This window comes from Nostoc sp. DedQUE02, from assembly GCF_034531035.1.
Lineage (GTDB): Bacteria > Cyanobacteriota > Cyanobacteriia > Cyanobacteriales > Nostocaceae > Nostoc.
Map to the genome: position 1 here is coordinate 1 of NZ_JAVRBY020000040.1, position 57,671 is coordinate 57,671.

The 57,671-nt window shown below is 41.3% G+C and carries 50 protein-coding genes, 1 tRNA gene and 3 pseudogenes (1 of these 54 running past the window's edge); 38 read left to right on the top strand and 16 right to left on the bottom strand.

All coding sequences use genetic code 11. The annotated features are described in order from the left end of the window. From RMX98_RS24655 to RMX98_RS24665, 3 genes and pseudogenes are all read left to right on the top strand, one after another. Positions 1–148, top strand: a pseudogene (locus RMX98_RS24655) (IS4 family transposase); the annotation flags it as partial. A 134-nt stretch (positions 149–282) separates the two neighbouring features. Beyond that, positions 283–1,005, top strand: a complete 723-nt coding sequence (locus RMX98_RS24660; RefSeq protein ID WP_322675900.1) for a carbonic anhydrase — start codon at positions 283–285, stop codon at positions 1,003–1,005. 668 nt (positions 1,006–1,673) lie between these two features. Beyond that, on the top strand, positions 1,674–3,182 hold the full coding sequence (locus RMX98_RS24665) for a UbiD family decarboxylase (RefSeq protein WP_322675901.1): 1,509 nt from the start codon (positions 1,674–1,676) through the stop codon (positions 3,180–3,182). A 475-nt stretch (positions 3,183–3,657) separates the two neighbouring features. Here RMX98_RS24665 and lepA read toward each other — a convergent pair whose 3' ends face one another. Next, positions 3,658–5,469: a translation elongation factor 4 gene (gene lepA, locus RMX98_RS24670; protein WP_322675902.1), complete on the bottom strand. Its 1,812-nt coding sequence runs from the start codon at positions 5,467–5,469 to the stop codon at positions 3,658–3,660. A 562-nt stretch (positions 5,470–6,031) separates the two neighbouring features. Between lepA and RMX98_RS24675 the strand changes: the two genes are divergently transcribed. The 4 genes from RMX98_RS24675 to RMX98_RS24690 all read left to right on the top strand — a co-directional run bounded on the left by RMX98_RS24675 (position 6,032) and on the right by RMX98_RS24690 (position 11,249). Next, a complete protein-coding gene (locus RMX98_RS24675; protein WP_322675903.1) occupies positions 6,032–6,268 on the top strand; it encodes a hypothetical protein in 237 nt (78 codons plus the stop codon). A 171-nt stretch (positions 6,269–6,439) separates the two neighbouring features. Continuing rightward, on the top strand, positions 6,440–8,203 hold the full coding sequence (locus tag RMX98_RS24680) for a sensor histidine kinase (protein WP_322675904.1): 1,764 nt from the start codon (positions 6,440–6,442) through the stop codon (positions 8,201–8,203). Between the two features lie 496 nt (positions 8,204–8,699). After that, positions 8,700–8,936, top strand: a complete 237-nt coding sequence (locus RMX98_RS24685; protein ID WP_322675905.1) for a NifU family protein — start codon at positions 8,700–8,702, stop codon at positions 8,934–8,936. A gap of 78 nt (positions 8,937–9,014) precedes the next feature. Next, entirely contained in the window at positions 9,015–11,249 is a 2,235-nt protein-coding gene (locus RMX98_RS24690) for a glycoside hydrolase (protein WP_322675906.1), read from the top strand. 296 nt (positions 11,250–11,545) lie between these two features. Here RMX98_RS24690 and RMX98_RS24695 read toward each other — a convergent pair whose 3' ends face one another. Next, positions 11,546–11,728 carry a hypothetical protein gene (locus RMX98_RS24695; protein ID WP_322675907.1) on the bottom strand — a complete coding sequence of 61 codons (183 nt, stop codon included), beginning with the start codon at positions 11,726–11,728 and terminating at the stop codon, positions 11,546–11,548. Between the two features lie 48 nt (positions 11,729–11,776). On the opposite strand from RMX98_RS24695, the gene RMX98_RS24700 reads away from it, so the two are divergent. Both RMX98_RS24700 and RMX98_RS24705 read left to right on the top strand, forming a co-directional pair. Further along, complete coding sequence (locus RMX98_RS24700; protein ID WP_322675908.1) at positions 11,777–12,319, top strand: DUF1003 domain-containing protein; 543 nt, start codon at positions 11,777–11,779, stop codon at positions 12,317–12,319. Between the two features lie 118 nt (positions 12,320–12,437). Continuing rightward, positions 12,438–13,916 (top strand): alpha-amylase, encoded by a 1,479-nt coding sequence (locus tag RMX98_RS24705; protein WP_322675909.1) that lies wholly within the window; start codon positions 12,438–12,440, stop codon positions 13,914–13,916. A 342-nt stretch (positions 13,917–14,258) separates the two neighbouring features. Here the strand turns inward: RMX98_RS24705 and RMX98_RS24710 are convergent. Then, a tRNA-Ser gene (locus RMX98_RS24710) sits at positions 14,259–14,343 on the bottom strand. Positions 14,344–14,449: 106 nt separating this feature from the next. Between RMX98_RS24710 and RMX98_RS24715 the strand changes: the two genes are divergently transcribed. From RMX98_RS24715 to RMX98_RS24745, 7 genes are all read left to right on the top strand, one after another. Continuing rightward, a complete protein-coding gene (locus RMX98_RS24715; RefSeq protein ID WP_194041586.1) occupies positions 14,450–14,818 on the top strand; it encodes a 2Fe-2S iron-sulfur cluster-binding protein in 369 nt (122 codons plus the stop codon). Between the two features lie 53 nt (positions 14,819–14,871). After that, on the top strand, positions 14,872–15,417 hold the full coding sequence (locus RMX98_RS24720) for a thermonuclease family protein (RefSeq protein WP_322675958.1): 546 nt from the start codon (positions 14,872–14,874) through the stop codon (positions 15,415–15,417). A gap of 118 nt (positions 15,418–15,535) precedes the next feature. Continuing rightward, positions 15,536–16,348: an inositol monophosphatase family protein gene (locus RMX98_RS24725; protein ID WP_322675910.1), complete on the top strand. Its 813-nt coding sequence runs from the start codon at positions 15,536–15,538 to the stop codon at positions 16,346–16,348. 74 nt (positions 16,349–16,422) lie between these two features. After that, positions 16,423–17,391 (top strand): J domain-containing protein, encoded by a 969-nt coding sequence (locus RMX98_RS24730; RefSeq protein ID WP_322675911.1) that lies wholly within the window; start codon positions 16,423–16,425, stop codon positions 17,389–17,391. After that, a complete protein-coding gene (locus tag RMX98_RS24735) occupies positions 17,391–18,605 on the top strand; it encodes an ATP phosphoribosyltransferase regulatory subunit (protein WP_322675912.1) in 1,215 nt (404 codons plus the stop codon). Before RMX98_RS24730 ends, RMX98_RS24735 begins: the two co-directional genes overlap by 1 nt. A gap of 213 nt (positions 18,606–18,818) precedes the next feature. After that, positions 18,819–19,043, top strand: coding sequence for an indolepyruvate ferredoxin oxidoreductase subunit alpha (locus RMX98_RS24740; protein ID WP_094353237.1), 225 nt, complete (start codon positions 18,819–18,821; stop codon positions 19,041–19,043). An 84-nt stretch (positions 19,044–19,127) separates the two neighbouring features. Next, positions 19,128–19,856, top strand: coding sequence for an ABC transporter ATP-binding protein (locus RMX98_RS24745; protein WP_322675913.1), 729 nt, complete (start codon positions 19,128–19,130; stop codon positions 19,854–19,856). Positions 19,857–20,383: 527 nt separating this feature from the next. Here the strand turns inward: RMX98_RS24745 and RMX98_RS24750 are convergent. After that, positions 20,384–21,166: an ABC transporter permease gene (locus RMX98_RS24750; protein WP_322675914.1), complete on the bottom strand. Its 783-nt coding sequence runs from the start codon at positions 21,164–21,166 to the stop codon at positions 20,384–20,386. 149 nt (positions 21,167–21,315) lie between these two features. Between RMX98_RS24750 and RMX98_RS24755 the strand changes: the two genes are divergently transcribed. Continuing rightward, positions 21,316–21,924: a VTT domain-containing protein gene (locus RMX98_RS24755; protein WP_322675915.1), complete on the top strand. Its 609-nt coding sequence runs from the start codon at positions 21,316–21,318 to the stop codon at positions 21,922–21,924. 376 nt (positions 21,925–22,300) lie between these two features. On the opposite strand, the gene RMX98_RS24760 is transcribed toward RMX98_RS24755, so the two are convergent. Both RMX98_RS24760 and RMX98_RS24765 read right to left on the bottom strand, forming a co-directional pair. Then, positions 22,301–22,858, bottom strand: a complete 558-nt coding sequence (locus tag RMX98_RS24760) for a hypothetical protein (RefSeq protein ID WP_322675916.1) — start codon at positions 22,856–22,858, stop codon at positions 22,301–22,303. A gap of 210 nt (positions 22,859–23,068) precedes the next feature. Continuing rightward, positions 23,069–24,586 (bottom strand): tetratricopeptide repeat protein, encoded by a 1,518-nt coding sequence (locus tag RMX98_RS24765; protein ID WP_322675917.1) that lies wholly within the window; start codon positions 24,584–24,586, stop codon positions 23,069–23,071. Positions 24,587–24,908: 322 nt separating this feature from the next. Here RMX98_RS24765 and RMX98_RS24770 point away from each other — a divergent pair. Further along, positions 24,909–25,306 (top strand): annotated as a pseudogene (locus RMX98_RS24770) (endonuclease domain-containing protein); the annotation flags it as partial. On the opposite strand, the gene RMX98_RS24775 reads toward RMX98_RS24770, so the two are convergent. Beyond that, positions 25,205–25,744, bottom strand: a complete 540-nt coding sequence (locus tag RMX98_RS24775) for an SH3 domain-containing protein (protein WP_322675918.1) — start codon at positions 25,742–25,744, stop codon at positions 25,205–25,207. The pseudogene RMX98_RS24770 and the gene RMX98_RS24775 overlap by 102 nt on opposite strands. Positions 25,745–26,319: 575 nt before the next feature. On the opposite strand from RMX98_RS24775, the gene RMX98_RS24780 reads away from it, so the two are divergent. The 3 genes and pseudogenes from RMX98_RS24780 to RMX98_RS24790 all read left to right on the top strand — a co-directional run bounded on the left by RMX98_RS24780 (position 26,320) and on the right by RMX98_RS24790 (position 30,142). Continuing rightward, positions 26,320–27,201: a TauD/TfdA family dioxygenase gene (locus tag RMX98_RS24780; RefSeq protein WP_322675919.1), complete on the top strand. Its 882-nt coding sequence runs from the start codon at positions 26,320–26,322 to the stop codon at positions 27,199–27,201. A 149-nt stretch (positions 27,202–27,350) separates the two neighbouring features. Next, positions 27,351–27,752, top strand: a pseudogene (locus RMX98_RS24785) (transposase); the annotation flags it as partial. Positions 27,753–28,342: 590 nt separating this feature from the next. Continuing rightward, entirely contained in the window at positions 28,343–30,142 is a 1,800-nt protein-coding gene (locus tag RMX98_RS24790) for an iron uptake porin (RefSeq protein ID WP_322675920.1), read from the top strand. A gap of 394 nt (positions 30,143–30,536) precedes the next feature. Here RMX98_RS24790 and RMX98_RS24795 read toward each other — a convergent pair whose 3' ends face one another. The 6 genes from RMX98_RS24795 to pqqA all read right to left on the bottom strand — a co-directional run bounded on the left by RMX98_RS24795 (position 30,537) and on the right by pqqA (position 34,401). Next, positions 30,537–30,749 (bottom strand): hypothetical protein, encoded by a 213-nt coding sequence (locus RMX98_RS24795; RefSeq protein WP_409881802.1) that lies wholly within the window; start codon positions 30,747–30,749, stop codon positions 30,537–30,539. A gap of 139 nt (positions 30,750–30,888) precedes the next feature. Beyond that, positions 30,889–31,986, bottom strand: coding sequence for a pyrroloquinoline quinone biosynthesis protein PqqE (gene pqqE / locus RMX98_RS24800; RefSeq protein ID WP_322675921.1), 1,098 nt, complete (start codon positions 31,984–31,986; stop codon positions 30,889–30,891). A 15-nt stretch (positions 31,987–32,001) separates the two neighbouring features. Beyond that, positions 32,002–32,343 carry a pyrroloquinoline quinone biosynthesis peptide chaperone PqqD gene (pqqD, locus tag RMX98_RS24805; RefSeq protein ID WP_322675922.1) on the bottom strand — a complete coding sequence of 114 codons (342 nt, stop codon included), beginning with the start codon at positions 32,341–32,343 and terminating at the stop codon, positions 32,002–32,004. Positions 32,344–32,507: 164 nt separating this feature from the next. Continuing rightward, the gene (pqqC, locus tag RMX98_RS24810; protein WP_322675923.1) at positions 32,508–33,227 is read right to left on the bottom strand and encodes a pyrroloquinoline-quinone synthase PqqC; all 720 of its coding nucleotides are present in this window, start codon (positions 33,225–33,227) and stop codon (positions 32,508–32,510) included. Between the two features lie 21 nt (positions 33,228–33,248). Next, positions 33,249–34,154, bottom strand: a complete 906-nt coding sequence (gene pqqB, locus RMX98_RS24815; protein ID WP_322675924.1) for a pyrroloquinoline quinone biosynthesis protein PqqB — start codon at positions 34,152–34,154, stop codon at positions 33,249–33,251. Positions 34,155–34,209: 55 nt separating this feature from the next. Beyond that, entirely contained in the window at positions 34,210–34,401 is a 192-nt protein-coding gene (gene pqqA, locus RMX98_RS24820; protein ID WP_322675925.1) for a pyrroloquinoline quinone precursor peptide PqqA, read from the bottom strand. A 459-nt stretch (positions 34,402–34,860) separates the two neighbouring features. Here pqqA and RMX98_RS24825 point away from each other — a divergent pair, with 459 nt between their 5' ends. Next, on the top strand, positions 34,861–35,943 hold the full coding sequence (locus RMX98_RS24825) for a peptidoglycan-binding protein (protein ID WP_322675926.1): 1,083 nt from the start codon (positions 34,861–34,863) through the stop codon (positions 35,941–35,943). Positions 35,944–36,183: 240 nt separating this feature from the next. On the opposite strand, the gene RMX98_RS24830 is transcribed toward RMX98_RS24825, so the two are convergent. After that, positions 36,184–38,466: a glycoside hydrolase family 10 protein gene (locus tag RMX98_RS24830; protein WP_409881170.1), complete on the bottom strand. Its 2,283-nt coding sequence runs from the start codon at positions 38,464–38,466 to the stop codon at positions 36,184–36,186. 113 nt (positions 38,467–38,579) lie between these two features. Here RMX98_RS24830 and RMX98_RS24835 point away from each other — a divergent pair, with 113 nt between their 5' ends. From RMX98_RS24835 to RMX98_RS24880, 10 genes are all read left to right on the top strand, one after another. Beyond that, on the top strand, positions 38,580–39,077 hold the full coding sequence (locus RMX98_RS24835; protein ID WP_322675928.1) for a DUF3592 domain-containing protein: 498 nt from the start codon (positions 38,580–38,582) through the stop codon (positions 39,075–39,077). Continuing rightward, complete coding sequence (locus tag RMX98_RS24840; RefSeq protein ID WP_322675929.1) at positions 39,074–39,322, top strand: hypothetical protein; 249 nt, start codon at positions 39,074–39,076, stop codon at positions 39,320–39,322. Before RMX98_RS24835 ends, RMX98_RS24840 begins: the two co-directional genes overlap by 4 nt. A gap of 519 nt (positions 39,323–39,841) precedes the next feature. Beyond that, positions 39,842–40,021: an SDR family oxidoreductase gene (locus RMX98_RS24845; RefSeq protein ID WP_322675959.1), complete on the top strand. Its 180-nt coding sequence runs from the start codon at positions 39,842–39,844 to the stop codon at positions 40,019–40,021. A gap of 55 nt (positions 40,022–40,076) precedes the next feature. Further along, positions 40,077–40,265 (top strand): hypothetical protein, encoded by a 189-nt coding sequence (locus RMX98_RS24850; RefSeq protein WP_322675930.1) that lies wholly within the window; start codon positions 40,077–40,079, stop codon positions 40,263–40,265. A gap of 408 nt (positions 40,266–40,673) precedes the next feature. After that, positions 40,674–41,153, top strand: a complete 480-nt coding sequence (locus RMX98_RS24855) for a nuclear transport factor 2 family protein (RefSeq protein WP_322675931.1) — start codon at positions 40,674–40,676, stop codon at positions 41,151–41,153. A 294-nt stretch (positions 41,154–41,447) separates the two neighbouring features. Next, a complete protein-coding gene (locus RMX98_RS24860) occupies positions 41,448–41,825 on the top strand; it encodes a hypothetical protein (RefSeq protein ID WP_322675932.1) in 378 nt (125 codons plus the stop codon). 75 nt (positions 41,826–41,900) lie between these two features. Next, the gene (locus RMX98_RS24865) at positions 41,901–42,065 is read left to right on the top strand and encodes an FAD-dependent oxidoreductase (protein WP_322675960.1); all 165 of its coding nucleotides are present in this window, start codon (positions 41,901–41,903) and stop codon (positions 42,063–42,065) included. Positions 42,066–42,342: 277 nt separating this feature from the next. Continuing rightward, on the top strand, positions 42,343–42,816 hold the full coding sequence (locus RMX98_RS24870; RefSeq protein ID WP_322675933.1) for a hypothetical protein: 474 nt from the start codon (positions 42,343–42,345) through the stop codon (positions 42,814–42,816). A 308-nt stretch (positions 42,817–43,124) separates the two neighbouring features. Next, entirely contained in the window at positions 43,125–43,259 is a 135-nt protein-coding gene (locus RMX98_RS24875; protein WP_322675934.1) for a CopG family transcriptional regulator, read from the top strand. Between the two features lie 510 nt (positions 43,260–43,769). Then, complete coding sequence (locus RMX98_RS24880) at positions 43,770–44,666, top strand: undecaprenyl-diphosphate phosphatase (RefSeq protein WP_322675935.1); 897 nt, start codon at positions 43,770–43,772, stop codon at positions 44,664–44,666. 255 nt (positions 44,667–44,921) lie between these two features. Here RMX98_RS24880 and RMX98_RS24885 read toward each other — a convergent pair whose 3' ends face one another. Then, positions 44,922–45,830, bottom strand: a complete 909-nt coding sequence (locus tag RMX98_RS24885) for a polysaccharide deacetylase family protein (RefSeq protein ID WP_322675936.1) — start codon at positions 45,828–45,830, stop codon at positions 44,922–44,924. Positions 45,831–46,238: 408 nt separating this feature from the next. Between RMX98_RS24885 and RMX98_RS24890 the strand changes: the two genes are divergently transcribed. The 5 genes from RMX98_RS24890 (at position 46,239) to RMX98_RS24910 (ending at position 54,922) form a co-directional block, all read left to right on the top strand. Then, positions 46,239–47,294 carry a serine hydrolase gene (locus RMX98_RS24890; RefSeq protein ID WP_322675937.1) on the top strand — a complete coding sequence of 352 codons (1,056 nt, stop codon included), beginning with the start codon at positions 46,239–46,241 and terminating at the stop codon, positions 47,292–47,294. Positions 47,295–49,971: 2,677 nt separating this feature from the next. Next, positions 49,972–51,201 (top strand): sedoheptulose 7-phosphate cyclase, encoded by a 1,230-nt coding sequence (locus RMX98_RS24895; protein WP_322675938.1) that lies wholly within the window; start codon positions 49,972–49,974, stop codon positions 51,199–51,201. 108 nt (positions 51,202–51,309) lie between these two features. Beyond that, positions 51,310–52,143: an O-methyltransferase gene (locus RMX98_RS24900; RefSeq protein WP_322675939.1), complete on the top strand. Its 834-nt coding sequence runs from the start codon at positions 51,310–51,312 to the stop codon at positions 52,141–52,143. A 59-nt stretch (positions 52,144–52,202) separates the two neighbouring features. Beyond that, entirely contained in the window at positions 52,203–53,600 is a 1,398-nt protein-coding gene (locus RMX98_RS24905) for an ATP-grasp domain-containing protein (RefSeq protein WP_322675940.1), read from the top strand. A 269-nt stretch (positions 53,601–53,869) separates the two neighbouring features. Further along, positions 53,870–54,922: a D-alanine--D-alanine ligase gene (locus tag RMX98_RS24910; RefSeq protein ID WP_322675941.1), complete on the top strand. Its 1,053-nt coding sequence runs from the start codon at positions 53,870–53,872 to the stop codon at positions 54,920–54,922. A gap of 308 nt (positions 54,923–55,230) precedes the next feature. Here RMX98_RS24910 and RMX98_RS24915 read toward each other — a convergent pair whose 3' ends face one another. Continuing rightward, on the bottom strand, positions 55,231–56,436 hold the full coding sequence (locus RMX98_RS24915; RefSeq protein ID WP_322675942.1) for a glutathione S-transferase family protein: 1,206 nt from the start codon (positions 56,434–56,436) through the stop codon (positions 55,231–55,233). Between the two features lie 429 nt (positions 56,437–56,865). Between RMX98_RS24915 and RMX98_RS24920 the strand changes: the two genes are divergently transcribed. Next, positions 56,866–57,671: the 5' portion of a Rieske 2Fe-2S domain-containing protein gene (locus tag RMX98_RS24920; protein WP_322675943.1), read on the top strand. Its footprint extends 553 nt past the window's final position; 806 of the gene's 1,359 nt are visible here — the first part of the coding sequence; its start codon is at positions 56,866–56,868; its stop codon lies off the right edge, out of view.

The window sequence follows — 57,671 nt, forward strand, 5'->3', positions numbered from 1 at the left end:
TAAAGTTACAAAAAATCAAGGGGTGCGAGGTTTTAACTTAGCTTGTAAATGGAAACGTAAAATTTTGGGAGTAGCTCCAGAAGAAGGATGGTTTATTTTAACAAAATTGAAAAATATATCAAGTTTAATTGAGATATATAATAGTCAATCTGTACAGTATAAAGTGATAAATTCCGCTTGAAAGTGAAGATTAAATGACTCTTAAATCGTGTATTAAGGTACTCTTGCATCTTGCTTAAGTCTGATATCTTCTTGGCAACAGCTTTGTTGTCAGGTAGATTGATGAGTCGAATTAACGGATTTGTTGGGCGACGCGATTTCTTAAAATTCGCCAGTGTGTTAGGTATTGCGGCTACTGCTTTTAGTGATAGTTTTTGGAATCCAGAGCAAAATGCTGTTGCTGATATTCACCCAGTTAACCCTAATCCAATCAGTCCACCTGAAGCCGTCAAGCGCTTGTTGGATGGTAATCAAAGATTTATCGATCAAAAACGTCAATATCCCGATCAATCACTAGAACATCTACGATTAGTTGCTAAAGCTCAGTATCCTTTTGCCGCCATTTTAGGCTGTGCAGATTCTAGAGTACCTGCGGAAATCGTCTTCGATCAAGGACTTGGAGATTTATTTGTCGTGCGAGTTGCTGGTAATGTCGTCAGTGATACGGTTATAGGTAGTCTGGAATACTCAACAACAGTATTGGGTTCGCAGTTGATTGTAGTTTTAGGTCATAGAAGATGCGGTGCAGTAGCAGAAGCAATCAAAAACGAACCACTTCCTGGCAGAATTGGTTTAATTATTGAGGGCATCAAACCATCTGTAGAAAAGGTAAAGTTCAGAACGGGTGATAATATGCAGAATGCAGTTATAGCTAATATTCAGTATCAGACTGAAAAATTGCCGGAAAGCTCAACTATTTTAGCGAAATTAGTTCATGAAAGTAAACTAAAAATTGTTGGTGCTTGTTACGATATTGACACTGGTAAAGTTAACATTATTACTTGAATATCTTACCTTTTGTAGGCGTAGAATTCTTAGTTTAATGTTGCTCAAAAAATTATTAGTTAGAAAACATTTTATTGATAATCTTGAAAATTAATTAAATTTATAGATAGGGGTGTATAACTTGTACATCCCTACTAATGAATTTGTTGCAAAAATTGTTGAAAATAGTATTATAGGGTTTCTCGGTTGAGTAGGTACTAAACCCCACCCCCAATCCCCTAAGAGCAAGCGAGGAGAGGGCTATGATCTACCTCATATAATTAGGAAACGCTGTATGTCGCGATGCTTGGATTTGGCTATGTCAACCTCAACTCACATTCAGAAAAACCTAAAAGTAAGACACAGTCAAAACTTTTAACAAATAAACCCAGCAGGGATCATATAACAAGACCACCTGCCAGGAAGGTATAGTATATTCTGGCCATGTTTGATCAGGTTAGCGCTTATTTGTAGCAAATAATTGCGTATCCCTAGATAGAATAACTAAATACTTTGGAAAACACAGTTAAGAAAAGTTACTAATTAGGTTAATTTCCAATTAAAACCAACAATCCCCTAAATAGAGTAGATAGAGATACGGGGACACAAAAAAATATTTCCCAATGCCCCATGCCCCATAATATAAGAAAGCGCTTCACACTTCTTAAATAATCAGCTTTATTAGAAAAATGGCGAGAGACTTGCGGGGATTCATTAAAATTTTGGAAGAAAGAGGACAATTACGGCGAATTTCAGCTTTAGTTGACCCAGATTTAGAAATTGCTGAGATTTCCAACCGGATGCTGCAAAAAGGTGGGCCAGGGTTGTTGTTTGAAAACGTCAAAGGCGCTTCCTTTCCGGTGGCGGTGAATTTGATGGGAACTGTGGAAAGGATTTGCTGGGCGATGAATATGCAGCATCCAGAGGAGTTGGAAACTCTGGGGAAAAAACTAAGTATGTTGCAACAGCCAAAACCGCCAAAGAAGATTTCCCAGGCGATAGATTTCGGGAAAGTACTGTTTGATGTGGTGAAGGCGAAACCAGGACGAGATTTTTTCCCTGCTTGTCAGCAAGTTGTGATTCAAGGTAATGATTTAGATTTAAATAAGTTGCCGTTGATACGTCCTTATATTGGTGATGCTGGCAAGATTATCACGCTGGGATTAGTAATTACCAAGGATTGTGAGACGGGTACTCCAAACGTAGGTGTGTATCGCTTGCAACTGCAATCTCAAAATACGATGACAGTTCACTGGTTATCGGTGCGGGGTGGGGCGAGGCATTTGCGAAAAGCGGCCGAACGTGGGAAAAAATTAGAAGTTGCGATCGCACTTGGTGTAGATCCTCTAATTATCATGGCAGCAGCTACACCCATCCCTGTAGATTTATCAGAATGGCTGTTTGCAGGGCTTTACGGCGGTTCTGGTGTGCAGTTGGCAAAATGTAAAACCGTCGATTTGGAAGTTCCCGCAGATTCGGAATTTGTCTTGGAAGGGACGATTACACCAGGGGAAGTTTTACCAGATGGGCCTTTTGGCGACCACATGGGTTATTACGGCGGCGTGGAAGATTCGCCGTTGATACGCTTTGAGTGTATGACGCACCGGAAAAATCCGATTTACTTAACAACATTTAGCGGTCGTCCACCGAAAGAAGAAGCGATGATGGCGATCGCACTAAATCGCATTTATACGCCCATACTGCGGCAACAAGTATCAGAAATTGTCGATTTCTTCTTACCAATGGAAGCTTTGAGTTACAAAGCAGCGATTATTTCCATTGATAAAGCATATCCAGGACAAGCGCGACGGGCAGCTTTAGCGTTTTGGAGTGCTTTACCACAATTTACATACACCAAATTTGTAATTGTTGTGGATAAAGACATAAATATTCGCGATCCGCGTCAAGTTGTCTGGGCGATTAGTTCCAAAGTTGACCCAGTGCGGGATGTCTTTATTTTGCCAAATACACCTTTTGATACTTTGGATTTTGCTAGTGAAAAGATTGGCTTAGGTGGACGGATGGGAATTGATGCAACTACAAAGATTCCGCCGGAAACAAATCATGAATGGGGTTCGCCTTTAGAATCCGACCCAGATGTGGCGGCGATGGTAGAGAGACGATGGGCGGAGTATGGTTTAGGAGAGTTGCAATTAGGAGAAGTAGACCCAAATTTGTTTGGCTACGATATGAAGTAACCTATTATAGCTTAATACAGTTTAGCCCTCTTTGATCACTCTTGGAGAAAGCAATCGCTGCAAGGCTTACGAGACTTCACTTTCCAGGCTTTGGCTATATTTTTTAATTTCTATTAGAAAATAAAGCCTCAAACCTTGATTTAGTAATAGTTTCAGTTTTCTGCTTCGATTATTGTTTTCACCAGAGTGATGGAAGAGCGATAAGTCTAAGCTAACCTAACTTCGACAAGCCTTATTTGGCCTTCCTCCCAGCCTCCCTTTCCATTTCAAAGAGGGAGGCTGGGAGGGAGAAGTTCATCAAACTCACATGCTTAAGGCTGCTGTTGACAGCCTTTGTAACTAAAATTAACGGATGTTCAAAAAGAATACAGAATTCAGTAGAAGAAAATTTTGCTGAGAGACTGAAAATAGCACATTCATCCGCTTCATTCTGAATTCTGAATTCTGATTTCTGACTTCTGACTTCTGAATTCTATTAGCTTTGATCCAAGCGCAGTACTGCCATAAAGGCTTCTTGGGGTACGTCCACTGTACCTACAGATTTCATCCGCTTTTTACCTTTTGCTTGCTTTTGTAAAAGTTTCTTTTTCCGGCTGATGTCACCACCGTAGCATTTGGCTAGCACATCTTTCCGTAAGGCGGGGATGTGTTCACTAGCGATAACTTTACTACCAATAGATGCCTGAATTGGTACTTTAAATTGATGGCGGGGAATTAGTTCTTTGAGTTTTTCTGCCATTGCCCGCCCGACATTGTAAGCTTTATCCCGATGGACAATCATCGCCAAGGAATCCACGGGATCGCCGTTAATCATGATATCTAGCTTCACCAGAGGATTTTCACGGTAGCCGATGATGTGATATTCCATACTGGCGTAACCGCGCGATCGCGATTTCATTTGGTCAAAAAAGTCAGTTACAACTTCCGCTAAGGGTAGCTCATAAGTAAGCGTGGTTCGTCCTTGAGCGAGATATTTCATATCTTTGAAGATGCCCCGGCGATTTTGTGACAACTCCATCAAGGTGCCGACATAAGTTTCCGGCGTAATCATCTCTACTTGGACGTAGGGTTCTTCAATTCTTTCGCGATCGTTAGGAGAAGGTAAACGGCTAGGATTATCGATGTACAGTTCCTCACCCTTGACGGTAATCACCTTATAAACCACCGAGGGGGCTGTAATGATTAAATCTAAGTTATACTCCCGCTCTAGACGTTCCTGAACAATTTCCATGTGCAGCAAGCCCAAGAACCCGCAACGGAAGCCAAACCCCATCGCGCTGGAAGTTTCTGGTTCGTAATGCAGCGCTGCGTCGTTGAGTTCGAGTTTTTCCAAAGCTTCCCGCAAATCTTCAAATTGGTCAGCATCAATGGGGAACATCCCGCAAAAAACCATCGGGTTCGCTTCTGCGTAACCTGGTAAGGGTGCCTCTGCTTTCGCCTTACTGAGGGTAATTGTGTCTCCTACCCGTGCATCAGCTACAGCTTTAATTGCCGCTCCCAAATAGCCTACTTCCCCAGCGTGGAGTTCATCAACTTGCTTTTGAGTCGGAGAAAGAACGCCTAATTCATCAATTTCAAATTCTTTACCCGATGCCATTAAATGGATGCGATCGCCTTTTTTCAAGGTGCCATCCATCACCCGGAAATACACAATCACTCCCCGATAGCTGTCGTAATAGCTATCAAAAATTAACGCCCGTAAGCGTTCATTGATCGTATTGGGCGGTGGCGGTATCCGCTCGACAACTGCTTCTAAAATCTCATCAATACCAATTCCTTCTTTAGCAGAAGCCAGAATCGCCCCACTGCAATCTAGACCGATAATTTCTTCAATTTCACCAATTACCCGTTCTGGTTCAGCCCCTGGCAAATCAATTTTATTCAAAACCGGGATAATTTCCAGGTTATTCTCTAAGGCTAAATATACATTTGCCAAAGTTTGCGCCTCCACACCTTGAGACGCATCTACTACCAATAGCGCTCCTTCGCAAGCCACGAGAGAGCGGGAGACTTCATACGAGAAATCCACATGTCCCGGAGTATCAATTAAGTTCAGCACATACTGCTGACCATCTTTGGCTGTGTAGTTCATTCGGGCAGCTTGGAGCTTAATCGTAATGCCACGCTCCCGTTCCAGATCCATGTTATCGAGAAACTGTTCCTTCATCTGTCGGTCTTCAACAGTGCCAGTAGCTTGTAGCAAGCGATCGGCGAGGGTTGATTTCCCGTGGTCGATGTGAGCAATAATACAAAAATTGCGAATGCGAACTGCGGGAACGTCAGTCATATACTATCTTTGCCTTAGCAGCAACCAAAGTTAAAAGAGCAATTTACTTCATGTATTTTAATGCTTTCTTAGCCAAGACGCTCCGTTTTTAGTGCTGAGTGCTGAGTTCCGAGTGCTGAGTGGGGCAGAGGGAAGAATAACTCTTAACTCTTAACGTCCTAAATCCTAACTCAGCACTCAGCACTCCCTTCACCCCATCTTTAACTTTCGATCTAAATAGGTGGACTTTTAAGAATATTATGAAAGTCTATTTGTCGCTGCTAGTATTCAACAGCTAGGAGCGTACAATAAATGTAAATAAGTACATGTAGGGATCATGAGCAATTGCGACCCCTAATTGCCCAGAATCACTGATGTATCAGCAAAACTTCTAAAGCCATTGTCTAGTCAGTTATATGCAAAATGCGATTTGAAACTTAAAGCTGTTACTTTGGTGCTATTTCAGGGAACTATTTAACTGTGCCCTTGAAGATTATTCAGTGAATTAGCCCAAATGATGAATATAACTACTTTACAAAACTTTAGGCAAAACCAATTCCGAGAATTCAGAGTATATAAACCTATGAATATGAGAGAGAAAACTACCGAAGCGGAAAACACCCAAGCCGATAAGGTAGAAATTGCTGTCCGCCTAGACTCCGAGTTACTAGAGCAAATTCAGCATCTCACCAATGACCCAAGTAAAGTAATTGAGGTGGCAATTCGCCAGTGGTTACGGGGTGAACTCCTTAGAGATGACGAACTGACGCGCACGCCTGTGCGTACCCCTATACCTCCTCGTGGTGAATGGAACGATTGACGCCATCGGTCAGTGGTCAATGCAAGTCAAAAAAGTAAAGTTTGCCAATCTGGTTTCCAGAAAACCAAAAAATACCCAATTAATATAAAAAAGCTGTAAAAGTTTATGCGTAAATTTGAGCGGCTTTAGTAAAATTACGGTCGGATACCCTTTGTCTATCCAACTCAATTAATGACTATTACTGCCAATTCTCAATTGTCGAATGTATTTTCCCAAAATCTGGAATCTATTACCAGTAAGACTGATGGTTCATTACCAGCTCTAGGAGCCGAGTTGGTTTATACGCAAGATGGAGCAGGGCGCTATCTGACCTTTTGTTGGCAGTACAGCGAACTGCTGGGGTTAAATACTGAAAAAATAGTTGACGAGCTAAATCAGACTCAAACCTTTGCCCCAGTGGATAAGGTTGCTTATTTGGAACGATTGCACCGAATTTTGACAAGTCTGGTGCCAGAAAGGTTTCAATGTTGGTTTAGCTACCACCAGGAATTATTTGAGTTGGACTTAGTGATTAGTCCGATTATGCCGAGTTTGGGAACCACTGCCACTACAGTTTTAGTGATGGGAAGGTTAGTACAAGCGACACTCAACAAAAAACAAGCACGTGTGGCATCAAAAACGCCCACACAAATAGAGTTGGCTTTGCGATCGCAGCAGCACCAAAAACTGGTAAATCGCATTACCAGAAATATTCGCCGGACATTGGATTTAGATATTATTTGGCAGCAAACAGTTGATAGTTTGGGGAAAGCACTGCGACTAGAACGCTGCATTATTTGTCCTTATCAACCCTCAAGCTCAAAAGTGCAGGTGAAAGCTGAGTATCGTCAGCCAGAACTCAAGTCAATGCTTGGTTTAGAAATACATATAGCTTCTGAGCCTGCCTTTGCTCAAGCTTTGGCAACTCTAGAACCAGTTACGATGGAAGTGCCTGGATATAAAGAGTCTGGGCGGCAGAAAACTTTAGTAGTTGCGACTTGCTATCAAGACCAAGCTAATGGATTGGTTGCCTTGAATTGGCAGGATGAATGCTATACATTAACAGAATCGGAATTAGAACTAGCGAAAGAAGCAGCAGATCAATTGGGAACTGCGATCGCTCATGCTACTTTATATGAAGAATTAGAAATAGCGCGTCAAAAAGCGGAAGAAGCTTCCCGCCTCAAAAGTGAGTTTCTAGCTAATGTATCCCATGAAATTCGTACCCCCCTCAACGGTATGATTGGCTTTTTGAAGCTGATTTTAGAAGGGATGGCAGACGATCCAGAAGAACAAAATCAGTTTTTAGCAGAAGCTCATCACTTATCGATACATCTGCTGAATATCATCAACGACATTTTGGACATTGCCAAAATCGAAGCTGGGAAAATGGAGCTAGCTTACGCTCCAGTCAAGCTAGATGAGCTATTCAGTCATGTAGAAGGTTTCATGCGTCCCCAAGCCGAAATGAGAAACCTCAGCTTTCAGATGCAAATGCCTGCGACTTCCGATGAAATCATTGTTCAAAGCAATTACCAACGGTTGTTACAAGTCATGCTCAATTTGGTAGGTAATGCCATCAAATTTACCCATGAGGGTGGCGTTACCGTCAGCGCCGATTTAGTACTCAAAAAGGCGAACTTTCAAGAGCAGCAATTTCCTGGCATGGTGAGAGTACGTGTAGCAGACACTGGTATTGGTGTTTCTTTAGATAAACAAGATAAACTGTTTCAATTATTTTCTCAGGTGGATGGCTCCCGCACTCGCCAGTACGGCGGCACAGGTTTGGGACTGGCAATATCCCAAAAGCTAGTGGAGGCAATGGGCGGCGAGGTACATTTTTATAGTCTGGGCGAAGGACTGGGTTCAACAGTCACATTTACAGTGCCACTATATCAACAACCAGTCATGGTTTCATCTAATGATAGCGACTCAACAAACAGTGCTGAGTGTTGAGTTAGTCATTAGTCATCTGGAACATTACCAATACTGGATTTGGAGTTTTAAATTTTAAAGTTTTTTAGTAATTATTATTTAATAAATAACAAGATTGGGTATGGGAGATTGGAAAGAATTCCGTCGCTAGTCCACAAAATTGTATAATTATAGGCTGGGTTGAAGAACAAAATACAACAAACGCCTAAATGTTGGGTTTTGCTCCCTTCTGCTCCAATTTACAAAAAATAGATTTTTGACCCCTTTTTACGGTGACGTGTACTTAGGAGCATTAAATCCTGTCTTCCGTCAGACTGCAAAGCAGAATCTAAAAGCTAAAGTAAAGTAGGAGGCTCACACGAAAACTCTGTTCAGGCAACACGGAAAATAAAATTTTGGATAATGGTTAACGAGTAATGGCATATAAGGCACAAGAATCATTATTATTCAATGCCTCATGCCCCATACCCCATTCCCCATTCCCCACGCCCATCATTAACTTAGCAGGTCTAAAACTATGACACTTACACTCACACCTGAAAACGTTGAAACAGTCTTAGATGAAATGCGCCCTTATCTCATGTCTGATGGCGGCAATGTGGAACTTGTAGAACTCGATGGGCCTGTTGTAAAACTGCGCCTGCAAGGTGCTTGCGGTTCTTGTCCTAGTTCTGCAATGACCCTGAGAATGGGTATTGAACGCCGCCTAAAAGAAATAATTCCTGAAATTGCGGAAATTGAACAAGTGGTGTAAAAGTTAGGAGTTAGGAGTTAGGAGTTATGAGTTTTGAATTAACTCCTAACTCCTCATTCTTAACTCCTAACTATTTCTATGTCCCATCCTCTCTACATTGCTTTTATCTGGCATCAACATCAGCCGCTGTACAAATCTCCTGGCAGCGGCGTTTCGCTATCTCCCAGTCAGCAGTACCGTCTCCCTTGGGTACGTTTGCATGGGACTAAAGATTATTTGGATTTGGTATTGCTCTTAGAGCGATATCCTAAGTTACACCAAACGGTGAATTTAGTACCTTCGTTGATATTGCAACTCGAAGATTATATTGCTGGTACTGCTTTTGATCCTTACCTCACAGCCAGCTTGACACCGGATGAGCAACTCACTCAGCAACAGCGTGAATTTATTATCCAACACTTTTTTGATGCTAACCACCATACCCTGATTGATCCTCATCCCCGCTATGCCGAGTTGTATCAACAAAGGCAGGATAAGGGGCAAGCTTGGTGTTTAGCAAATTGGGAATTGCCAGACTATAGCGATTTGCTAGCTTGGCACAATTTGGCTTGGATCGATCCTCTGTTTTGGGATGACCCGGAAATTGCTGCTTGGTTAAAACAGGGTCGGAATTTTACTTTAAGCGATCGCCAGCGCATTTATTCCAAACAGCGAGAAATCTTGAGCCGGATTATCCCCCAACACCGGAAAATGCAGGAGGCAGGGCAGCTAGAAGTTACCACCACACCTTACACCCACCCGATTTTACCCTTGCTAGCCGATACTAATTCTGGTCGGGTAGCTGTGCCTAATATGACGCTACCTAAGCAACGCTTTCAGTGGGAAGAAGATATTCCCCGCCATTTGCGGAAAGCTTGGGACTTTTATCAAGACCGCTTTGGACAGATACCTCGTGGTTTATGGCCTTCGGAACAATCGGTTAGCCCGGCGGTACTTCCGCACATTATTAACCAAGGATATAAGTGGATATGCTCAGATGAAGCCGTCTTGGGGTGGACGCTGAAACACCTTTTTCATCGGGATGGGGCGGGGAATGTGGAACAACCAGAACTACTGTATCGACCCTATCGCCTGCAAACCGCCGAGGGTGACTTGTCAATTGTGTTTCGCGACCATAGATTATCAGACTTGATTGGTTTTACTTATGGTGCAATGCCTGCAAAAAAGGCAGCAGCAGATTTAGTGGGACATTTGCAAGCGATCGCTAAAATGCAAAGAGATAGTCATAGTGAACAACCTTGGCTAGTTACCATCGCCTTAGATGGAGAGAATTGCTGGGAATTTTATCCCGAAGATGGCAAACCTTTCTTAGAAGCTTTATATCAAAGCTTAAGCGATGAACCCCGCCTCAAACTCGTCACTGTCTCCGAATTTCTAGAAGAATTTCCAGCCACAGCCACTATCCCCGGAGGACAACTACATAGTGGTTCTTGGGTAGATGGCAGCTTCACCACTTGGATCGGCGATCCCGCCAAAAATCGTGCTTGGGATTACTTGACAGAAGCTAGAGTTATGCTTGCAAGTCATCCCGAAGCGACGGAAGAAAATAACCCCGAAGCATGGGAAGCATTGTATGCCGCAGAGGGTTCCGACTGGTTTTGGTGGTTTGGCGCCGGACACTCCTCAAATCAGGATGCCATTTTTGATCGGTTGTTTCGAGAACATCTGTTTGGCATTTACAAAGCATTAAATGAACCTGTACCACCCTATCTCAAGCAACCAGTGGAAAACCACGAAGCACAGGGAAACCACACCCCACAAGGGTTTATTCATCCCGTGATTGATGGTAGGGGTGATGAACAAGATTGGGACAAAGCTGGACGTATAGAAATCGGCGGGGCGCGAGGGACGATGCATAACAGCAGTGTTATCCAGCGACTTTGGTATGGAGTCGATCACTTAAATTTCTATTTGCGACTGGACTTTAAAAGTGGCGCTGCACCAGGACAAGATTTGCCAGCAGAGTTGAATTTACTGTGGTTCTATCCAGAAAAAACAATGGTTAATAGCCCAATTCCCTTGGCAGATGTACCAGATGCAGCCCCACTTAATTACCATTTCCACCATCTTTTAGAAGTTAACTTGCTGACGCAATCGATTCAGTTTCGGGAAGCGGGAGACAATCATCAATGGCATCCCCGTTTCAGTCGCGCTCAAGTAGCTTTAAATAATTGTTTAGAGTTGGCGGTGCCGTGGGCAGACTTGCAAGTTCCGCCAGATTATCCTCTGCGCCTGATTTTGGTGCTTGCAGATGAAGGGCGTTTTTCCAACTACTTGCCAGAAAATACTTTGATTCACATTGAGGTGCCTTAGAACTCAATACCCTTGGTTTTACGAAATATCTATTAGGGGCATACAGAGGAAGCAACGCGAAAAAGTGAGATCCTCGTGATAATAGGTAGGGGAGACAGGGGGAGCAGGGGAGCAGGGAGAGTGAAAAGACAAATAAGAGTACTTTTTACTACTGAAACAAATTACTTTTACACTAGGCCTCTTGCAAAAATATATTTTTGTACTCTTAGGGGAAAGGTTTTGGTTAAAGGGAAATGATTTTGAGTTTCTTTACCCTTTTCCCCCGCCCCTTACAGATGTATGCCCCTAAAGTCGATTTATTTGGAAATCATATTTAATTTTTCTAGTTCTAAATCTAAATAATCAAGCAGTATTGGGATGCGATCGCCTACGGTGGGGTAAAACACCATCGTCGGTAGAAGATAAGCAATAATCGAGTAACATCCAGATTTAGGAGTTGGTGCATGACCGATAACGTAGATAGTACAGCGAACAGACACTTCAGTTCAGGTACTAAAAAAATCAAAGAGAAAGCTTCTCGAAATCAAGTGATCACGGCTCCATTACCAGACCCGATTGCAAAAAATATTGAAGCGATTATTTCACTTCATACCCAGGAAGTTCGAGATATTCCCATCCACCAGCGAATACTAGAAGCGATCGCAAGATTTTTTGGGCGATCGATATTTATGTATAGTTTGCTAATAATACTGGCGATCTGGATTTTTAGCAGTTTTTTTGATCGATTTTTGCCATTCAATTTACCCTCGTTTAGCTGGTCAGGTCAAGGCTTAGACGCAGCTTCATTGGTGATCTCAACTGGAGTACTGGTACGACAAACTCGCCAAGAAAACTTTGCCGAACAAAGGGCGCAATTGATGCTACAGCTTAACCTGCTCTCCGAGCAAAAAATTGCCAAGATTATTGCTCTATTAGAAGAACTCCGTACCGATTTGCCTGATGTGATCAATCGGTATGATTCGGAAGCGAAATTGATGCAGGAACCGACTGACCCGATTGCGGTATTGGACGCACTCCAGAAAAACTTAGCTGAAGAACTGTCAGCCACAGAAGAAAACAATATGAGTTGATCCCAGTTTTTAGTAGATTTTTGTTTCTATTGAAAGACAAAAAATAAAACTTAATGTAGAGTCTTTGTGTCGGAAATCACAATTAAAATTTATCGTATATTTAACCAGAGGGATAGATATGGCTCAACTGAATGGTGTAATGATGCAGTACTTCCATTGGTATATCCCTCCAGATGGCAATCTTTGGAATGAGTTTAAAGAGAAAGTCAAAGAGTTAGCTGATGCCGGTGTTACATCTGTTTGGCTACCCCCAGCTTACAAAGGAACAGGGGGTGGCTACGATGTCGGCTATGGAGTCTATGATATGTACGATCTAGGCGAGTTTGACCAGAAAGGCTCGGTTCGGACAAAGTACGGCACAAAAGACGAGTATATCGCTGCTATCAAGGCGGCAAAAGCTGCTGGTATTCGAGTGTATGCTGATGTTGTCCTTAACCACAAGTTAGGTGCAGACGAAGCCGAAGAAGTAGAAGCAACTCCTTACAATCCAGACAATCGCCACGAGCCAATCGGTGAGATGCAAACAATAAAAGTCTGGACTCACTTTACCTTCCCAGGTCGTCAGGGCAAATACTCCGATATGGAATGGCACTGGTGGCACTTCGACGCGGTTGATTACAATGTTTACAACGAAGGTGAGAACGCAATTTATCTGTTTAAAGATAAACAATTTGACGAACAGGTTGACCTAGAAAAAGGCGCTTTCGACTATCTCATGGGATGCGATCTCGATATGGAGAATCAAGAAGTTCGCGACGAGTTGAATCGCTGGGGTGAGTGGTTTGTAGAAACCACTGATATAGATGGCTTTCGTTTTGATGCGGTTAAACACGTTAGAGCTGGCTTCTTCCCAGAATGGCTGCAACACTGTCGCCAAAAGGCTGGTCGCGATCTTTTTGCCGTTGGTGAGTATTGGTCTTATGAAATTGAAGCACTGCACCATTTCATTAGCGTCACTGGTGGTGATGTGCTGTTGTTTGATGCGCCATTGCACTATAACTTTAGCGCTGCCAGCAAACAAGGCAATGATTACGATATGCGGCAGATATTTGATAACACCTTGGTGCAACAGCAACCTGCTTTAGCCGTTACCTTAGTAGAGAATCATGATTCTCAACCCTTGCAGTCGTTGGAATCTGTAGTGGAAGGCTGGTTTAAACCGTTGGCTTATGCGTTGATTCTACTGCGAAGTGATGGTTATCCCTGTATCTTCTATGCAGATTACTATGGTGCTAATTACAAGGATACGGGCAGCGATGGCAATGAGCATGAGATTTGGCTCGATAGTCATCAATGGATAATTGATAAATTTTTGCATGTTCGTCAAACCTATGCCTATGGCGACCAATATGATTACTTCGATCACGCCAATACAATCGGCTGGACACGCTTAGGAGATGAAGAACATCCTGGCGGTATCGCGGTTGTTCTGAGTAATGGAGGAGAAGGGACTAAATGGATGGAAGTTGGGCAACCCAACAGCACTTACATTGATATTACTGAACATATCAGCGAACCTGTAACAACGAATGATGAGGGCTGGGCTGATTTTCGATGCGATGCTGGTTCTGTTTCTGTGTGGGTTCTACAGTCTTAGTAGAGGTTTTGGTAACATTCATCCAGAAAGTTACGCACTTGACGAAATACTACTTAAGAGACTTCCAAAGAACAAAATATCCAATAACTCTTGTGGGGCGGGCAAGATGCTCATCCCAGAATATTGGACAATTTATTTCTTGGAGTTCCCTAAAAGAGAACTTAAGCAGTATTTTGTGAATAAGCCACAACCCTTATTATTCCCTTATAAAACAATTGAACATTGCCTAAATTGATTCAATTTAGGCAATGTATTAGTCTAAGTTTCAGATATGCTTTTTACTGAACCTGACTATTTGTAGAACTATAGTTCAGACTATATATTTAGAATTAAGTTTGAAAACGGAGAGGGGGGGATTCGAACCCCCGTTAAGTTTCCCTAAACAGACTTTCCAGGTCTGCGCCTTAAACCACTCGGCCACCTCTCCAGGTGTCACAAGTTACGATCATACTATGAAATCACAGAAAATGCAAAGATAAAGAAAGATATTTTAGATTGAATCTGATAGTCCTAATCCCAAAACGCAAATCCAGATGTCCCGTACATACACAATTAAAGTTCGCGATCGCGCCACTGGCAAAACACACACCCTACAAGTGCCCGAAGACCGCTACATCCTGCACACTGGCGAAAAACAAGGGGTAGAACTACCGTTTTCTTGTCGCAACGGGGCTTGCACCGCTTGTGCTGTGAGAGTGTTATCAGGAGAAATTTACCAACCAGAGGCGATCGGCTTGTCGCCAGATTTACGTAAGCAAGGTTATGCCTTGTTGTGTGTGAGTTACCCCCGTTCTGACTTGGAAGTGGAGACGCAAGACGAAGATGAAGTCTACGAACTCCAATTTGGACGCTATTTTGCTAAGGGGAGAGTTAAAGCGGGTTTACCCTTAGATGAGGAATGAAGAAGAATTCAGAATTCTGTCTCGATAAACAATTCAAAATCACCGAATTTCTGATGCCTGTAAATTTTGGTGATTGGTTACGAAAAATAGCTATTTTGGCCTGTTTATTGCTCTTGGTGAGTTGCCAAGGCAAAAACCAGCTGCCAAACAATGAAGCCCAGGTGAAAGTAGCACGGGTAGTTAGTGGGCAAAGCTTGGAAGTTTTGGGCATGGCTGAACAACCAAATTTGATTTCTCAAGTGCGGTTAGTGGGTGTTGATGCACCAGATTTGCGACAACGCCCTTGGGGGGAAGCAGCAAAAGAACAGTTAGAGAATCTAATTGGTGGTGTAGAACAATCGGTAACGCTGGAGTTTGATTTAGAAGCAAAAGACAAAATCGGGCGAACTCTAGCTTATGTGTGGAAAAATAAGGTGTTATTGAATGAAGAATTAGTCAAACAAGGAAATGCAATGTTTGTAGGGCGATCGCCTAACCACAAATATGACCTGCGTTTAGAACGTGCCCAACAATGGGCTAGACTCATGGGGCAAGGAATCTGGAACCCAGAAAAACCCATGCGCCTGACTCCCGCCGAGTTTCGCCGCCAAAATCTTTAATTAGTGCTGAGTGCTGAGTGCTGAGTGCTGAGGGGGAGAGTGGGGAAGTAAGTAAGTGAAGAAGAATTAATAACCAATGCCCCATGCCCAATGCCCAATGACAAATGACAAATGACAAATGACAAATCTACAAATTTTTCTAGATATTGCTACAGAAGCGGCCTTGTCTGCTGGTGCTATTTTGCAAGGTTACTTGGGTAAGTTAGAAGACGCAATTATTGAAAAAGGACGCCCTGGTGATTTAGTCACGGCTGCTGATAAAGCTTCAGAAAAGTTGATTTTAGAAGTTTTGCGTCGCCACTTTCCCCAGCATTCGATCCTCGCTGAAGAATCAGGGAAATTAGGTAATCAAAAAAATGAGTACCTCTGGGCAATAGATCCTTTGGATGGCACAACCAACTACGCTCATCAATACCCATTTTTTGCTGTTTCCATCGGACTATTAATTAATGGCGTTCCCCAAGTTGGTGTAATTTATGACCCATTTCACAATGAGCTATTCCGTGCTGCTGCTGGCTTAGGGGCAACGCGTAACCGTCAGCCCATCAAGGTTTCATTAACATCTGAACTGAGTAAAAGCCTACTAGTAACAGGATTTGCCTACGATCGCCGTGAAACCTCTGATAACAACTACGCAGAATTTAGTCATCTCACCCATCTTACCCAAGGAGTCAGACGTAGCGGTTCCGCATCACTAGATTTGGCTTATGTCGCCTGTGGACGTGTCGATGGTTACTGGGAAAGAGGGCTTTCCCCTTGGGATATTGCCGCCGGGATAATTTTGATACAAGAAGCCGAGGGGAAAGTCACCGCCTACGATGGCACTGCCTTCAAAATTGAGTCTGGTAGAATTCTTGCCACAAATAGTTATATTCACGATTCTCTCAGTAGCGAACTTTTACGGGTTCCGCCACTGTCAGCTTGGGTGTAGCAGATGGGGGCTTTCTCTACGACTTTGGGTACACTAAAAGCAATCTAACTGCTCCCTTAGTGCAAAAACTCTATATGTCTTTCAAAATAGATCGTGGACTATTTAAATATGATTTCATAGACCATCACGCAGTACTGTGCGTTGCAGTTGATGCGGATGTCAAAGAGATTCGCAAACGCTATCTCCAAGTCGCCCGCCGTTTGCACCCAGACAGTAGTATTACTGAAAGTGATGCTCAAAAACATCTCGGTAACGAATTGTTATCAAAGCTGGTTAACCCAGCTTACGAAAAACTCTCTGGCGATCGCACTCGCACTGAATATATTCTAATTTTGTCGCAAATTGGTAAGCGTCTGGTACAGGAATCGACTTCGGTAACTTTAAATACCGACTTGGCTAAACAATTAGTTGAGGCATCTAATATCGATCATTTTTATAAAACTGCGATCGCAAAGCTAGCCCAAACTCAATATGATTCTTTAGAACAAGCACTGCAAGTCATTGCCCAAGCTAGTGAGTTGAATTTAGTGTATTTAATGCGGAGTGCGGGTAAATCATCCGCCGCGCCGCCACCTGCTCAACCCAAAGTCCAATCAGGTACACCTCAGCCAAATACACCAAAAAATACAGCACCAGCATCAGCACCAACACCAGCGCCAGCGCCACCAAAAGAAGACTTGATTGTAGAACAGTACATTCGTCGCGCTCAATCTTTGATTGACAAAAACCAATTTGCCCCAGCCAAAGTAGAGTTGCAAGAGGCCCTAAAGCTAGAACCGAAAAATAGTCGCTGTCATAGCTTAATTGCAATGGTGTATTTGAAGCAAAATCAGCTAAAAATGGCCAAAATCCACTTTGACAATGCTTTGAAATTAGATCCTAATGACGAAACGGCTCTGCAATGGAAACCTAAAATAGATAAGGCTTTAGGACAACAACCTAGCGATCATAAGGTGACTTCATCCCCCAATAATGGAGATAAGCAACCAGATAAATCTGGTAGTGGTTTGTTCGGTGGTTTGTTTGGTGGGAAGAAAAAATAATGGTGTATCAACCAGCAGCAGGAGCCAGGGACTTATTACCCTTGGATGTGGAGAAAAAACGCTGGATTGAAGAGCGGTTACAGCAGGTGTTTCATCGCTGGGGATATCACAGGATTATCACCTCGACTTTAGAGCGGATGGATACCCTGATGGCGGGGGAAGCAATCCAGCGTCAGATGGTGATTCAACTACAACAAAATGGCGAAGATGATGAATTAGGGCTACGTCCAGAATTAACAGCATCTATTGCTCGTACTGTTGTGACTCGGATGGCTGGTGTCACTTATCCACAACGGTTGTATTACAACGCCAATGTGTTTCGTCGCACTTGGGAAAGTAGGCATAATCGCCAGCAAGAGTTTTATCAAGCTGGAGTGGAGTTACTAGGTGCTGGCGGATTGTTGGCTAATGCGGAAGTCCTGCTGTTAGTAGCAGATTGTTTGGCAGCATTGGGTTTGCAGGGATGGCATTTAATTTTGGGTGAGGCGGGAATTACCCGATCGCTCCTGAGTGCCTTTCCTGCTAATTTACAAGATCAAGTTCGCAGTGCGATCGCTCATCTTGACCGCATCACCATAGATAATTTACCTCTAAGTGACAAACTGCGCGATCGCGCCCAAATCATCATGGATTTGCGTGGATCAAGTGCAGACGTGTTGCAAAAAGTTAGTAGTCTGGATTTAGATGAAGAACAGCGAGAGGCAGTGAATAACCTCAAATCCCTAGTAGAATTACTAGAATCAGAGAAAAAATTTCCGTTAATCCTCGACCTCAGCCTCATCCAAACCATAGATTACTACACTGGAATTGTCTTTGAGGTTGTCAACGATACTGAATCACAAACTAGAGTTTTAGGGCGCGGTGGTCGCTATGACCAGCTTTTGGGGCTATATCATCCTCAAGGTGAAAACATTCCCGGAATTGGTTTTGGACTAAGTATCGAAGATTTATACCAAGTTCTGTTGTCAACCCAGCAATTACCACAAGAAACTCCAGCGAGTGACTGGTTGGTAGCACCAGAGACAGCTAGTGCTAACGCTGCCGCCTTTGTCTACGCGCAAAAACTCAGAAATTCTACTGATTTGGTGCGAGTAGAAATTGACTTAGGAGGAAGAGATACAGAGGCAATTCGCCAATATGCAAGCGATCGCGGCATTGCCCAAATTGCCTGGATCAAAGCTGATGGTTCGCCAAAAATAGAACCATTGCGTTAAGTGAGTGGGGGATTGGGCATTGGGCATTGGGAAAGGGAAAGGGGTAAGGGGAAAGATTAAATTTATTCCTTTTCCCTTTAACCTGGTTGGTGAGCTTGCCGAACCATAACCTTTTCCCCCGCCCCCCTGCCTCCCCTGCCCCTCTGCTCCCCTGCTCCCCCCCTCCCCTGCTAGGCTAGAAATAGCCGATACAGAAGAGAGGGAATCGAGAACATGCCGCATACAATTGTTACAGAAGTCTGTGAAGGCGTTGCTGACTGCGTAGATGCCTGTCCAGTAGCTTGTATTCATGATGGCCCAGGCAAAAACACCAAGGGAACTGATTGGTACTGGATTGATTTTGCCACTTGCATCGACTGTGGCATCTGTCTCCAAGTTTGCCCTGTAGAAGGGGCGATTCTTGCAGAAGAACGACCAGAGTTGCAAAAAACTCCGTAATAGTCCATAGTCAACAGTCAATAGTCAATAGTTATGTTTGACTTGACTGTTGACCAATGACCAATGACAAATGACCAATGACTAATGACTAATGACTATTTATTAGACGTTCAAAATGTTCACGCTGGATACATCAAAGATGTAGATATCCTGCAAGGTGTAAATTTCCGGGTTGCACCAGGGGAATTGGTGACAGTGATTGGCCCCAACGGTGCGGGTAAATCTACTTTGGCAAAAGCAATTTTTGGACTTTTGATCCCCCATACAGGCACAATCACCTTCAAAGGTGAAAATATCGTGGGGCTAAAGTCCAATCAAATTGTCCAGCGAGGAATGTGCTACGTACCGCAAATCGCCAATGTTTTCCCCTCCCTTAGTGTTGAAGAGAATTTGGAGATGGGTGCTTTTGTGCTTAACGTTCCTCTGAAACCAATTAAAGATAAAATATTTAGTATGTTTCCCAAATTAAGCGATCGCCGTCGTCAACGCGCTGGTACTCTCTCTGGAGGAGAACGCCAGATGCTAGCGATGGGTAAAGCTTTGATGTTGGAACCTAGTTTGCTGATTTTGGATGAACCATCTGCTGCTTTGTCGCCGATTTTGGTGACACAAGTGTTTGAGCAGATTAAACAAATTAATCAGGCGGGTACTGCGATCGTATTAGTGGAACAAAATGCCCGTAAGGCTTTAGAGATGGCTAATCGCGGCTATGTACTGGAGTCGGGACGCGATGCGATCTCAGGCCCTGGTGAAGAATTGTTGAATGACCCGAAAGTGGGTGAGCTATATCTAGGAGCAGGTAAAAGACATTAACCCTCTTTAATCACTCTTGCCCCATTCAACATAATGCCAGCTTAATATGGGGGCTTCACCAGGCGATAGCGATGCCTACAGTGGGCTGCGCTTACGCTATCTATAACTAATACAAAAGCCATAATACTACCTGCCACTGCCGCGACCGTCGTTTTCGATGCTCAAAGAATTCTCCCCAATAATCCTTGCGTTTCTAATCACATCTACAGCGAGTAGAAAGGTAAAACAGGACATTCATTCAGGAAAAAATGACCAAAACGTAAATTAACCGGATTTGCCACAACCCTCATTAGCAATTCGTAATTGAGAATTACGTTATGGATGGGTATTGAACGCAAAACTGGAGTGGAGGTTTCCGACGCGCAAGGGGCACTATCCGCCGATTTTACGTGAGTTCGACAAGTCTTATTTGATACCATTTTGCAATTATATGTAGTATTTCTTCCCCTGCTCAAGAACAGCCTGTCAAAACTAATATTTTTGAACGCAACTTGGTATGACCTCTCTCCCAGACCCTTTGGAAGTCTCTAACTCGAAGCACTAGTATAAAACCGCAACGCAAACCGCCAAAACCAAGTAGAAGCAAAAAACAAACCTACTGCTAATATTGCCGCACCTATCAACCAGCTAATTTCACTCCGACCCAATAACGCTTGGGCTGGTACAGTAGTTAAAAAAGCTACGGGCATCACAAAGGTGAAGAAAAAACGATAAGCAGTGGGATATGCGACGATAGGATATCTTCCGGCTTCCAACAAACCACGCAGCACTTCGGTAGCGTTGTATATTTTGACGAACCAGATACTCATCGCTCCCAGCATAAACCACAGGCTGTACAAAATCACCAAGCTGAATAGTAACGGCAGCACGCCAAGTAAATAGCCGTCTATCCCTACACCGAGGCGTTTGCCTGCATAGCCAATGATAATACAACCAAAAACTAGATCCGGCAGTCCCCAAGGTGAAAGGGTATGAGTGGAAAGCCAAAACTGACTGCGGATAGGTTTTAATAATATAAAGTCTAGAGTGCCTTCCTGGACATGGCGGACAATGCGATTCAAGTTTGACGACAGAAAAGTAGCAGAAAATCCTTGGAGTAAGGTAAAAATTCCTAAAACTACTAAAGCTGCTTCCCATGACCAACCACTAAAAGTGTAGCCAGTGCGGTAAAACAAGAATAGTCCAAAAAGGCTGCCGACAAGATTTCCCAAGCTGCTGAGGGTAGCTATAAAAAAGTTAATCCGATATTCCAATTCTGCGGCGATCGCAGCACCCCAAAATAATCTTAGTACTTTCAAATATCTTTGCATCTTGCACCCATAACCCAAAACCTGCCACCTGTCATTACATTTCTTAAGATGGCACAATAACTTTACGTAAATTTAATATTACTTTTTATTCAAGAAAATTGCAGAACGTTAAGATATTTTAGGTTTATTGTTTAACGGTAAAAGATTATATGCATTTAGATTTAGACCTAATTACAAAAATTGGCTATTTTGGGGTGTGGGGAATTATCTTTGCAGAATCTGGTTTGCTAATTGGTTTTTTCCTGCCAGGAGATAGTTTGCTATTTGCTGCTGGATTTCTTGCATCTCTTCCAAAATCAGAGTTTAACATTTGGGTTTTGGTTTTTGGTGCTTTTGTTTGTGCAGTTCTGGGTGATAATGTTGGCTACGCTACAGGACACAGATTTGGTAGAAAATTATTTCAGAAAGAAGATTCATGGTTGTTTCATAAAAAACACTTGGTAAAAACCCAGGATTTTTATGAGAAACATGGCAAGAAAACACTAGTATTGGCGAGGTTTACACCAATTATTCGCACTTTTGCGCCGATTGTGGCTGGACTTGGTGCGATGCATTACCGAACATTTATGTCTTACAACTTAATCGGTGGATTCTTGTGGACATTCGGAATCACCTTTTTAGGGTTTTTCTTAGGAAAATCTCTGCCAGCTGAACAGGTAGATAAGTTTTTGTTACCGATTATTGGATTAATTATAGTTGTTTCTTTAGTACCATCGATTATTCATATAATACAAGAAAATCGAGCAAACAAAGGTTAAAATCCTCTTTGTACTTTTAGAAAGGTAAATTATCTGATTCCAAATGTATTGCCCTATAAACGGGATATAGGGCAAAATCTTTAGTCCTTCTGGCAGTTATATAGGAATCCGGTTTGATTACTGAAATTACTTGGCTTAGTGGGCAATAGGCACTCTTGCAATAGGATTTCAGAAGATTAAGGTGTACCGAATTTTTTTCACGCAATCAAATATGAATCCTATATGAGGGTTTGACACTTTTGGATTCTACAAGCGAGTTGCAGTGGGTACGATATTTATTGGTTTTTGAATTGCTGGTGTGGATTGTTAGCTACGCCATAAATGTATCTCAATTGCCACGGCTGTTTTGTAAGGAAGTACAATCAAATGACGCTAGCTAGGGATTAATCGCAGAATTAGCCATTTTCACTAAAGAAGTGCGATCGCCTGCTTTCAACCCAACAACATATTGCACACCCTGTTGTCTCCAAGTCAAGGTAGCATCTGAGCAACCAGCACCACAAGTAAAATCTACAAAATAGCCAGTAATTCCCTTAGCTAAGGATACAGGTTTACCAGTCAGGCGGGGTGTTTTGCGGGTTACAGCTTCAGCCGTAACAACGCCTAAACGACATGCAGAAGCACCATTACAGTCGGGGCTGAAACCCAGTAAAATATCGTACTCCTTTGGCGTAGCAGTTTCTATAGTTGCGTAAATTGGATTTTCCCCATCCGACTCAGGAATAAACTTCGGCAAAAGAATCCGAATTTGACTCTTTTGCTTTAATTTAGGCAGAATGGATTTAAAAACTGGGTGTGGCTGGGTTTTACTCTGCTGTGCTAACAGTTGGGGCTGGTTATTTATAGTTGCTATGGCTGAATTGTGAAAGCTGCTAACGCTGACTAATAAAAATACGGCACACACAGCACTAGTATTTCTGAAGCTAAAAATCATCTTTGAAAACCTATTTCATCTAAGAGTACTTATTTGTAATACCCAGTTTGAGTATTAAATTACGCATTTTACAGATAAAGCGATCGCTAGGTATAATAAATACAAAATTAATCAGCTAGCCTTAGTTGGCAAATGACTCAAAATCACAATCTAACCACTCTTATCCCCCTTCTCGAAGAGAGGACTAAGATGTGGCACTTAGGCAATTATCTAGAAGTTTAAAATATCTAATGATTCTTCTATTTCTAAATCTAATATTCTTTCTCGTGTATCTTTGAGTGCTTCTAGCTTACCTTCTTTACGATAGATATCTGCCGCTTTTTGAAAATCTTCAATTGCTCCCTGTTTATCTGCAATTTCTAAACGAGCATTAGCACGATTATAATAAGCGTCGGCATAATTAAAATTAATCTGGATTACCTGAGTATAATCTTCAATTGCGCCCTGAAAATCTCCTAAGTCAGAACGAGCATTACCACGTTTTTTATAAGCTATGGCATTTTGAGGATTAATCTTAATTGCTTGAGAAAATTCCGATTGAGATCCTAATAAATAACGAGCAATTCCACGATTTTTGTAAGCATCAACATAATTAGGGTTAATTTTAATAGCCTGGGTATAATCCTCAATCGCTCCTTGATTATCTCCTATCTGAGAACGAGCTTCAGCCCGATTTTTATAGGCTATCGCAACATGAGGATTAATTCTAATAGCTTGAGTATAATCATTAATTGCTTCTTCTAATCGTCCCAACTGATACAGCGCTAAACCTCGTTTATTGTAAGATTTAGCATCATGAATATTCATCTGGATTGCTTGAGAATAATCTGCGATCGCAACTTCATAATCTCCTATTTGATAGTGAGCTAAACCTCGTTTATAATATAAATTAGCATCACTATGATTAGCTTCTAAGGCTTGATTATACTTGGTAATTGCATTCGTATATTCTGCTTTATCAAAATATTCATCACCCAATTGGATATAAAGTTTATTTAAATTCTCATTACTATGTTCAGGTTGAAAAGGAGATTTTACTGCCTGATTAATAGTTAGCTTCGATGAAATTTCTTGTTTCGGGAGATATTTGTAAATTGGTAGTTGTTGCCTAGAATAATTATTTACAGAAGATTGTAACTGTTCTAGATAGCACCATAAACCACCACCATATAGTAATTGTTCTATTCCAAAAGAAATTTTACCAGTTTTCAACTTAATCATCCTGGTTGGGAGAAAGCCAGCCAAAAAAAGGTGATACTCAGATTGAGCTTCACTGACATCTTCTTGAATTAAAATGCAAACTACAACTGCATTTTTTTCAACTTCTTCAGAACTAATTGACCATCTAACTCTGTCAATGCGACCATGACGAGATTTAACCTCGATACCAATAGATGGGTCAGAAGTCAAGGTAAAATCTATATTACCATCGCCGCCAAATCGCTTTTCATAATCGACTTCAGTAATAAAATCAGCTAAACGTTCTTTGACAACTTCCTCACCCAACTTTCCTTTGAGATAGCTAAGAAAAACATCACGAACTGGTAAAACACGCTTATATTTCTCAGCCATTAACCAGCAAAATTCTCGTAGTGCCTTTAATCTCTCTCCAGAAATTATAGTTAATTCACTATATTGACCTTCTGTTTCACAATGAAGCAGACAACCAGATGCTAACCTTTTAATAAAATCAGATTGTAGCGATCGCAGTAGTGTAATCCAGTCCATTTATATTTCTGCGAATCTTTTGATGAGATTATTCTATTAAAATATCTAGTTGGCGTAAAGCTTTAAATCAGCTTTTTAGGTGCAGCCATATCTGATTATGCCAGAGTTTTGAGGAGTTGGGAGAGTGCGATCGCTGGGAATAATACATGAAATATTAATTAGTTAATCACCAAAATCGCAAATGACCGAAAATCACAACCCCAAGCCAAACTCTCTCACCAACTCCAGTCCCCCCTCCTAGCTTGCGGGGAGGGGGTTAGGGGGCGGGGTTCCGGGATACCCTTGGCAAACCCCCCACGAACTTTGGAAAAAACTTAAGCCATTAGCGCGACAAATGCGGTGTGAACCAACTCCAGCAGAAAAGCTACTTTGGGAAAAGTTGAGACATAAGCAACTTTTGGGTTTCAAGTTCCGCCTCAGCAAACAATTGATCGTTTTATCATCGATTTTTACTGTAATGAAGCGCGGTTAGTGGTAGAAGTGGATGGCGAAATTTACGACTACACGCAACAGGAGGATGCTATACGTCAAGAATTTTTGGAGAGTTTGGGGTTGCAGGTTGTGCGATTTAGAAATGAGGATGTTCTGGAGAGGATGGAGGGGGTTGGGGGTGGGGTTCTAAGAACAACTAGTAAGGGCTGCACCACATTGTTCTTCCCTTGTCAACCAACCCTTAACACCTTGATATTCCACCTGCGCCCAATCTCCCTGACAGCCTAACAATTTGACGGGCGTATTAGCAGGAATTCTTTTCAGTTTTTGGCTTTTTTGACTGCTACTAGCATAGAAATCCACGCCATTAGTACCGTAGCCTCGCGTTGTTAAACCTAACTTTGGCACAAATACCCATCCAGTTCCTTGAAAACCATTGCTAGCATTAGTAATCTGCACCCAATTTCCAGCAGCACCAATAACATGAACTGTTTCGCTAATGGGTATTTGTCCTATAATTACGTTATTTGTACTTGCACCACTCCGCACATTTAACCCTTGCGAATCTCTATCGGTGACGTAGGCAAAAATATCGCACTTTTGAGAATTAATTGATTTCGCTAAACTTATTTCACTAGCTATACCAGTATTGAGTATCACACTAATACAACTGAATGCCAATCCGATCGCTAACTTTGATGCTGGATTTTTCACTTTTTTTGTCATAATTTCTTCAAGTTTATGGCATCAGTACCCAAGGCTAGAGTCTTATTGATATCTCCGAATCTACATAAACAAATTATGGTTAACTTTGTAATGTAGTTCTATCAAAGAGATTTTAGTACTGCAATAACACTTTTAATTTTACAAAATTTAGTCCTGCGATGTCTACGACGGTCACTGAATCTCGACTCACAACGACTGCGCGGTAGTTGAATCTCGACTCACTTCGGCGCCGCGATAGTTGAATCTCTACTTCGCTCGATTACCGCGTAGCGATGCACTGAGCTTGTCGAAGTGTCGAAACTCAGTGCAAGTCGCTCGATTACCGCCAAGCGATGCACTGAGCCTGTCCTGAGCGTAGCCGAAGGGCGCAGTCGTTATGTCGAAACTCAGTGCACGCTCGATTTCCGCGCAGCCGTACCCCTCCGGGGAAGCAAGCTACGCGGAGCGTCTCGTAGAGAAGTGCGGGCCACGCCTACGCTAATCGATAAAATACAATGACATCATTGAGTATTAAACTATTAGTATAGTTAACGCCAACAGTCAGTTCAAATTCAGACAAAGATTTATTAAATTATATGACTACTAAGATACAGCCTAGATCAAATAGCATTGTTCAGGAAATTAATAATCTTAATGATATAAGTATTTTAGAATTAGACAAAGAAGAAATTATTAATTTGTTTAAGGCTAATGGAATCTTACTTTTTAGAGGATTTGATGTTGATGTTGATATTTTTAAAGAATTTACCAATCTCTTGAGTATCGATTTTGTAAATTATGCTGGTGGTGCATTCAGTAGAAGGGTAATTAATGGAGATGAGACTCTTTTAAGCGTCAATGATTTTAAGTCTGAGATAAAGTTGCACGGCGAAATGTATTATCAGCAGAATATCCCACTTATGCTGTGGTTTTTCTGTGCTAATCCACCATTAGAAAATGGTGAAACTACAGTATGTGATGGCAGACAATTTTTTAATGAAATTAGTAGTTCAACCAAAGAGTTATTCAGCAAAAAGAAGTTAAAATTTACTGTTCGGATATCTCAAGAAGACTGGCAAAAAAAATACCAAACAGATGATTTAAATCAGCTAGAAGAAATGTGTCGAAATAATAATACGCATCTGACAGTAAATGACGATCAATCGATTTTGATTGAATATATTTGTCCAGCCATTATCCCTAGCAGATGTGGAAAATATCAGGTATTTATTAATAGTCTGTTGCCCACAAAGCAGTTAAGCCCGAAGATTCTTAATTTTGAGGATGATTCAGAAATTCCTGAAGAAGTTGTCTCTGAACTTAATGAAATTGCTGAAAAAATAACTACAGAAATTTCGTGGCAAAAAAGCGATATTTTAATGATTGATAATACCAGAATACTTCATGGCAGGAGGTCTTTTGCTGACGATCAAAGAGATATTTATATCAGGCTATGTTCTCCAGCTTTTTCCTTTTGATATTTTATTACAGTAGTTTTCATTTATTTAAATGATATCTGTCGTCAGTGTACAACATTACTGTGTTCTTGCTGCATAATCTATAACGCTCTTTCATCACTCTCATGAGAGAATAATAGGGTAAAGTGTCGTAAACTCTTTGCTGAACTATGTTTGGGGCGAGAGGGGCTGCTGAAACTATAAAATTAGTTGATGATTACTGTGAATGATATAAAAACCTATTTCCAGAAGTCAGAAGTTTTGAGGCGTCTAAATATCTACATATTGGGATGATATCGGATATTAAACGCAAAACTCTACCAGCTTTCCTCGCGTGCAGTAGGATTGAGTAAGAGCAAGGACTATTGCATTTCTTAACAGAATCTCCTTGGAAATTGTCAGATTTGAGAGAGATGAGATTAGAGCTGATACTACAAGTATTAGCAGGAAGAGAAATAATCCTTATCATTGATGAAACAGGAGATAAAAAGAAAGGCTCGACAACAGATTATGTCAAACGCCAGTACATTGGGAATTTAGGAAAAATTGAGAATGGGATAGTCGCAGTCACAGGGCAGAAAGTTCGATATAACCGTTGGCGACCTTATAACCGTATTTTCTCAGATGGTAAACAAGAAAAAAGGTATATACAAGAGATAGTATTTGGCAAGCGTCATGATGTTCAATATTGTTATATTTTAATATTATTAAAAAACATCATTTTTAGAAAAAATATAATTTAATCTTATTTGTATGGATGGAAAAACTTTATAAATGTTTATTTTTGTAAATAAGACATCATAGATCACCATTTATAAAAAGTATAGTATATCTGTAGATTTTAAGTGGTTTAAAAAGTTCAAAAATTCTTTTTCAAAACAATAAAGTCTTTACTGATGACTAAGTAATGGTTAAAATTCCAATTTCAGGCTTGATAAAAGCTGCAACTACTCTCAGTCAATGCATTGGCTAAGATATGACTATGTGAATTCTGTACAAAGTAATTTTGTCGGGCACAAATTTGCATAGTTACTTGGCAAACTCTTAACAAAAAGAGTATTTAATTCTTGAGAGCTTGCTTTAGCAGGCTAACTTTAGCTTGTGAGTAATACAGTAGCTAAGAACAAACAGTGGTCTTCTATTTTGTGTGTGAGGAACAGGTGTGAATTACTACCAATTAATGTTTGTAAAAAAAGCCAGATGGCTGTGCTTACTTACTGCTTTCATTTCGCTGGCTGCATCTCCTGCGACTGCTAAACCTATTGCTGGCGCAACTGTAAACAACTTTGAGATCGCAGAGAACGACAACAGGGGCGTTTCTTTAACTAATTCTAATTCTTTAGAATCTAATGCGATCGCTCAAGTAAACTCCGTATCTCAATTATCTGATGTCAAGACAACAGATTGGGCTTTTCTTGCACTGCAATCTGTAGTAGAACGTTACGGTTGTATTGTGGGATATCCTGACAGTACTTACAAAGGAAATCGTGCTTTAAGCCGTTATGAATTTGCTGCTGGCTTGAATGCTTGCTTGGATAGAATCAACGAACTGATTGCTACTAGTACTGCTGATTTAGTTAGCAAAGATGATTTAGCTATTCTCCAAAAACTTCAAGAACAATTTGGAGCTGAACTTGCAACATTGCGTGGTCGAGTAGATGCCTTAGAACCTCGCATAGCTACCTTAGAGAAGCAACAGTTTTCTACCACAACTAAACTTAATGGCGAAGCGATTTTTTCTTTGTCCACAGCGACAGGTGGAGAACCCGGTAGCCAAGATGCTAAATTAGCCTTCAATAATCGCGTTAGGCTCAATCTTACCAGCAGCTTTAACGGCACTGATTTATTGATTGTTGGACTCCAAGCTTACAACTTCAGATCAACAGGTTCATTTTATGACAGAGGAACCATTCAAGGCCAATTACTGCCGAATTCAAGTTTACTTGGCGCAGGTTCAACCAAATTAAGCTTTGAACCTCAATTTCCGGGCTTTAATCCCCAGACACTACAACCTGATGGCGGAGCAAATTCAGTTAGTCTTTACAAGCTAGCTTATGTCTTACCGTTGTCTCAGAAATTCGTTGTTTTTGCTGGAACAAATGCAGAGATTACAGATGTTTTTCCTGCCATCACTCCCTACGCCAGCGATAGTCAAGGTGCAATATCTCGATTTGCAGGTTACAACGCTGCTGTCAGGATTACAGGAGGCACTTCTGGTACAGGTTTATTAGCGGGTGCTGGTTTCTTGTGGAATCCTTCAAAACAAGTGGGACTTGGAGTTATCTATGGTAGTGGTTCAGCTTCATTACCAGAAGATCGTGGCCTTTTGAATACAGCTTTGGGAGGAGGTTTCTTTAATGGTACACAAGCGATTGCTGCACAACTGACTCTCAAACCAATCTCAAGCGTTGATATTGGCATCAACTATGCACACAGCTACCACACAATCAATATTCTCGGTACAGGCTTGGGTAGCGCTGATATTGCTTCTATTCGATTTACTCCCAATGCAGCACAACTGGGGAACGTTGGTGGTAACGCCACACTAGCAATTCTTGATGAGCCAATCAATGTAAATTCTGTTGGTGCAACGGTAACGTGGAGGTTTGCGCCTAAAACATCTTTCTCATTATCAGGTGCATTACTTTTTGCTCATCTCTTAAATGTAGATGCCTCTACAACCTTTAGTAGCTGGTCGGCTGGGTTGCATTTTAGGGATATATTTCATGAAGGGAACAGTGCAGCTGTAATTTTTGGACAGCCGCTTTACCGACAATCTGTAGCGGGAATTGCTTCTCGTCTAGAAGATGCAACCCCCTACCATTTAGAAACGTTTTATAACTATCGGGTCAATGATAATATCTCCATTACCCCTGGCGTATATTTTATCTTCAACCCCGAAGGCTTTAGTGCTAATGAAACAGCAATTGTAGGCGCACTTCGCACTACTTTTACTTTTTAGAATGCCAGTTTAAGGTGATATGAGTTCGACAAGTCTGATTTGACCTCTGCCTCCAATACCGAGAGTTTATCTCGACTTTATCCAAAATTAAGAACCCCTCCGTTTTTTACACCTGGAGGGGATTTTATCGCACCAAGCGATCGCCTCAATCAATAAACTAGCAAGGGTTATTACATTTCTGACTTTTCATGGTATCTGGAAAACCTCTCTTTATCTCTCTAAATCTTTCTGCTAAAAGGCTACAGTGTACATACAAGTCTTTTAAAGTTGCTATGTAACCAATACTTTTCGGTTAAGGGGGAAAGGGAAAGGTTTTAATTCACCTTTCCCCCTTACCCTTTAACCTTTTCCCAGACCAAAAGAGAGATTGTTAAGCTTATCCGAAAAGTATTGGCTATGTAACGTAGGGTGGGTTAATTTTTGTAGGTCGATGCAACAAAGGTGCAGGTTGATGCAACAAAGGTGCAGGTCGATGCAACAAAGGTGCAGGTTGATGCAACAAAGGTGCAGGTTGATGCAACAAAGGTGCAGGTCGATGCAACAAAGATGCAGGTCGATGCAACAAAGATGCAGGTCGATGCAACAAAGATGCAGGATGATGCAACAAAGATGCAGATCAAGAGACTTGTGTGTACACCGTAGCCTAAAAGGAGAGAGATTTTGAATTTTCTCTCTTCCCGCGACGAGTTGGGGGTTAAGGGGTTAGGTTTTTCGTGCGCTTTTCTACATAACGTGAAAAGTCAGTATTACATTTGCATGGAGCGATAAACCAAAGGTAGAGATGAATCCAAGTTTTCTTGATTTGCTTGCTTTGTAACTGTAGTAATTAGGTGATGGTGTGGTGACAGATGACAGACAGGATCGGTAGCAGCAGCATTATTCGTCAAAAGTAACGCTTGGCAACGACAACCACCAAAATCAAGCTGACGGCGATCGCAACTTTGGCAAGGTTCAGGCATCCATTCTGTTCCCCGGAAGCGATTAAAAGCAGAGGATTTAAACCAAATCCAATCTAGTGAATGGTTGCGAACGTTAGCAAATTCTAGTTTTGGAATCGAACTAGCGGCTTGGCAAGGTAACACATCGCCATTAGGAGCGACAACTAAAGCTCGATGACCCCAGCCACCCATACATGGTTTGGGATAATCTTCATAGTAGTCTGGAAGCACATATAAGATACCCATTGGGCAGATATTGCGCTCTCTAGCTAATGCCACTGCGGCATCTGCTCGTTCTAGCTGCTGGCGGGTGGGTAGTAAAACAGTACGGTTGCGATATGCCCAACCATAATATTGAGTGTTCGCTAATTCTACTCGGTCTGCTTTTAAAACCTCACACAGTTCTAAAATCTCCTCAATCCTGTCTAGGTTTTGCCGATGCAAAACAAAATTAAGTGTCAACGGAAAACCCAAAGCTTTTACTAATCTTGCTGCCTCTAGTTTTTGCTGAAAACAAGGAGTTCCAGCAATATAGTCCGACTCAGCAGCACGACTATCTTGGATACTAATTTGTACGTGATCGAGTCCGGCATCACGCAGCTGTGTAGCTCGTTCTGGAGTCAACAACGTTGCAGCAGTAATCAAAGTGGTATATAGTTCGGCTTTAGCTGCTGCGGCCACAAGTAATTCTAAATCTTTTCGTAGCATTGGTTCGCCGCCAGTCAAGCCAAGCTGTAACACACCCAAGTTCGAGGCTTGCTGAATCACTCGCAACCAATCCTCGGTGGAAAGTTCTTGACGATACTGTTGATCGCCACAATTAAGCGGGTTGGAGCAGTACGGACAACGCAGTGGACAGCGATACGTCAATTCTGCAATCAAGCTTAAAGGTCTATCAATTGTCATTGTTAGTAATAGTGCTTAGTTTAAATCTGCTCCACTTGAGAAATTACTCTTTTGGGTTGGAGGTACAGGTTCTAGTTCTATTCCTTCTACAATTAATAGTCCTCGTTTACTAATTCGAGAGAGCAGATGGCGCACGTCTTCTACCACATTTTCGCCCTGGTAGTGTTTCTCCAACTCTGCTGCGATCGCACTCAGAGTCCGCTCACCGTTACAAAGTGCTAAAATTGCTGCTGCTGTGGAGTTTAATTGTAGTGCCCCTTCTGGAACCAGGAGCCAATGCTGCTTTCTCAGGTCATCCCAGCGTAAACGCACACCACGAACTAGGCGCGGTCGGGCATGATTCTCTATAGTATTCATTTAATTCGTAATTAATGTGTTTGGGTATGGGTAAAGGGAAAGGGGTAAGGGGAAAAGGGGAAAAGGGGAAAGATTAAATTTATTCCTTTTCCCTTTAACCTGGTTGGTGAGCTTGCCGAACCATAACCTTTTCCCCTGCGTTCCCAAGTCCCAGTCCCTAACTCCTATACTTCTTGAGGTCTAGTATCCCCCTGTTCAATCGCCTCTAACTGGCTCCACAACAAATTGCACTTGAATACTAAAGCCTGTACTGCTTTCTCCTGAGACTCACGAGTTTTACAGTGTTTGAGAACTTGCTTGAGGGCATATTGAGCATCTCTGGGCGCTTGGTGAAGACGGGCGCGGAAGTAGTCAAATCCAGCAGGATCGATCCACGGGTAATGCTCTTCTAATGCAACTAAGCGGACTCGAATTGCATCTGGGCCAAACAGTTCAGTCAGTGATGCAGCTATTGCCTCAATCCAAGGTCGAGTGCGACAAAAGTTAACGTAGGCATCCACTGCATATTGAACTCCTGGGAGTACGTGCTGGTCTTCTAAAAGTTCCTGACGAGACAATCCTACAGCTTTACCGAGTTTTAACCATGCCTCAATCCCACCTTCGCCTTCACCTTGACCGTCATGATCGATGATGCGTTGAATCCATTCCCGCCGTACTTCTAAATCAGGGCAGTTGGACAATATAGCAGCATCTTTAAGGGGAATACTTTTTTGATAGTAAAATCTATTTGCTACCCAGCGCCGTACTTCTGTTGGCGTTAAATCACCACTGTTCATCCTCGCATGAAACGGATGCAGATGATGATAGCGGCGATGTTGCGATCGCAATACAGCCTCTAGTTCTGTCTGAGTCCACGGGAGAGGTTCTTTAACTAATTCCAACACGCTTTTTCTTGCACCTCCAAATTACAATTCGATGGTCAGACCATCGTAACCAACTTCTATACCTGCGGCTTCAACAATTTTGCGTTCCTCTGAATCAGGTAAAAGAATTGGGTTAGTGTTGTTGATGTGAACGAGAATTTTTCGAGGACGGCTCAGTTTAGCAAGGCTTTTTAAACTAGTGCTAAGGGGTAAGTGTCCCATATCGCGGGCTTGCAGCTTGGATATTCCTAAAGCCAACAACTCATCATTTTCCCAGCAAGTGCCATCTACTAAAATGCAGTCACTAGACTCAAACCGCTCTAAAATTTTTTCGTCAAGTTCAGCTAAACCGGGAGCATAAGTAGCAACTTTGCCAGTTGTGCGATCGCGAAATGTCAACCCGATAACCCAAACTCCATCTAAATTTGTCTGGTGGCGCATATATTTCGGTGGTTTGGCTGCTAGGGGAAATACCTCTACTTCCAAACCATCTGCTCCATTTAACCCCAGGTTTATAGGTACATGAGGTTCAAGTACAGACCATTCCACACCACAATAGCTTGCTAACGTCGACAGCAGAGGATAACCCTCTGTCAGAGCTTTACGTACTGTTTCTGTACCGTATACCCGCAGTTTTTCTGTAGATTCTCTGAGGATAACCAGGCCAGTGGTATGGTCAATCTCTGCATCAGTTAACAAAACACCTGCGATCGGGCTTGACCGAATTGTAGACGGTTGTCCTTCGCGCAATTTTTCTAACTGCGGACGTACATCTGGAGAGGCATTGACCAAAAACCAGGGCTGATTATTTTTCCTCACCGCAATTGATGACTGGTTTAGCCAATTTACACCTGCACGACTTGTGCGGACTGCTTGGCAATTAGGACAGTTACAATTCCATTGAGGAAAACCACCACCTGCGGCAGTACCAAGAATTTTTAGGAACATAAAAACAAAAAGCAGGTAGAGGTTTTAATTAGGCAATTAAAGTTCGTATTTACAATTATTGCCCGTTGAGAATGTATGTAGTAATTTCCATACATAAATCAAGCTCATCAAAATCTGGTTTTTCCCAATCAATTGCTGACTTAATATTTGGAGGAAGAAATGAGGTTCTAGCAGAGACATCCTCACTTAATTGTGAGCTATTGCTTTCTTGCTCTTGCATAGAGTGATTGTTTGTTTGCCGAATCATTAGGGACACCTCTTGAAATCAATGTTCAGTCGTTAATTTGGCCTGCAATTAATTCTGGTAATTTTACTTACTTTTTGTCTTAATTTGCTGGCTCAAAATATCTTTGCTTTAGACTATACTGGCTTAAACAAGAAACACACAGTATTTTTACTGTTCTTTTACTATCTTTTGTTATACGTAGCGGCAAGAGGAGGTTCAAAAGTCAAAAAAATAGCCAAAAATACGAGATAATACGGAGAGTTATATATAGGAATCATATTTTATGTTTGAAAAAAACCCGTACAACTCGAAAAAGCAAAGCCGGAGACACTCTCCCTGCGGTCAGAAGCGAAAATTGCTCAAGAGTTTAGTGTGATTAGTATATTCATTTATCATAAATTCTCTTGATTTAACTATTTAGAGGGATGTATTCTGAATCTTGAATTGTTACAAAAACAATTGTTTCATAAAATAAAAACTATGAGCTTTACATTTCAAGCTTTGCAACTTCCTACTCTGAAGAAACAGTCTGAAGGGCTGATTGTAACGGCTTGGCAGAAATTTCTTTTAGATAATGACTTCCCCATAGCTGCCGTTGATGGGGATTTTGGTAATATTACAGATCAAGCAACTCGTAAATATCAAAATAGTAACGCTTTAACAGTAACGGGAATTGTCGATACTGCTACTTATAAAAAAGCGCTAGAGCAAGGTTTTGCAAGTTATTTTGCAATTTATACCGATGCTGGAAAAAAGTTATTAGCTTATCTGAACTTTGGCGATAATGAAGTCAAAGACTTACAACAAAGTCTAACAGCGATCGCTCGTTTAAATCCTCCATTAACAGTTGATGGAGACTTTGGCCCCAACAGTGTAAGAGGACTAACTGAAGCTTATAAAAAAAGAGATATAAATTTTCGACCAGAGTTAACTCAACAGCTTTCTAATGCAACAAAAACTAAGCTTGGCATTGATTTGGAATTGGCTTTAGACAACATAACCGAATACGCCAAAAGATTAAGGCAACGAGTGAGTGGAAAACACTGGATTAATCTTTTTCCAGACAGCGATTCAATTGATGATTTAGCTTCTCCCTTTCGTCAAAAAGTACAAGCTTTTGAGCAAGCCTTAAAAAATGCCGGAGCTAATATCAGTATTTCTTCTGTATTCCGTCCTTCAGAACGGGCTTATTTAATGCACTATGCTTTTCGTCTTAGTAATAACGAAATTGCTGCTAAAGATGTTCCGCCTATGCCCAATGTAGATATTAATTGGCTACATTATACGCAAGCTATCTCTGTCCAAGCTGCTAAAGAAATGGTGTCTGCTTATAATATTGCTTTTCGACCTGTTCTTACCTCTCGTCATACGCAAAGATTAGCAATTGATTGGGAAATTACTTGGTTAGGAACCTTAAATATCAAAAATGCTAATGGAATTACAGTTAGTATTGACCAGCCACGAACTAGTTATGAAAATTCTACTTTATGGCAAGTGGGGCGTTCTTACGGTGTGATGAAATTATCTAGTGATCGCCCCCATTGGTCTAATGATGGACATTAATAAATAATATCGTGTCCGGTTAAAAACTTATCATTAAGACTGCAAGGGGGTACACTTCGACTGCGCGGTAATCGAGCGACTTGCACCGAGTTTCGACACAACGACTGCGCTCAGTGCATCGCTACGCGGTAATCGAGCGAAGTCGAGATTCAACTACCGCGCAGTCGTTGTGAGTCGAGATTCAACATCATAACTAATCAGATGGACATGATATAAAACATTATCTGAGGGAGCAGGTCTTTATCGTCGACTGCGAAAACCCTGTCTTCCATTAACTGGGTCAAAAAGTACATCGTATTTATCAAAAAATGCGATTCCCGGATTTACAAATATAGTCTGTTCTGCCTGTGGCGAGATAGCCAAATTCCAGCGATTAAATCCGTCGCGGTTTCCTGGAACCAGACTGTAATCAAAAATGCCACTCATTGCTACTTTCACAGCATTTGCTGAACCTAATACTCCTGGTTTGAGTTTACCTGCTGTAGAAGCTGACTTAAATTCAGTCAAACCATTAATAGTTCCAGTATCAGCAATCATTCTGCTATTACAAGAATTTTTAGCCGAACTTCCAGCAAGAGTTAAACAAACTTTGTTCAGAAGAGAATCCCATCTTTTACCAGGTACACCATTAATTTCAGGTTGTTGACTCCAAGCAGCCATTTTAAAACCTGCTTGATTCTCGGCAGTCAAACCGAGAATCAGGCTGCCATTGTTATTACTACCACCATTTCCAGTGACGATAAATCCGTTACTCAGATTTCCTGGTAATTTTCTCAACGGGTTATAGAGAAGTGATTTTTCAGAGTAGTTGACACCGACAATACCAGAAAATGGCACACCACTCTTTGCTGAACAATTAGGTTTTTGGGGAGTACATTGGCGACTAGTAACAACCTGTATGGGAACAGGTTCGGCAGTGGGAATTAAACCAAACCGGACATTAGCATAAACTAATTCTCCCTCCAGGATAGTTCCATCACTTAATACTTCCTTGATATTTTGACCTGTTCTTTGAATCGGAGAATTACCTAAAAACTCTTTGGGAACCCTTAACCCTGCTGAACCTGTATCTAATAAAATACGTCTTGGCTGACCATTTGCGATCGCCATTTCCAGAAAATAGCCGCGAACACGTTGACCAAGGGAAGGTTTTGGATATAAAGGTAAAGATATGGTGTTAAATGTTGGCTGGCGGGGTGTATTTTGAGAGATGTCGCGCAAGGCTGAATTGGGGAAAAGAGCCGCAAATGCTGACTGGCGTTGCGCTGCTGGCTCAGGCGCGATATCCCAAAGGCTCTCGTAGTAGAAAAAGCCAATACCCAAGCCACGTTGTTGCACTGCTTGCACCTGGGATTGTATTTGTGGTAAAGCAACTGGGCTATTTCGTAACCCCGTTGTAATACCTATACCAGTTGGGATGATTTGTTGGGTTTCTAAAATTTCTGGGCGGGTAATTTGAGCGATAAAACTTTCCAAATCATTACGGTATACCTGCATAATCAACTCATCGACAATACCCAACCGTACCCAGTTAAGCCAATCTTGCAGATACAGCTTGTAGGCAAAATTATAATAATCGGGAGCAACAGAGAAAATGGCATTCGCTTTTCGGGCTTTTACAGTTTGGTAAAGGTCTACCATGAATGCAGTAATTTTATCTGCCCGCCATTTTATCCATGCTTGGGCTTGAGGATTGGGTGGTGGAGGATTGCCAGTTTCTTGAGTATATAGACCAATCGTGTACTTATCGTAACCAAAATCTACAGGTAAACCCATGTGGTCGTCAAATTGAACGCCGTCAGCATCGTATCGAGTGATAACTTCTATGACGAGTTCGCGGATAAAGTTTTGCACTTCCGGGTGAAAAGGATTCAACCACGCTACTTCACCCGCAGCATTAATTGAAGTTTGAGTCCCATCCCCCTTTTGTGTTAGCCAATCTGGATGTTCTGATGCGAGTTCGGAAGTTAGAGGAACCATGAAACCAAATTCAAACCAGGGTATTGCTAGTAACCCTTGTTTGCGGGCTTGGCTGATAATGTCTGCAATTACATCTTGTCCATCTATTCCCTTGAAGAAAAAGGGGATACCCATTTTTTGCATAATGGCGCTAGGGTATTGTGTATAACCATCATTCCAGACTACGGGATAAACAGTATTAAAGTTTAACTGCCGTAGTTGGCTCATGGCTGCTTGCACTTGTGAACGATTTCTGAAAACGCTAAAATCATTACCACTTAACCACACGCCGCGAATTTCCTCACGAGGTTGAGGAGGTAGTTGAGCAACGGCAGGGGCAAAGCTATTGAGTAGTAATACCGCAAAGAATGATACTAGACATAATAATGGCAGCAGACGTTTTCTTAAAAGCCACCAAGCTTGATGAATCAAAGGCGATGTCTTTTGACTCATTACGCGTAGCTTGTTTAAACCTAGTAGTATCTGTCTGTGTATAGGTTTAAATAATAAATTAGTTAGAGTTGCATTAATTTCTCTGCTTTTTTCCCAAAACTGAGTTGTCATTACTTCTGCTTACTTAGTTATATTTCATTTCATATAAAGGTTAAATTGCTACACCAGGAAAACTGATACAGTAATTTAGCTGCAACATAGTTGACGCAATTATAAGGTTAGTAGTGCCAAATGAAATTTATTGTTCTGCGATCGCCAAACCTATGAATTTCAAACCTCACCAAATCACTTTTGACGACAAACTAAGCGCAGGTATTGGGCTGGTCATCGGATTGCTGTTCATTGGGGGCGGTTTTTGGGTGCGTAACATAATCGCGCGCGAAGGTGCAACGCTAAACGAAACACGAGGTACGGTGATAGACAGCATTAGTCGCCGCGAAAGCAACAGTACGAACAATGAGCAAAAAGAAACTTATGCACCAGTTATCGAGTTTCTAGCCAACGGTGAACGCACTCGCTTTACAGGCTATTATGAGTCTTATCGTTCCAGCAACGGCCAGATAGTGGTGGTACGTTACGATCCTAAACAACCGATAAGCACTGCGCGTGTGGTGAATCCGCTAGAAGGCTTAGTACCTTGGGGGATGTTTGGTATGGGTGGGTTAGCTGTGGTTTCTAGCGTGGGTGCGCTGTTGCCTGTACGCTGGTCTTCAGGTGGGTGACTATTAGACTTGTCCGTGATTGTATCGGAACGAGAGAAATAGCATTGTTAGTCGATGCAATGCCATTGTCAGTCGATGCAATGCCATTGTCATTCGATGTAATGCCATTGTCATTCGATGTAATGCCATTGTTATTCGATGTAATGCCATTGTCAGTCGATGCAATGCCATTGTTATTCGATGCAATGCCATTGTCAGTCGATGTAATGCCATTGCAGGTTAAGAAACTTGTGTGTACACCGTAGGTAGCCTAAAAGGAGAGAGGCTTTGATTTTTGCTCCCTAACGCTACAAGGGTTGAGGTTGGGGGTTATACCATTTCACGAAATTCTTGATACAAATCACTTTTCCTGCTTCCCCTGCTTCCCCTGCAACAATCTGTATCAACCTTAAGGTGAAACGGTATTAGGTTTGAGAGAAAGCCGCACATAGCATTAGACATCTCCAGAAATTAAAGAACCGTTACCCAGAACCCTTGTAGAGACGTAGCAGTGCTACGTCTCTACATTCTTTTTCGGAGATGTCTATTAAATAAGTTCTACTAAAGTTTAAATTTAGATTCCAACTAAAGTTAGAGCCAATCTTCCATTTTTATATGGACTGATTTATCAATCACTCTATTGAGCAAAAGTTTCAACTTTTAGTGGGCGACAAGTTATGGTTAATTGCATATATTTAATTAAGACAAACCTTGATAGTAATTTAGTTGCAACATCTAAGTTTATCTGACACAAAGAAAGTAGAAAAAGGGTTGTATGCTCAACGCTGGCACTGAACATACAAGCGTCGGAGGGATTTGTGGTAAACCAAGTTGACACTATCCCCCTTGGGCGGATGGGTACACCGGACGAAATCGCTAAAGCGGTTGTTTTCCTTGCCTCGGATGATAGCAGCTTTGTCAACGGCATCGAACTGTTCGTCGATGGTGGTATGGCACAAGTTTAAATGTGATTGCAAAGACAAGAGGTGTTGAATTCAGCCTAAAACTTTGGAGCTAAAGATGAAAGTTATCTCTGTCAACGTCGGACTTCCACGTGAAGTTACTTGGAAAGGGAGAACAGTTAGCACTGGAATTTTCAAAGAGCCAGTTAGCGATCGCGTTACTGTGCGATCGCTTAATTTAGACGGGGATGGACAGGCTGATTTAACCGTTCATGGAGGAGCAGATAAGCAGTCTATGTGGCAATAGGCAATATAGGCAATAGGCAATATAGGCAATAGGCGATAGGCGATAGGCACTCTTGCAAGGGGAAAGAAGGCTTCTTAGAATTCGCGTTGAGTTCCATTTACTCGATACTGGACATTTTGCCTTGGAAGAAGAAGGAGATGCGATCGCAAACCACATCGCTTAATTTCTCATATTACGACTGCAACCCGTCCCTGCCTGATGAGTGTAAATGTTGCATCACATCCGAATGGCACGAAGACTCATGTGAAACCTAGTGAGGGCACGGGTGTAGTGTTAAGAGACATTCAATGGACGAGTGTGAAACCTAGCTCCACTCTTCTTAATTTCCTATACCTGATACCCCAAAACCAGTAATATCAAGGGTTAGCGCTTTTTAAGCGTGCCATTCCCATCTTAAACTTCTATACTATGAACAAGCGCGAAAATCCTCGATTACCCTTGCCGCCTTTCGATAATGAATCCGCCATTCAAAAAGTCCGAATCGGAGAGGATGCTTGGAACACGCGTAACCCGGAACTAGTATCACTCGCTTACACGTCAGATAGTATTTGGCGCAACCGCTCAGAATTTTTATCTGGTCGTGAGGCGATCGTGCAGTTTTTGACCCGTAAGTGGCTTAAAGAATTGGACTACCGTCTGATCAAAGAGCTTTGGGCTTTTCGGGATAACCGAATTGCTGTCCGATTTGCTTACGAATGGCATGATGATTCCGGCAACTGGTTCCGCTCTTACGGCAATGAGAATTGGGAGTTTGACGAACATGGATTCATGCGCTGGCGGATTGCCAGCATCAACGACTTGCCAATTCACCAGAGCGATCGCAAATATCACTGGATACTTGGTCGTCGTCCCGACGATCATCCTGGATTATCCGACCTCAATCTTTGAGAATTGGATAGCACTTGCACTTATAGCCGTAGTCACATAAGTTAGGAAGTTTGGAAAGGGTGAATGCTAGAGCTAGCAATAGTTTTACCTCCTGCCTCCTGCCTCCGGTCACTGAATCTCGACTTCGCTCGATTTCCGCGTAGCCGAAGTGCTGCCTCCTGCCTCCGGTCACTGAATCTCGACTTCGCTCGATTTCCGCGTAGCCGAAGTGCTGCCTCCTTCTATAAAGCAGCACTGATAAACTTTGGTCTATCGCCAATGCCGTCTAATTAGTTTACAAAACTCTTGAAAACAATGAAAATACTACTAAAAATATCCACGTTATTCTTTGCTCTGCCAATCAGTGCATTAGCTAATTTTTCCTTACCTGCTTCTGCTGATTCTACTGCTGGCCTCATCCTGAGTACTAAATGCCAGGGTGGCTACAACATCAATATTTGGCAGAATTATAATTCCGGTGAACTGCTCTACCGCGCAACCAATCCCAACGGTAATTTAAGTTTGGGCAAAGGAACTAAGCAAGTGACAGAAGGTGTTCGAGTGTATAAGTTTCGGAATAGAAATTATGAATATTGGGTGTGGGATGGCACCTTAGATAACCCGCAGGCTGGAACTTTAGAGGTGTATAAAAACAACCGTATTTTGATGAAGCAAGCTTGTACGAAAAGTTGAATCCTAAGCGCGGGTGTTATGCACTTTTTTGAAACCCAGTTAGGGCAAGCATCTTGAATTACGCTCCCCAGCGCGATCGCAGTTCAAGCGCCTAACACCGACAGCTTAAATTTAGCTGCTACAGGTGTGACAACCGATATACGCGGATTTATTCAAGTCAACGAGCGCTTAGAGACAAACATACCGGGTATTTGGGCGTTAGGGGATATCAATGGCGACCCACAATACACTCATGTGTAGCTTGACGATTATCGGATTGGCCTAATCCGGTGTTTTTGAACAGCAAAATCACGATCAAGACTTTCTTTTCTGGTCTTGCATAATTGAAGTATGAATTTGAGCGATCGCATGATTCATACTTTGATTCAGCAAGACCCTTATTAATCCATGCTATTGAGAAAAATTGTGTTAGAAAGACCACTGTTGAGGGAAAACTTAAAGCAAGACCTTGTGTTGAATAAATAATTCATATTAAAAATTATCGAGGTTTTATTCTTAGTCGGCAACCTCAATCATCATGAAAGTATTACCCTACGATAGCTTTACGATTTTGACACCTGATGCACTGCCTATAGTTGTGCAACGGCTAAATGCACAAATTGAACCTCAAAAAATATTTAGATTTTCTAAGAAACACGCCCCTTACCAAGGAAGCATTTCTGAATCAGGGTTCCGAATCAGTCGCATAATTCACTACCGCAACTCATTTTTACCAGTGATTCAAGGACGCTTTCAAGTAGAATCCCGCCAAACAGTAATTCATGTACAAATGAGCATACATCCTTTTGTGATGGCATTTTTAGGATTTTGGTTTTTATCCTGGTATGGTGCAGTCATTCCTATAACAATGACAGGTGCTATGCCTAATTATATGACTGCGCTATTTGTAGGAATGCCTATATTGATGCTAATTATTTTTTGGGTAGCTTTTTGGTCAGAAGCAAATCGCAGCCGTAGTGAATTGACTAAAATTATTCATGGACAAGTATAGTGAAGCTATTTTTAAATTAAATTATTACACTCTGGTGATTTGAATACCTATTTATTATTGTTCTGAACCTCATACCAATTTCACACTTAATTCACAATTTTGCCGCTCAAAATAGATGCTCTTCATACTTTGATAAACTATTTATATCTTTACTAAAAATTAGCAGATATCGCATTTACTTCACAATTACTTGAATTTAATATCATGATTTTCACCATTGTAATAACAGCTTAGATGAATGATATTTGAGGAGTAGTTTTCAAATATAGCTTGTCTAATCCGTGAATAAGAAATGGGCTGTTAAACGAATGACAATAAATCTTACATCGAGCGAGGCAGAGAAGCTGGAGAAATACTGCTCAATGACTGGCAGACCTGCAACCGATGTAATTCGCGAATTAATTCGCTCTCTGCCAACTGAAGAAACACAAAATACCGATTAGCAATTCATCAAATACAGAGTGATATCATGTCCGCCTGATTGCTTATTAAACTCGAAGAACCCCACCCTGCCAAAGCTGTGCTTTGTCTCCCCTCCCGAAAAGCGGAGAGGGGTTGGAAGTGGGGTTCTTTTATATATGGGTAATTTGGCGGACATGATATAGGACTCATATTTGATTTTTGAAAAAATTCGGTACACCTTAATCTTCTAAAATCCTCTTGTCTATTGTAAGAGTGCCTATTGCCTACTAAGCCAAGTGATTTCAGTAATCAAACCGGATTCCTATATGAATTTGAAAATATACGTTAATTGCCAATGCTAATCTGAAAAATTAGTCATACTTTCGTCATAGGTTTGTCATAGTAAAGTCAATGTAACGTGTTTAATTTCAAAAAGATGTATCGTAGCTGAATATCTATTTAAACAGCAATTTGTAAAGGTTCTTCAAATATAATTCTTTACACATTCACTACTTACTATCTTTAAGAGTACAATATCCATTGATAAACCTATGATGTTTTCTGTATTTTTATCGACTGTCTCTTGTCCTAGTGATGTCGATTTAGGTTTTCTAGAATTGAGTTGGTTAAAAATAGTTTTTTTAGGAATTTTACAAGGAATTACTGAATTATTACCCATTAGTAGTACAGCACATTTACGAATCATTCCGGGATTACTAGGATGGCAAGATCCGGGAAGTGCTTTTAGTGCAGCGATGCAGTTAGCAAGTATCGGCGCTGTAATTAGTTATTTTTGGCAAGACTTGAAGAAATTAACAGGTGCAACGGTAAGGGCGATTTCTGAGCAAGATTACAGCAACCAATATTTTCGTTTAGCAATTGGATTATTAATTGGTACAATTCCTATTGCTGTTGCAGGTCTTTTACTTAAAAAAAGTCTCAATGGTTGTAATTCTCCTTTCCGCGCGCTGATAGTTGTAGGAATATCATCAATTGTAATGTCTTTGTTGCTAGGAATTGCAGAAAGATTTGGGAAACGCGATCGCGTTTTTAGTCAACTATCACTAAGTGACGGAATTTGGGTAGGAATTTCTCAAGCATTAGCTTTAATTCCAGGAGTTTCCCGTTCTGGTTCTACCTTAACCACTGGATTATTCTTGGGAATGGAGCGAGAAACTGCTGCTAGATTCTCATTCTTACTGGGCTTGCCAGCCGTGATTCTAGCAGGAGCGTTAGAACTGCATACGCTTTTCAAAGCTGGACTTGATGTCAACGGTTGGATAACTTTAATTATTGGTTTAACTACAGCTAGTATTTCTGCTTTTGCCGCGATTTATGGTTTACTCCATTATTTAGAAAAATATAGTACTTGGGTATTTGTTTGGTATCGTTTGGCGATGGGACTATTCCTCGTAGTTAGCGTCGTTACTGGCTTTTTACCTAACTGAGTATTCAGTTGTTTATGAGTGCTAAGTGACCAAAAGAGCGAAATGAAGGGATTGAAGTAAGGATGGTAAATTCAAACATAAGTCCCTTTCCCCGTTAACCGAAAAATATTAGAATTCATATTTAATTTTTGAGAAGGCTCAGTACAACTAAGAAACCTGCTTGCCTGTTGCCTATTCTCTGACGGCAGCAAATCAGTATGGCTACCCCAAGCTGCGCCAATAAAAATCAAAGCGGATTCCTATAGAAGTTAAGTATTACTTTTTAGTTTCCATCAACTTTTGATTTTTATCTTCCATTTCTAGGAGTTCAGGAATGGTGACGAAGCGATAGCCTTGTTGGCGAAAATTAGCAATAATTTTTGGTAAAGCTTGTACAGTTTTAGAACGATTACCACCACCATCATGCATCAACACAATTCCACCAGGCTTTGCCTCTCTGAAGACATTACCGATTAATTTGGGTACAGGAGGACGCGAATAATCTACAGAGTCAGATGACCACAAAATAATAGCGTATTTACTATTTCTAGCGTAATCAACCACCCCATTATGCATAATTCCTCCAGGTGGTCGAAATAAATTTGTTTTTAATCCTGTAGTTTGATAAATAATATCTTCGGTGTGGTCAATTTCATAAGCAGCAGCTTGTGGATTCAGAAATTGATACCAATGATGCCAAGTATGATTGCCAATCACATGACCTTCAGCAATTTCTTGCTTGAGTAAGTCTGGATAATTTTTCACGTTTTGCCCAATCACAAAAAATGTCCCTTTAATCTGATTTTTTTTCAGAATATCTAACACTTCTGCTGTACTCTCTGGCCAAGGCCCATCATCAAAGGTAAGAGCAATTACTTTCTGAGATGGAGAGAGTTTTGCTGCCGCAATTATTGTACTTTGGAAACTTGATGGTATAGAGTCAGAAAAACCCTTTACTTGTGCTTGTTGCTGCCAACTTGTCAGCATCGCTGTCTTGAATTCTTCAATTCGCTGCTGGTTTCCTACATTTGCTGCTAGATTATTTACATTTATCTTGTGTTGTTCTGTAGCTTTAAAAATATTTAGTTTTGTCAATATTATTAAAGTCAGACTAAAACTAGTACATAAGATAAGCAGTCCAACTAATTTTCCTGGAACGTAAAGATTCGGCTTATTATTGATCACATTAACTTCCTTAAATGGTCAAAGAATTAGTTACTCTACTGATAGTAAGTTAGACTATTGACCTGCTTACTTTTAGAGAAAGTATAACTATATATAGAGAGATTGCCAAGAGTGCGATCGCTTACCGCACAAATTAATTACTCACGGTTTATAATTTGAACTATAATCAGGTAAATTAAACATATTTTCGTCATAATTCTGTAATATGTTCCTCAAAAAAGTATGTAATAATCTTTAATAAAAATTTTAAATTAATGACAATTATTGAGCTACTGAATAGACAAAAAATCAATGACGATCTTGACATAGTAAACAAATATAATTATGATTTTGGCAGATTCGAGTTATACTGCATAACTTGCTCAAGAAAATTGTCTAAGTAAATTAAGTTCTCCCGGAAACAAATCAATGAAATTACGCTGGCTTTTATTACCTATTATTAGTAATTTTTTACTTACATCGCCCAGCTTGGCAGCAACATTAAAATCTCAAAAAATTGACTCGAATGATAATCATCCGTCAACAATAGAGCAGAAGCATTTATTAGCTAATTTTCAAAGTGCATTACCTGTAAAAAAAAGTTTGATTCCTCAACTCAATCAACCAGAAATTTTTAGCAATACAAATGATACTTCTTTATTTGGTGGAATTATACCATTAGGGAAAGAAATACCAGACCTAAAGTCTCAAGTCAAAGCATTAATGGCTCATTACAGTTTTCTCAAACCTGGGATGTTTTTCTTAGATATAGAAACAGGTAATTATTTGAACATTGATGGTGAGAAAGTATTTCCCGCAGCTAGTACCATTAAATACCCGATTTTAATTGCTTTATATGAACAAGTAGATGCTGGAAAAATCAAACTTGATGAAAAGCTAGTAATGCGGCGTAACTTAGTAGCAAGTGGTTCGGGTGATTTGCAGTATAAATCACCAGGAATCAAGCTGAGTGTCAGAGAAACTATTAACAAAATGATTACAATCAGTGATAACACTGCAACTAATATGATTATCGACCGTTTAGGTGGAAAAGCAAAACTCAATCAGCGTTTCCGCACTTGGGGATTAAAAAACACAGTAATTCGCAATATGTTAGGAGACTTTAAAGGCACTAATACCACTAGTCCAGCAGATTTAGTGCGTTTGTCAGCCTTAGTTGACCAACATAAATTGATTTCAGAAGATAGTTATTTCCAAGCTTTAGATATCTTGCGTCATTGTCATAATAATAAGTTGCTAGCTGCTGGTGTAGGTAAAGGTGGAACTATTGCTCATAAAACTGGAGATATTGGATTTTTGGTTGGGGATGCAGGGATTATTCAAATGCCTAATGGTAAGCATTATTTAGCAGGAATTTTTGTCATCAGACCCCATGACGATGAGCGAGGAAGGGAATTTGTACGTCAAGTTTCTCGGCTAGTCTATCAGTACCTTGAGCAACCAAAACTATCCCAGAAGTATTGATTTTAAAAACTGCTGGTATCGCCTTAGTTGACTGACAAAGGACAAATTAAACACTCTTTACTTAGGGATTTTTATCTGCTGTTGCTTGGTCTTTAAAGCAGATATCGGGCTTGGTTTGGTCATAATTGGGTGATTTGGCGACATATATGTTATACATAAATAGTAGTTGTTTTGTCCTTCTCGGTTATGGGGCAAACAGTCTTAACTTGCAATACAATACCACATCTTATTTTTGGTAACAACCAAAGTAATGAATTGTGGTATTGCTTAGTCAAAACGCATTTAATGCCCAAAATATCTGAGATTTTTTAGTAATTCAAGTAATTTTCTTTGTTTCTACTTGACCATAGAGAGCGAACGCTCATAATCCAAATAAACTCAGATAGTTAGCTATATGAAAAGCTTCAATGGGCAAATTTATATTAACAGCATTTAATTACATTTGCTTGACAAAGTTATTACAAAGTTGTGACGAAATGTCTTCAATGCAAACTCCACTTCCAGTAACTTGTCTAATATAGGAATCTGGTTTGATTACTGAAATCACTTGGCTTAGTAGGCAATAGGCACTCTTACAATAGGCAAGAGGATTTTAGAAGATTAAGGTGTACCGAATTTTTTTCAAAAATCAAATATGAGTCCTATATTACTTTGCTTTGATTGTGCTTAAAGCTACGCCTTGGTAATAATGCCCTAAAATTTGCAGATAGTTTACTCCTCTTTTGGCTAAATTGAGCGTGAACAACGTAAGCGCCGAGAACGGCAACGTAGACAATAGACATCTTGCAAAAGTAACAAATGCCATGATGTCGGGGAAAGGTTAAAGGGAAAAGGGGAAATTTCATCCCTTTCCTCACAAATGCCAAGAAGTCTCATATAGGACTCATATTTGATTGCGTGGAAAAAACTCAGTACACTTTTATTCCTTCTTCTCAGTTCCCAGTGATGCACTGAGTTTCGACACTTCGACTCCCTTCTCTACGAGAGGCTGCACTTCTCTACGAGACGCTCCGCGAACGACTACGCTCAGTGACCACGCCAACGCCTTCGCTCAGGGCAAGCCGCTCAGTGCATCGCTACGCGGTAATCGAGCGACTTGCACTGAGTTTCGACACTTCGACTACGCTCAGTGCATCGCTACGTGGTAATCGAGCGACTTGCACTGAGCCTAGTCGAAGTGAGTCGAGATTCAACTACCGCGCAGTCGTTGTGTCTCCGGTTTTCACTCCTTAATTCAGGAATCAAATCGGATTACTATATGAAAAACGTGAATGGCGCTTGAAACATGAGCATGACCATCGCTAATAAATCAGTTTAGAAATTAGCACTTAATAAAGTAGAGCAGCAACTTTCCTTCTCTTGTGGCATCAGAGGAAACCTTCAATACTCTCTCTGTTCGCGATCGCCCACGGCATTGGTCGAAGGACTGTCGTCAACTCAGGCGCAATTTATCTCGTTACCTACGCGAAGAGAGGCAACGAGATCAATTGCTGTTTCAGCCCTTAGATATAGTATAAAATATCTATCTTTAGACATAGTTTTTTAAGAATTCCTCTTTAGCCAGTACACTTCGCATGGTGGATTGACTTAAATATATTTACAGATGTTATGATTTGTATTAATGTAATGTAATGATTTGTGTTGTTTTTTTAAGTTACTAACTAGTAACACAATAGTCATTTTAAGCTTTTTTAGCTTAAAGTACGACTAAAAAAGCAATTTAAGCAAATTTAGAAACTTTTAGCACACACAACTGCTCCTTAATAAATGTAAATTTTTGTTACTAGTAGCTCAGATATATTTAGAATCTGAATTTTCAGAAGTTACTGAGATAAGTGTGTTAATTTTTAGTAAAAAATTTTACAAATTCAAAGAGGTACTCTCCGGTTGTTCTGAATAGAATCAAGTGAAATCATGTTCGTTTTTAGCTATTTTAGGGTTTGAGACTGATGCAAAAAACAGGGAGCGGAGGATTAATCATGTCTGTAATCTCAAATGTCAGCCTGGAGATAGACAAAGGATAGACAATATGAGTAGTTTACTAAGAGAAGAGTTTTGCAAAGTCTAACATTCGTAAATTTGCTTGCAATATCCAAACATAGTGAACTTAAGAAAGATTCAGATAAACTTCCTAAAATTCCACTGGAATTCTGAACCAAATAGAATGTAGCGAGTTTAATAATACAAGGTTTGATGCTAATGTTAAAAAACAGCGAACTAACAATTAATCAGGGTTCTAATCTCAAATTAAAGCTTGCAGATAAACGATATAATCAGTTTTATAGGCTAGAATTCTTGCAGAATCACACAGTTGGAAAACCATTAGATTTAAACATAGTGGAATAAATCTCAATTCAGATGAATTTCCCAAATCAAAAGTCAAGAATCCACAGAAATCAGGCAAGTATTATGCCAATAGATTACTAGTGGAGCAATTTGACTTGTTTGAGGTTATACCAAATTAAAGGTTAACCCATCTACAGAATTTACTCAAATGAATGGTGTTGTTTAAAAACATTGCCAATCAGTAATAAGCATTAGCTTTTATTGAAAGCTAATTTTGTCTTGTCTTTTATCTGAAAAGGTAAAGAGCATAGTTCTTTGCTGGCAGACATTAGGGTAAATCGCAATTATTACCGAAATCTCACAATTTTGTAATTGGAATAAGGGCAACACAATGAATAAGGTTCAAGCATCATTTGAAGCTACAGAAACTGCGTTTCACGTGCAAGGTTACGAAAAAATCGATTTTAGTCTTGTCTACGTAAACGGTGCATTTGATATTGAAAACAGAGAAATTGCAGATAGCTATGCAAAATTTGGTCGCTGTCTGACTGTAATTGATGCCAATGTTCATGAACTTTATGGCGATCAAATCAGGTCATATTTTAGACACTATGACATTGAACTGACAGTATTTCCGATCATCATTACAGAGCCAGCTAAAACCCTGGCAACCTTTGAAAAAATTGTTGACGCTTTTTCGGACTTCGGCTTAGTTCGTAAAGAACCAGTCTTAGTTGTCGGTGGTGGTCTAGTTACTGATGTGGCTGGGTTTGCTTGCGCTTCTTACCGTCGCAAGAGCAACTATATCCGCATTCCTACCACATTGATTGGTTTGATCGATGCAGGTGTAGCGATTAAGGTAGCAGTTAATCATCGCAAGTTGAAAAATCGCTTGGGAGCATATCATGCACCTTTGAAAGTGATCTTGGATTTCTCATTCTTGAAAACTTTGCCAACAGCTCAAGTTCGTAATGGGATGGCAGAGTTAGTGAAAATTGCTGTAGTTTCTAACTCGGAAGTCTTTGAACTGCTATACGAATATGGCGAAGAACTGCTTTCCACTCACTTTGGACACGTGAATGCGACACCGGAAATTAAAGAGATTGCCCATAAAGTCAACTACGAAGCAATCAAAACCATGTTGGAGTTAGAGACTCCTAACTTGCATGAACTAGACCTCGATCGCGTCATTGCCTACGGTCACACATGGAGTCCTACCCTAGAATTAGCACCTCAGATACCCCTGTATCATGGTCATGCGGTCAATATAGATATGGCCTTGTCTGCAACCATTGCAGCACAACGCGGCTATATCACCACAGGAGAGCGCGATCGCATTCTAGACTTGATGAGTCGTATCGGTTTATCACTCGATCATCCTCTACTAGATGGGGATTTGCTCTGGGATGCTACCCAGTCTATCAGCTTGACACGAGATGGCAAACTACGTGCAGCTATGCCTTGTCCGATTGGTGAGTGCTTCTTTGCCAACGATCTGACTCGTGAAGAACTTGATGCAGCCCTAGCTGAACACAAACGTCTTTGTGCTAAATATCCTCGTGGCGGAGAAGGGGTTGACGCATACATTGAAAGTCAAAAAGGCAAGCTAGTAGGGGTGTGAAGATATGACCGAAAACGACTCATGATACAAGCCCCTAAATTTATTTACGGGGATCAATCATTAATTTTGAATTTTGAATTTTGAATTTTGAATTCGGAGCGAAGCGACGTGACGAGTGTTTTAGGGCGAGAAACAGCTAGACCGATAACGCCACACAGTATCTTAGTAGCCCAGCTACAGCAAACCCTCAAATTAGCCCAAGAGAAGAACATTCCCGTAGAGATATTAGATTCTTTACAGCAGGGAGTTCAACTAGCGGCGGGTTTAGATCCTTACTTGGATGATTACACCACTCCAGAATCGAGCGCATTGACGGCATTAGCGCAAAAAACAAGCATTGAAGACTGGAGCAAACGCTTCAGCGATGGTGAAACAGTCCGCCAACTAGAGCAGGAGATGCTCTCAGGACATCTGGAAGGACAGACATTGAAAATGTTTGTTCATATCACCAAAGCAAAGCGCGTTCTAGAAGTAGGAATGTTCACAGGGTATTCAGCCTTAGCAATGGCAGAAGCATTACCAAGTGACGGGCAACTTATCGGTTGCGAAGTAGATCCTTATGTTGCTGAATTTGCTCAAGCTTGTTTTAATGAGTCTCCCCACGGCGACAAAATCGTTGTGGAAGTAGCACCTGCTCTAGAAACACTCCACAAGCTGGCTGCTAGAAAAGAAGTATTCGATCTGATTTTCATTGATGCCGATAAAAAAGAGTATGTAGATTACTTCGAGATCATTTTGGATAGTAACTTACTGACTCCTGACGGGTTAATCTGTGTAGATAACACTTTGTTGCAGGGACAAGTTTACCTACCACCCGAACAACGCACCGCCAACGGTGAAGCGATCGCTCAGTTCAATCGCGTTGTCGCCGCCGATCCTCGTGTGGAACAAGTTCTGTTACCCATCAGAGATGGTGTAACTCTGATTAGACGCGTGGCGTAACAAAGTTTGTAGAGACGTTGTATTGCAACGTCTCTACAATAAACACAAAGGAAAGACTTATGGCACAATCAATTTCTTTATCTCTGCCTCAATCTTCAACGTCATCAACAGGTGTTAGCGTAAAGCTAGTAGCTCTATTCAAGACTCTCGGTACTCTGACATTATTACTAATAGCTTTGCCGTTCAATGCTTTGATAGTATTGGTGTCTTTGCTGTGGGACATTGTGAGTTCGCCGTTTACGAAAAAAGCTGTCGTAGCTGCTCATCCTCAAACTATCTTGGTAAGTGGAGCCAAGATGACTAAAGCATTGCAACTTGCTCGCTCTTTCCATGCCGCAGGACACAGAGTTATTTTGATTGAAGGTCACAAATACTGGTTGTCTGGTCATAGATTCTCAAAAGCGGTGAGTCGTTTTTATACAGTTCCGGCTCCGCAATCAGACCCAGAAGGCTATATCCAGGCGCTAGTAGAAATCGTCAAGCAAGAAAAGGTTGACGTTTATGTACCTGTATGCAGTCCTGTGGCTAGCTATTATGACTCTTTAGCAAAGCCTGCATTATCAGAATACTGCGAAGTTTTCCACTTCGATCCAGATATAACCAAGATGTTGGATGATAAATTTGCCTTTACCGATCGGGCGCGATCGCTTGGTTTATCTGTCCCCAAATCGTTTAAAATCACCGATCCTCAACAAGTTATTAATTTTGATTTTAGTCAAGAAACCCGCAAATATATTCTAAAAAGTATTGATTACGACTCCGTTCGCCGCTTAAATTTAACCAAACTTCCCTGCGACACTCCAGAAGAGACAGCAGCTTTTGTCAATAGTTTACCCATCAGTCCAGAAAAACCTTGGATTATGCAAGAGTTTATTCCGGGTATTGAATTATGCACACATAGTACAGTACGCGATGGGGAATTAAGATTGCATTGCTGTTCAAACTCTTCTGCGTTTCAAATCAACTATGAAAATGTCGAAAATCCCCAAATCCGTGAATGGGTGCAACACTTCGTCAAGAGTTTGGCTTTAACTGGGCAAGTTTCTTTCGACTTTATCCAAGCCCAAGACGGTACTGTTTACGCCATTGAATGCAATCCCCGTACCCATTCGGCAATTACAATGTTCTACAATCACCCCGGTGTTGCAGATGCCTATCTTGGTAAAACTCCCCTAGCTGCACCTCTGGAACCCCTAGCAAGTAGCAAGCCGACTTACTTCCTATATCACGAAATCTGGCGACTAACTGGTATTCGTTCTTGGAAACAATTGCAAACATCGGTTAATACTTTAGTGCGGGGCACTGATGCCATTTACAGTCTTGATGACCCTATACCATTTTTGACTTTGCATCATTGGCAAATTCCTTTACTTTTGCTGAAGAATCTGCAACAACTCAAAGGATGGGTAAAAATCGACTTCAACATTGGCAAACTAGTGGAATTAGATGGCGATTAAATAATTCGTAATACTTCGGCTTCGCGGTAGTTGAATCTCGACTCACAACGACTGCGCTCAGTGCAAGTCGCTCGATTACCGCGTAGCGATGCACTGAGCTTGTCGAAGTGTCGAAACTCAGTACAAGTTCGTAATTCGTAATTGAAGAAGAATTTAGTAGATCATAGCCCCCTCTTCGCTTGCGGGGAGGGGGTTGGGGGTGGGGTTATTATAGCCCACTCAACTAAGAATCACTATATAAATTTTAACAATACATAGGACAATAAATCATGCCAGTACTTCGTATTCTTCATTTAGTTGGGTCTGCATACAATGATTTTTACTGTGATTTGTCACGCCTTTATGCCCAAGACTGTCTCGCGGCAACGGCAGATCGATCGCAATATGATTTTCAGATTGCATATATCACACCCGATCGCCAATGGCGATTTCCTCCCTCACTCAGCCCGGAAGATATTGCTGATACTAAACTGATGACTCTGTTTGAAGCCATAGAGTTTATAACAGCGCAAAACATTGACCTCGTGTTACCGCAAATGTTTTGTATTCCTGGAATGACTCACTACCGCGCCCTATTTGACCTGTTGAAGATCCCTTATGTCGGCAATACTTCAGAGATCATGGCGATCGCAGCGCACAAAGGCAGAACCAAAGCAATTGTTGAAGCAGCAGGGGTAAAAGTGCCTCGTGGAGAACTGCTTCGCCAAGGAGACGTTCCGACAATTACACCTCCTGCGATCGTTAAACCTGTAAGTTCCGATAACTCTTTAGGGATAGCCTTAGTCAAAGATGTTAACGACTATGACACGGCTTTGAAGGAAGCATTTGAATATGCTTCGGAGGTGATCGTAGAAGAATTCATCGAACTCGGTCGAGAAGTCAGATGCGGCATCATTGTCAAAGATGGGGAACTAGTGGGTTTACCTCTTGAAGAGTATCTGTTAGACCCTGACTCCAAACCCATCCGCAACCATGCTGATAAACTCCAACAAACGGACGATGGCAACTTGCGTTTCGCCGCTAAGGATAATAAGAAGTCTTGGATTGTAGATCCTAACGATCCGATCACCCAAAAAGTTCAGCAAGTAGCTAAGAAGTGCCATCAGGCTTTGGGTTGTCGTCACTACAGTTTATTTGACTTTCGCATCGACCCAAAGGGAGAACCTTGGTTTTTAGAAGCCGGGTTGTATTGTTCTTTTGCCCCCAAAAGTGTGATTTCCTCTATGGCGAAAGTGGCGGGAATCCCTCTAAATGAGTTATTGATCACAGCTATCAATGAAACTTTGGGTAGTAATCAAAAGGTGTTGCAGAATTGCTCGTGAATTTATCAAAAAATAGACCACGTAGTAGGGGCGCAATACCGTTTCACTTTAAGATTGAAAATAGGCAGCAGGGGAGCATACTTCGACTACGCGGAAATCGATCGACTTGCACTGAGCGCAGTCGTTGTGAGTCGAGATTCAGTAACCGGGGGAGCAGGGGGCAGGGGAAAGAATTAGAGATTGATTATTTGTATCAGACATTTCGTGAAATGTTACAAGACCTTGCGCCCGTACGACAGGTGTGGTTCAAATAGATGAATGCTGTAACTGTTAGAGTCGCGCGATCTGCCAGAATAAGTGCGGTAATCCTACTTGATGACAAAGTTAGACGGGTCTTGATCTCGTCGATGCTTAGTGGGAATGGGGGCTGGCTGCCCATCACCTGCAAGGGCTGCGGTTTTTTCCAGGGATTCTCTCAATCGCTTGGCTGCGTAGATGGACATGTCTCGTGGTACATTAATGCGATCGCGTAAATATCGGAGAGCGACATCAGATCCCAATGGAGGTACACAGTCTTTACCTGTCATCATGTGGGTTAAAGCACAACGTAAGGCTCGATCAAACAATTTATCATCTAAGGGGTTGACTCGGATAATATTGATTCGGTGTTCGATAGTTCGTTGAAGAGCTTCCATGCGGGAGTTTTCGGGTTCTGGATAAGTAACATCTGGTAGCCCAAACCAGGGGCCGTTATCCACCCGTGCTTTATTGAGAAACGTCTGGGTTTCGCCGTTTTCCCAACAGCCCCCCATTTGGGGCGGCAAATCATGTACGTGGGTATGAAAGTCGCTCTGGGTACCACGGTAGGTTGGTCGGCTTTCCATTGCCGCAAACCATGCGCTCAAGCGAGGGTTTTCCTCCCGCAGTGAGTAGCCCTTGTAATAGTAAAGGCTCGCATTCATCCGTTCAAGATATGGCGTAAAAATGACATCGACGATGCCGAAGCTATCTAGAAAGTAAGGGCTTGGGGTGCTACCCAGAGCTGACTCGACCCTAGCCACCACTCCGATAAATTGTTCTCGATTGCGTTGTTCTTGTTGAGACGAACCTGCTCTAGAGCATAGCCAAACGCACCAGGCTCTAAATAAAAGTCGTTCTAATTGACGTAGAGGAAGCACCCTGTGGTCTTCCATCCCTTGGCTCAATGGAGCAAAAACCTTTTCCAAAGCGATCAAAATGTCATCGCTTTCCTTAATAATCCGTCCATCTAGCTCGATTGCGGGGAGCATTCCTGATGGTACTTTACGTTTGTACCAACTTTCTTTCTCCCCATAGCAGAACATTGTCACTTTTTCAATCCGATATGGGATCTGTTTTTCCTCTAGCCATAACCAAACTTTTTGACAGTAAGGACACCAGGCGTGGTTATCGCGGTACAGCGTTACCCGCACATCAGATTCCGCCTGACCAAACAAGCGCAACCTGGCTTTAGCATTAGTGAGACCATTAACGGTATCTATTTGATAATCCGTAAGGGTTTCTAGTTCTTCCCAGCTTAAGGGCGCGGTAGTCATAGGGGGAGTTGCGTAGCGCAATACTTAGGACAATCCTATACTTTACAATATTTTCAATCACACTGATGATAGTTTCAGCTTGCTAGAGGAAAAGTTGCTGCTAATATCCATCCAAAGAATAAAACATTACCGATGGCATAGCTCCAATATTTGTTAAATAAGCTAAAGTAAATAAAAAATAGCCACAAGTATAGGGAATAAAGGCAGTAAAACATAAATAAACTCAAGATTTTGTAACAAGTAAAGTACTAAAATAAAACCTCCGATTAAGGCTGCACTTTGTCGTAGCCACCACAATTTCTCCACTCTTGAAATGTACGGAGTTTTTTCAAAAATCAAATAGGAGTCCTATAGCATTGCATCTGAATGAAAACCCTATAAGAATTTGCTAATACAAAGGTATAAAATTATATAAACCTGGAGAAAACCATGTCATTAGAAACAGAGACACTACAGGCGACACCAACAACTTCTACCTTTGAGAAACTTGAGGAGAAGCAAGAATTTAACTGGAGGCAATGCTGGTATCCCGTCACCTTTGTACAAGACTTACCTGCCAACCGCCCTCATAGCTTTTCCTTGTACGATGAACCTTTGGTTTTATTCAAAAACCAAGATGGACAATTTATCTGTTTAGCAGATCGTTGTTCTCACCGTACAGCCAAACTTTCTGAAGGACAAATTATTGACGGCAAAATTGAGTGTTTATATCACGGTTGGCAGTTTGGCAGTGATGGCCAATGTCTGCACATTCCCCAATTACCAACAGATGCAAAAATTCCAGTCAATGCTTGCATACCATCCTTTAAAGTTGTGGAACGCCAAGGCATGATTTGGGTATGGGCTGGTGAAAAAGAAACTGCTGTTGATGAAAATATCCCAATTCTGCCAGATTTAGATAAGCCAGGATTCGTGTGTGCAGACTTTATATTGGATCTGCCTTATGACCAAACATATCTAGTAGAGAACGTCATAGATCCGGCACATGTTGCTATTAGCCATCATGGCACTAGAGGGGGTAGTAATCGGAAAAATGCCCAACCGCTAGAAATGGAAGTGCTAGAGAGTTCGGTTCAGGGAATTAAAGGCAGATGGCGGGGAATTAACAAAACAAATGAAACGTGGAAGTATATTGATTTTGTTGTTCCAAGTCTTGTGCTGAACACTACTTATATTGAAAAACGAGATTGGACATTTGGACTAGCTTTGTATTCAATTCCTTTAGGTAAAGGGCG

What these genes read in the sequence shown, in the direction of transcription:
- RMX98_RS24660 (WP_322675900.1), top strand. Translation starts at nt 283, where the DNA reads ATGAGTCGAATTAACGGATTTGTTGGGCGACGCGATTTCTTAAAATTC.
- RMX98_RS24665 (WP_322675901.1), top strand. Translation starts at nt 1,674, where the DNA reads ATGGCGAGAGACTTGCGGGGATTCATTAAAATTTTGGAAGAAAGAGGA.
- lepA (WP_322675902.1), bottom strand. Translation starts at nt 5,469, where the DNA reads ATGACTGACGTTCCCGCAGTTCGCATTCGCAATTTTTGTATTATTGCT.
- RMX98_RS24675 (WP_322675903.1), top strand. Translation starts at nt 6,032, where the DNA reads ATGAATATGAGAGAGAAAACTACCGAAGCGGAAAACACCCAAGCCGAT.
- RMX98_RS24680 (WP_322675904.1), top strand. Translation starts at nt 6,440, where the DNA reads ATGACTATTACTGCCAATTCTCAATTGTCGAATGTATTTTCCCAAAAT.
- RMX98_RS24685 (WP_322675905.1), top strand. Translation starts at nt 8,700, where the DNA reads ATGACACTTACACTCACACCTGAAAACGTTGAAACAGTCTTAGATGAA.
- RMX98_RS24690 (WP_322675906.1), top strand. Translation starts at nt 9,015, where the DNA reads ATGTCCCATCCTCTCTACATTGCTTTTATCTGGCATCAACATCAGCCG.
- RMX98_RS24705 (WP_322675909.1), top strand. Translation starts at nt 12,438, where the DNA reads ATGGCTCAACTGAATGGTGTAATGATGCAGTACTTCCATTGGTATATC.
- RMX98_RS24715 (WP_194041586.1), top strand. Translation starts at nt 14,450, where the DNA reads ATGTCCCGTACATACACAATTAAAGTTCGCGATCGCGCCACTGGCAAA.
- RMX98_RS24720 (WP_322675958.1), top strand. Translation starts at nt 14,872, where the DNA reads ATGCCTGTAAATTTTGGTGATTGGTTACGAAAAATAGCTATTTTGGCC.
- RMX98_RS24725 (WP_322675910.1), top strand. Translation starts at nt 15,536, where the DNA reads ATGACAAATCTACAAATTTTTCTAGATATTGCTACAGAAGCGGCCTTG.
- RMX98_RS24730 (WP_322675911.1), top strand. Translation starts at nt 16,423, where the DNA reads ATGTCTTTCAAAATAGATCGTGGACTATTTAAATATGATTTCATAGAC.
- RMX98_RS24735 (WP_322675912.1), top strand. Translation starts at nt 17,391, where the DNA reads ATGGTGTATCAACCAGCAGCAGGAGCCAGGGACTTATTACCCTTGGAT.
- RMX98_RS24740 (WP_094353237.1), top strand. Translation starts at nt 18,819, where the DNA reads ATGCCGCATACAATTGTTACAGAAGTCTGTGAAGGCGTTGCTGACTGC.
- RMX98_RS24745 (WP_322675913.1), top strand. Translation starts at nt 19,128, where the DNA reads ATGACTAATGACTATTTATTAGACGTTCAAAATGTTCACGCTGGATAC.
- RMX98_RS24750 (WP_322675914.1), bottom strand. Translation starts at nt 21,166, where the DNA reads ATGCAAAGATATTTGAAAGTACTAAGATTATTTTGGGGTGCTGCGATC.
- RMX98_RS24755 (WP_322675915.1), top strand. Translation starts at nt 21,316, where the DNA reads ATGCATTTAGATTTAGACCTAATTACAAAAATTGGCTATTTTGGGGTG.
- RMX98_RS24760 (WP_322675916.1), bottom strand. Translation starts at nt 22,858, where the DNA reads ATGATTTTTAGCTTCAGAAATACTAGTGCTGTGTGTGCCGTATTTTTA.
- RMX98_RS24765 (WP_322675917.1), bottom strand. Translation starts at nt 24,586, where the DNA reads ATGGACTGGATTACACTACTGCGATCGCTACAATCTGATTTTATTAAA.
- RMX98_RS24775 (WP_322675918.1), bottom strand. Translation starts at nt 25,744, where the DNA reads ATGACAAAAAAAGTGAAAAATCCAGCATCAAAGTTAGCGATCGGATTG.
- RMX98_RS24780 (WP_322675919.1), top strand. Translation starts at nt 26,320, where the DNA reads ATGACTACTAAGATACAGCCTAGATCAAATAGCATTGTTCAGGAAATT.
- pqqE (WP_322675921.1), bottom strand. Translation starts at nt 31,986, where the DNA reads ATGACAATTGATAGACCTTTAAGCTTGATTGCAGAATTGACGTATCGC.
- pqqD (WP_322675922.1), bottom strand. Translation starts at nt 32,343, where the DNA reads ATGAATACTATAGAGAATCATGCCCGACCGCGCCTAGTTCGTGGTGTG.
- pqqB (WP_322675924.1), bottom strand. Translation starts at nt 34,154, where the DNA reads ATGTTCCTAAAAATTCTTGGTACTGCCGCAGGTGGTGGTTTTCCTCAA.
- pqqA (WP_322675925.1), bottom strand. Translation starts at nt 34,401, where the DNA reads ATGATTCGGCAAACAAACAATCACTCTATGCAAGAGCAAGAAAGCAAT.
- RMX98_RS24825 (WP_322675926.1), top strand. Translation starts at nt 34,861, where the DNA reads ATGAGCTTTACATTTCAAGCTTTGCAACTTCCTACTCTGAAGAAACAG.
- RMX98_RS24830 (WP_409881170.1), bottom strand. Translation starts at nt 38,466, where the DNA reads ATGACAACTCAGTTTTGGGAAAAAAGCAGAGAAATTAATGCAACTCTA.
- RMX98_RS24850 (WP_322675930.1), top strand. Translation starts at nt 40,077, where the DNA reads ATGAAAGTTATCTCTGTCAACGTCGGACTTCCACGTGAAGTTACTTGG.
- RMX98_RS24855 (WP_322675931.1), top strand. Translation starts at nt 40,674, where the DNA reads ATGAACAAGCGCGAAAATCCTCGATTACCCTTGCCGCCTTTCGATAAT.
- RMX98_RS24860 (WP_322675932.1), top strand. Translation starts at nt 41,448, where the DNA reads ATGAAAATACTACTAAAAATATCCACGTTATTCTTTGCTCTGCCAATC.
- RMX98_RS24870 (WP_322675933.1), top strand. Translation starts at nt 42,343, where the DNA reads ATGAAAGTATTACCCTACGATAGCTTTACGATTTTGACACCTGATGCA.
- RMX98_RS24875 (WP_322675934.1), top strand. Translation starts at nt 43,125, where the DNA reads ATGACAATAAATCTTACATCGAGCGAGGCAGAGAAGCTGGAGAAATAC.
- RMX98_RS24880 (WP_322675935.1), top strand. Translation starts at nt 43,770, where the DNA reads ATGATGTTTTCTGTATTTTTATCGACTGTCTCTTGTCCTAGTGATGTC.
- RMX98_RS24890 (WP_322675937.1), top strand. Translation starts at nt 46,239, where the DNA reads ATGAAATTACGCTGGCTTTTATTACCTATTATTAGTAATTTTTTACTT.
- RMX98_RS24895 (WP_322675938.1), top strand. Translation starts at nt 49,972, where the DNA reads ATGAATAAGGTTCAAGCATCATTTGAAGCTACAGAAACTGCGTTTCAC.
- RMX98_RS24905 (WP_322675940.1), top strand. Translation starts at nt 52,203, where the DNA reads ATGGCACAATCAATTTCTTTATCTCTGCCTCAATCTTCAACGTCATCA.
- RMX98_RS24910 (WP_322675941.1), top strand. Translation starts at nt 53,870, where the DNA reads ATGCCAGTACTTCGTATTCTTCATTTAGTTGGGTCTGCATACAATGAT.
- RMX98_RS24915 (WP_322675942.1), bottom strand. Translation starts at nt 56,436, where the DNA reads ATGACTACCGCGCCCTTAAGCTGGGAAGAACTAGAAACCCTTACGGAT.